The sequence below is a fragment of the Streptomyces roseolus genome (assembly GCF_014649855.1).
Taxonomy (GTDB): domain Bacteria; phylum Actinomycetota; class Actinomycetes; order Streptomycetales; family Streptomycetaceae; genus Streptomyces; species Streptomyces roseolus.
Map to the genome: position 1 here is coordinate 1 of NZ_BMTV01000023.1, position 55,729 is coordinate 55,729.

Here is a 55,729-nt window from a genome sequence, read left to right on the forward strand (position 1 = left end):
CCTTCCTCGACACCAAGTTCCCCTACTTCGGCGGCCAGCAGGCCAACCGCATCTTCGCCGAATCCGCCCGCAACGTCGGCGAGGACTGGTCCTACCTGCCCTTCCAGGTCTACGCCAACTCCATCTTCAACGACACCGTCGGCAAGGCCTACGTCTCCCCCACCACCCTCACCGACGGCCTCAAGGCCTGGCAGGACGCCAGCGTCAAGTACGGCAACGACCAGGGCTTCACCGTCAACAAGTAGCCGCATCGCGGCGGGGGCGGAGCCGGACGGCGCTCCGCCCCCGCGAGCCCTCGGAAAGGGCTTGCCACACCCCATATGTTTGCGTAAACACCTCAAGGCGACGTCTCGACTCGCACGACTTCACGTACAGGAGCAAGCAGCGCATGCCCGTTCTCCAGACAGACAAGGCCGGATTCCTGCTCGACGGCCGACCCTTCCGGTTCCTGTCCGGTGGGCTGCACTACTTCCGGGTCCATCCCGAGCAGTGGCAGGACCGGCTCCGCAAGGCACGGCTCATGGGCCTCAACACCGTGGAGACCTACGTCCCCTGGAACCTCCACCAGCCGCGCCCCGACCGCTTCGCCCTCGACGGCGGCCTCGACCTCCCCCGCTTCCTCGACCTCGCCGCCGCCGAGGGACTGCACGTCCTGCTGCGCCCGGGGCCGTACATCTGCGCGGAATGGGAGGGCGGCGGCCTGCCCTCGTGGCTGCTCGCCGAGCCGGACATACGACTCCGCTCCCGCGACCCGCGGTTCCTGGCGGCCGTGGACGACTTCTTCCGCCGTCTGCTCACCCCGCTCCACCCCTACCTCGCCTCGCGGGGCGGCCCGATCCTGGCCGTACAGGTGGAGAACGAGTACGGCGCCTACGGCGACGACACCGCCTACCTGGAGCACATCGCCGACTCTCTGCGCGCCTGCGGCGTCGACGTCCCCCTGTTCACCTGCGACCAGCCGGCCGACCTGGAGCGGGGCGCCCTGCCCGGCGTCCTCGCCACCGCCAACTTCGGCAGCCGCTCGGCCCACCACCTCGCGGCGCTGCGCGCGCGGCGCCCCGAAGGGCCGCTGATGACCACGGAGTTCTGGATCGGCTGGTTCGACCGCTGGGGTGCCCGGCACGTGGTCCGCGACCCGGACGACGCCGCCCGCGAGCTCGACGAGGTCCTCGCCGCCGGGGCGTCGGTGAACTTCTACATGTTCCACGGCGGCACCAACTTCGGCTTCACCAACGGCGCCAACGACAAGCACACCTACCGCCCGACCGTCACCTCCTACGACTACGACTCGCCGCTCGACGAGGCCGGCGACCCGACGGAGAAGTACACCGCCTTCCGCGACGTCATCGCCAAGTACGCGCCCGTGCCGGACGCCCCCGTGCCCGCGCCCGGCCCCAAACTGGCCCTTCCCGCCGTCGTGTTGACGGAGAGCGCCGCGCTGCTGCCGAACGCCGGCGCCCTGGCGCCGCGGGTGGACTCCCGGCGGCCGCTGACCATGGAGGAGCTGGAGCAGGACTTCGGCTTCGTCCTGTACGAGACCACCCTGCCCGTGCGCGGCCCCGTCCTGCTGGAGGTCGAGCACGTCCGCGACCGCGCCCAGGTGTTCGTCGACGGGCAGCCGGTGGGCGTCCTGGAGCGCGAGAACCACGAGCACTCCCTGGCCTTCACGGCCCCGCGGGCCGGCAGCGTGCTCTCGGTCCTGGTGGAGAACCAGGGCCGGGTGAACTACGGCCAGGGCATCCACGACCGCAAGGGCCTCCTCGGCGCGGTCCTCCTCGACGGCGTCGAGCCGTCGGCGTGGACGAACCGGCCGCTGCCGCTCACCGCCCTGGAGGACGTCCCCTTCACGCACACCACGACGATCCCCGTCGGTCCGGCCTTCCACCGGGGCACCTTCGCACTCGACGAGACGGCCGACACCTACCTGCACCTCGACGGCTGGACCAAGGGCAACGCCTGGGTGAACGGCTTCCCGCTCGGCCGGTACTGGTCCCGCGGCCCGCAGAAGTCGCTGTACGTCCCCGCGCCCGTGCTGCGCGCCGGGACGAACGAGGTCGTCGTCCTGGAACTCCACGCCGGGCCCCGGGCCCGCACCGTCGACTTCCGCGCGGCGCCCGACCTCGGCCCGACCGAGGAGTAGGACCACTCGGCGACGCCGGACCCGGGCGGGTCCTCCCCCGCACGCCCGGGTCCGGCCCCTCTCCGCCCCTGCCCTCCCGGCTCCCGGGAGGGCTTTCGCCGTTCCCGGGCTCCGGACACACGCCTGCGCCGGGCGGCCGCGCCCGGCGGCCCGAGGGGGACGCTCTCCCCGCAGGGGGAACGCCGCCCCGGAACGTGGCACCGAGGACGAGGCCCCACGGTCCCTTCTCCCGCGCACCGTCCGTGAAGGGTGCCGGCCGGGGTGGTGGGAACCGGTCCACCACCGCGGCCGCCCCGCACCTCGCGCGTCCTCCCCCGGCGGCCGTACGCGGCCAGGGCCACGGCTCCCGGCCTCACCCCGTCACCGCCCGAGCCGCCGAGCCGCCGAGCCGCCGACTATCCCAGTGCGCCACGAGGCCCGCTCCCCTGAGGGAGCGGGCCTCGTCCGTGCGCCGGAGAGCCGTGGGGCGGGTCAGTGGGGGAGTCCGACCGCCCGTTCGCCGTTGCGGCGCTGCTGGATGACGACGGCCGCCACGAGCAGGGCGCCCTGGGCGACGTTCTGCCAGAAGGTGTTGATGCCCTGCACGGTGAGGCCGTTCTCCAGGGCGCCGAGGAGGGCGACGGCGAGCAGGGTGCCGCCGACGCCTCCCTTGCCGCCCTTGAGGGCGCAGCCGCCGAGGGCGGCGGCGGTGATGGCCTTGAGTTCGAGGCCCTCGCTGCCGGAGACGGGCTGGCCTGAGCCGGTGCGGGCGGTGAGCAGGATGCCGGCGACGGCGGCGACGACGCCGATGAGGGCGTAGACGGCGACGAGGTACTTGTTGATGTCGATGCCGGCGAGGCGGGCGGCGGTGTCGTTGCCGCCGATGGCGTAGAGGTTGCGGCCGATGTCGGTGTACTTGAGCATCACGTGCACGGCGAGGGCGACGGCGACGAGGATCCAGACCATGACGGGCAGGCCGGCGATCTTGCCGCGGCCGAGGAAGACGAAGACCGGGTCGTTGAGGACGTAGCCCTGGGCACGGCCGTCGGACAGGAGCTGGGCGAGGCCCTTGTAGGCGGCGAGTCCGGCGAGGGTGGCGATGGTCGGGTTGACGCGGCCGTAGACGATGGCCAGGCCGTTGGCGACGCCCACGAGGACGCCGACGCCGACGGCGGCGAGCATGCCGAGGTAGGCGTGGGAGCCGGTACTGGTGAAGACCATGGCGCTGACCACGGAGGCCACGCCGACCTGGGAGCCGACGGAGATGTCGAGGCCGCCGCAGATGATGACGACGGTCTGGACGACGGCGAGGAGACCGGTGATGGTGGCCGCTTCGGCAATCACCTGGAGGTTGGAGAGGCTGAGGTAGTTCTCGTTGAGGACGCCGAACAGTCCGAGGACGACGACGAGCGCACCGATGAGGCTGAGGTTCTGTCCGCCGAGGGCGGCCAGGGGCGAGCGCTTGCGCGCCGCCGGCGGGGCCTTCTCGGTCCCGGCCGGGGAGGTGGTGGCGGTGGTCATCGGGGGCCTCCATGGGCGGAGTCGGTGCGGGGCCGTGCGGCGGCCGGGGTGGGGACGGGGTCGAGCGGGGCCAGGTCGTCGGCCATGGCGAGGTGGAGGATCGCTTCCTCGGTGGCCTCGGCGCGGGCGAGTTCGCCGGTGACGCGGCCGCCCTGCATCACCACGACCCGGTCGGCGAGTCCGAGCACCTCGGGGAGCTCGGAGGAGATCACGAGCAGGGCGACGCCGTCCCGCGCGAGGTCGGCGATGATCCGGTAGATCTCGGCCTTGGCCCCGATGTCGATGCCGCGCGTCGGCTCGTCGAGGATCAGGACCTTCGGCCGGCGCAGCAGCCAGCGGGCGAGGACGACCTTCTGCTGGTTGCCGCCGGACAGTTTGCGCACCTCGTGCTCGATGGACGGGGTGCGGACCCTGAGCCGGTCGGAGAAGTCCTGGGCGACGGCCTTCTCCTGGCCGCGGCGGACGAAACGCATCCGGCGCAGCCGGTCCAGGCTGACCAGGGAGGTGTTGTCGCGGATGGACCGCTGGAGGAAGAGGGCCTGGGCCTTGCGTTCCTCGGGGGCCAGGCCGATGCCGGCCCGGATGGCGTCCTTGGGGCCGCGCAGCCGCAGGGGCCTGCCGTTCAGGGTGATCCGGCCGGAGCGCAGGGGACGGTCTCCCGCGAGGGCGAGCCCCAGCTCCGAGCGGCCCGCGCCCATGAGGCCGGCGAGGGCGACGACTTCTCCGGCCCTGACCCGGAGGCTGATGTCGTGGACGTCGTCGGTGGTGACGCCGTCCAGTTCCAGCACGACCTCGTCCCGGGCGACGTCCTGCCGCACGAAGAGCGAGGAGAGGTCGCGGCCGACCATCATCCGCACGACCTCGCTCTCGGTGGTCGCCGCGGCGTCGAGGACACCGGCGGAGGCGCCGTCGCGGAGCACGGCGATCCGGTCCGCGAGCCGGAAGATCTCCTTCATGCGGTGGGAGACGTAGATGATCGCGATGCCCTGGGCGCGCAGCCGTCCGATCAGGGCGAACAGGGCCTCGGCCTCGTTCTCCGCGAGCGAGGAGGTCGGCTCGTCGAAGGCGATGACTTTCGCGTCGCCGGTGAGGGCGCGCAGGATCTCCACCAACTGCCTTTGCGCGGGAGTGAGTTCGGAGCCGAGCAGGTCGGGGGCGATGACCTTCTCGAAGCCGAGCCGGGCGAGGTCCGCGGTGATCCTGCGGCTCAGCTCGCCGCGATCGAGGCGGCGGCCCGCCGTGCGGGGAAGGGCTCCGGCGTAGACGTTCTCCGCGACGGAGACGTGCGGGATGATCTCCGGTTCCTGCGGGATGATGCGGATCCCGGCCCGGCGCGCGTCCTGCGGCGAGGCGAACGAGACCGGCGTGCCGTCGAGGAGGACCCGCCCTTCGGTGGGCCGGTGGTCGCCGGTGAGGATCTTCAGCAGCGTGGACTTGCCCGCACCGTTCTCGCCCATGAGGGCGGTGACCTGCCCGGGAGGAAAGGTGAGGGTGACGCCGCTCAGGGCCTGGACGGCGCCGAAGCGCTTGGTGATGTCCTCGACGGCGACACCGACACCTGGGGTCGCCTGCGTGGGGGGTGGGGTGCCGGGTGTGGTCATGCTGGCCTCATGTGCTGGAGGGACGGGAAGGGGCCGGGGCGAGCGCCGGTCGGCGGGAGAGGGCCGGTGCGGCGGACGGGGCGGTACGCCGCACCGGCGGTCGGGGGCGGCGGCTCAGCCGCAGGTGACTCCGGCGGTCTTCCAGGTGGCGGCGTCGACCATGGTGGTCGGGGCGAAGGCTTCCTTGGGGAACGCCTTGCCGTTCTTGAGCTTGTCGTACATCGTCTGCACGGCCAGCGCGCCGACGTCCTTGCCGTTGATGAACAGCGCGGCCTTCATGCCGGACGGCTTGCCCGAGCTCCAGTTCTTGCAGGCGAGGTAGGCGCCGAGGCCCACGCCGATGACGTCGTCGGCCTTGAAGCCGGCGTTCTCCAGCGCGGTCACGCCGCCCTGGACGTTCTCGTCGTTGCAGCCCCAGAGCACCCAGTGCTTGACGTCCGGGTTGGCGGTGACGGTGGCCGCGATCTTGTCCTGCGCGCCGGTGGGGCTGTTGTCCGTGGGGACGTCGATGTTCCGCACCTCGGCACCGGCCGCGGCCGCGAAGGCGTCCTTGGCCGCCTGGACGCGGTCGGTGCAGACGGTCACGTCCTGCTTCCACGCGGAGATCGTGCGCGTCTCCTCGGGCTTCCACCCCGCCTTCTTGAACTCCGCGGCGGCGCGCTTGCCGACCTCGCCGCCCATCTGCTGTCCACTGAAGCCGATCCGGGGCACCAGGTTCTCCGGCGGACAGGCGGACGGGTCCGGGCCCGTGGTGCAGATCTGGTCGTCGGACGTGAGCAGGGCGACGTTCGCGTCCTTGGCGATCTGGGCGACCTGAGGGCCGACTGCCGGGTCGGGCACGACGACGATCAGACCGTTGCTCTTCTGCGAGATCGCCGACTGGGCCTCGCTGATGGTCTTGTTGGCGTCGGTGCCGAGATTGACGACCTTCAGGTCGATGCCGAGTTCGTCCGCCTTGGCCCGGGCGCCGGCCGCCTCGCCGACGAAGTACTCCTGGTCGCCCTGCTTCTGGAGGTACGTCAGGGAGATCTCGCCGTCGACCTTGCCGGCTCCTCCGTCGCCTCCCGCACCTGCCGCCTGCTGCCCACTGGAGCAGGAGGCCAGGGCGAGGACGGTGGCCAGTCCCAGGGCGACCGCCGCCATCGGCCGCCGGTGATATTCAGTGAACATGTCATTCCCCTTGCTCGGACGGGCCGCACGCGGTCGACCGGTGAGGCGCGGTTTCGGGTGGCTCGCGGAAGATCGCGGCGAGGGAGAGGGAACGACGGTTCCGATCCCGTCCGACGACGGTGCGCGAGCGAACGGCCGGGCGCTCCCTGGAGTGTTGAAGTCACCACAGCCCGCCATTAATCAACTTGATGCCCCACAGAAAAGCGCCGTTTCCATCAAAAGTCAACAAGCGGTTCCACGCCGTGCGGATCGATACGCCCCCGTTACCGGCGCCACCATCGGCGCACCCGGAGCAGCGAACAGCGAGTCAGTGGGCCCGGACGACGGCAGCACCGGCGGCCGACCGCCTCGAACAGCTCGAACAGTGAGATGTTGAAACATGTTGGATTGCCTTCTGGGCAGTCCTGTCGGAGCGCAGGGCGATGCGCTCCGCTTCCTCAAGCGCTCGCGACGGCCTTCCGCGTTGCGGCCGTGAGCCGCATGACGGGTTCGGATGTCGGCCGGATCGACGCCCGCGGCGGAACCGGCCCGATCCGGGGCCGACAGGGAAGCCCCGCACGCACCACGATGTCCTGCCGATTCCTGCCTGTGGTTCTGCCTGGAGACGGAAACGGCCCGCTGCTTGGCTGTGCGGTGCGGGCGGGAACCCGGACCTCGCCGAGACGGTCCGGTCGCGCGGCCGCGAGGTCGTTGCCCGTACGACGAGCCGTCCGGTCCTGTCGGGCATCCGGCCGCCGTCTTCCGGGGAGGTGCAGCGGTCCTGTTCCCGCCCGTGGCAGCCCCGGAGCCCCTTCCCCTGAGCGGAGAGAAATTGAGCGTGGTGTTGACGACCGCCTCCGTGCCGGACCGGGACAAGGTCGCGTACTGGAACGACGCGGTGAGCAGGACGCTGGTACCGATGGAGGTCGCCCCTCAGGGTGACGGGCCGTTCGACGGCCGGATCGCCACCAGCCGTCTCGCGTATCTCCAGGTCTCCACCGTGGAGGCCGACGCGGGGCGGGTCAGCCGCACGCCGGCGCTCATCGCCGGGTCGTCCGAGGCGCTGGTAGCGGTCGGTCTCCAGACGTCCGGCACGGCCACCTTCGTCCAGGACGGCCGACGGGCCGAGGTACACGAGGGCGACCTCGTGGTGTACGACACGGCCCGGCCGTACTCCTTCGACTATCCGCGGCGGTTCGCCGCGCACGTCTTCCAGCTTCCGCGCCGCACACTGGGCGTGCCGGAGAGTGACATCCGGCGGGTCACGGGCAGTGCCGTCGGCACCGGGGACGGCTTCGGCGCGATGCTGCTCCCGTTCCTGGCCGCCCTGGCCTCCTCCCCCGCCGACGGCTACCCGCCGGCCGTCGCGGACCGGCTGGCCGGCAACGTGGTCGAACTGCTCGCCACCCTGATCACCGAGCGGGCCCATCCGGGCGGCACGGACACGGACGCACCGAGCCATCTGGTGCTGCGGATACGTGACCACATCAACCGGAACCTGGGCGACCCGGATCTGTCACCGGAGGGCGTCGCCCGGGCCCACCGGATCTCCGTCCGGTACCTGCACCGGCTGTTCGAGGGCGAGGGGACCACGGTCGGCCAGTTCATCCGGCAACGGCGCCTGGAGGAGTGCGGCCGCGAACTGGCCCGCCGCGGCGGGACGACCCCCACCGTGTCCGCCGTGGCCCAGAGGTGGGGCTTCGTCAGCCCGGCCCACTTCAGCCGGTCCTTCCGCGCCGCCTACGGCGTCTCCCCCCGCGAATGGCGCAACCTGCGCACCGCCCAGGACGGTCCCGGGAGTGCCCCGGCGGTCGCTCCGGTGCCCGGGACCCCGACCGTGGACGCCGCCGGCGTCCACGGTGCCGGACGGTGCGGGGCCGGCCCCGCACCGTCCGGCAGGTGAGGTTCCGCTCCGGTCGCCCCGTGCCCGCGGTGGCCGCGCCCGGCCCTCGACAGCGCCCCACGGCGTTCCGGCGCACGGGCCGGCACCCGTGCGCCGGTTCGCCCTTTCGTTCAGCCCCTCCCGGCAGGAGACCGTGTGTGACCGAGTTCGTCCCCTCGTCCCCCCGTCCCGCCCTGGACCGCCTCACCCTGGCCTTCGTGTCCCGACACACCTGTCCACCGCCGGCGGGCGACCAGGACGTGGAGCGGGCCCGTCTGGACCTCGCGCGTCTCCAGGGCGCGGAAGGCCGCGCCCCCCGCGACGACGGGGCCGTCTCCACGGAGTGGTTCGCCCTGCCGGGCGGGCCCACCGGTCACGTGCGGGTGCAGGTGGTCAGGCCCGCCGACAGCGTCGGCGACATCCCCGTCGTGCTGTTCCTGCACGGTCTCGGCTGGGTTCTGGGCGACGCCGGCACCCATGAACGCCTGGTGCGCGCGTTCGCCCTCGGCGCGGACGCGGCCGTGGTCTTCGTCGAGTACGAGCGCGCCCCCGAGGCCCGGTACCCCGTCGCCGTCGAGCAGTGCTACGCCGTCGCGAAGTGGGTCTGCGAGCGAGGCGGCGAGATCGGCCTGGACGGCAGCCGTGTCGCCGCCGTGGGCGACTCGACGGGCGGCAACCTGGTGGCGGCACTGACCCTGCTCGCCAAGGAGCGCGGAGGGGTGCGGCTGCTCCAGCAGGTGCTGCTCTGCCCGGTCACCGACGCGGGCCTCGACACTCCCTCGTACGAGGAGTTCGCCGACGGCTACTTCCTCGGCCGCGGGACCATGCGCTGGTTCTGGGACCAGTACCTGCCCGACGTACGGCAGCGGGACCAGGTCACCGCGTCACCGCTGAGGGCCTCCCTGGAACAGCTCGCCGGGCTCCCGCCCGCCCTGGTCGTCACCGGCGAGGCCGACGTGGTCCGCGACGAGGGCGAGGCGTACGCGACGAAGCTCCGCGCGGCCGGGGTACGCGTGGTCTCCCTGCGCTACCACGGGACGATCCACGGCTTCATGGTGCTCGACCAGCTACGCGACACGGACTCCGCCCGCGCCGCACTCGTCCAGGCCCTCGACACCGTGCACGTCGCCCTGCACCGGCGCGGCGGCTGAGCCTCGGGACGCCATGACCACGGGGAGCGTGTCCAGGAGCTTCCGCGCGGCCCTCAGCTCGTTGTCGTCGGCCGCGTCCCCGAGGGCGAGGGCCTGACCGAGGACGTGGCGGGCCTCCTCGATCTCCCCCAGCTCGACCAGGGCCTCTCCCAGGAGCAGCAGCTGTTCCGCCTCCCTGTGGGCGACGCCGATGCGACGCGACCGGGCCTGGGCGCCGCGCAGGTGGGCGACGGCCTCCCGCCACCGTCCCAGCGCGACGCAGTCGGCGCCGAGCGCCTGCGACGTGTGGGCACGGAAGATGTCGGCGACGTGTCCGCTCACCGGACAGTCGGGCGCGTCGAGGAAGGCCAGGACGCGCCGGTGCTGGACGAGGGCTTCCTCCGCGTGGCCGAGCAGGCGCAGCGCGCTCCCGTAGAGGCGCACGGCCTGGGGCCACGCCTCGTAGTGGCCGGTGGACTCGGCCAGTTCGGCCGCGGAGAGGGCCCTGTCCGCGGTCTTCCGGGCATCGCCGAGCTGCCGGTACCCGCTCGCCGCGTGCACCAGGGCCGAGACCTGCTGGTGGACGTCGTGTGCGCGGCGGGCGTGTTCCAGTGCCTCTTCGGCCCGTTCGACGGCCTCGCGGTGGCGCTGTTCGCAGGAGTTCAGGGCCCAGGAGAGGCAGTTGAGGTGGAAGGCCCGCATGGAGGGGTCGTCGATCGCGGCGGCGGCGTCGGCGGCCAGGCGGAAGACCTCGGGCCAGTGCCCCCCGTGCACCCACAGGTCGCAGAACCATTCCATGGCGTGGGCGGTCTCCACGACCCGGACGTGCTCGCCCCGGTGGGCGGCGGCGCGCAGCGCGGCGAGCCAGGAGGGGGCTTCGCTCTGGAGCCAGGCGCGGGCCTCCGCCGCGCTCCCCAGCGGGACCGGGCCCCGCCAGGACGGCGGCGGTGCCCCGTGACCGGGCTTGTACCAGCGGCCGGCGACCACGGCCGTGTCCAGGAGCCAGTCACGCAGCCGGGCGTCGGCCGCTTCCCGCTCGGCGGGCTCCTCCTCGCGGGACAGCCGGGCGCGGCCGAACAGCCGGATCAGGTCGTGCAGCTGGTAGCGGCCGGTGAAGGTGGCCTGCAGCAGCCCGGCCTCGACCAGCTCCTCCATCACGTCCTCGGCCGCGAAGACGTCGGTGGCGGCCAGCGCGGCACCGTAGGCGGCGGTCATGTCGGGGCCCGGGACCAGGCTCAGCAGCCGCAGCATGCGTGCCGCCTGGCCGGTCAGCTGACGGTAGGACAGTTCGAAGGCGGCCTCGACCCGTACGTCGCCGGCGGCGAGCGCGCCCAGGCGGCGTTCCTCGTCCGCGAGGCGCCGGAGCAGGTGGTCGACGGTCCATCCGGATCGGACCGTCAGCCAGTTCGCCGCCACCCGCAGGGCCAGCGGCAGTCGTCCGCACAGCTCCGCCACCCGTGCCACGGCCGCGGCTTCCGCGTCCGCGCGCTCCTCGCCCAGGATCCGGCGCAGCAGGTCGACCGCCTCCTCCTGCGTCATCTCCGACAGCGGAAGCCGGTCGACGTCCTCGAGGCCGGTCAGGGGCCGCCGGCTGGTGACCAGCACCAGGCTCCGCCCGCCCGCCGGCAGCAGCGCACGCACCTGCCCCTCGTCGCGGGCGTTGTCCAGCACCACCAGGCACCGGCGGTCGCCCAGCAGTGCCCGCAGCAGCCCCGCGCGGCCCCGCTGGTCCTCCTGCGCCAGCCGGCGGTCCGACACGCCGAGGGCCTTCAGCAGCTTCAGCAGCGCCTCGCCCGTGTCCACGGGGCCGTCCACGCCGTGCAGGTCCACCACGAGGCAGCCGTCGGGGAACCTCTCGGCGAGATCCGCCGCCGCCTTCAGCGCCAGTGTCGTCTTCCCGCACCCCGGAGGTCCCGAGACGACCCACACCGACGCTCCTCCACCGGCCGGGGCGCGTTCGGCGGCCGCCCGCAGGAGAGCCAGCTCCGGCTCGCGCCCCGTGAAGTCCCCCACCGTTCGCGGCGGCACGACCGTTCCCGTCACCGCGACCGCGCGCGTCGGACGCGCCGCCCGCGCCGTGGTCAGCAGCGCCTCCCGCTCGTCGTCCGCGAGGCCGAGCCCCTCCGCCAGCGCCACCACCGTGCGCCGCTGCGGAACCAGGCTGCGCCCCCGCTCCATGTCGCCGATGGCCCTGACACTCACCCCCGACGCCTCGGACAGCTCCTCCATCGTCAGACGGCCTCGCTGCCGCAGGCCGCGCAGGACGGCGCCGAAGGACTTCTTCCCGTACACGCCCACCCCTTCCGGTCAGCTCGTCGCCCGCGCCGCGGCCCTGATCAGGTCGGCGACCCGCCTGGGCTCGGAGAGGGCGACGGCGTGGGAGGCGTCCGGGAGTTCGAGGACGACGGCTCCGGCGCGTGCGGCGCCGAAGCGCTGGACCTCGGGGCTGATCGTGCGGTCGGCCCCGGCCACCAGGGCCCAGGACGGTTTCGTCCGCCATGCCGCCACGGCGGCGGTCTCGGTGAACGCGGTCACGGCGAGCGGGCGTTGGGCCGTCGCCAGGACGCCGGCGACGTCCTCGGGCACGTCCGCCGCGAAGACGGAGGGAAAGGCCGTCTCCTCGATGGTGACCTCGATCGCGTGGGCGCCGTCGTGGAGCGGGTACGTCCACTCCTTCAGGCTGCTCGCCAGCGGAGGGTCGGGGAAGCCTTTCCGGAGCCGGTCGAGGCTCTCGCCCTCGTCGGGCACGTAGGCGGCCACGTAGACGAGCCCCACGACGTTCTCCGCGGCGCCGGCCACGGTGATCAGCGCGCCACCGTACGCGTGGCCGACGAGTACGACCGGACCTTCGACCTGCGTCAGGACGGAGGCGAGGTAGGCGGCGTCCGACGCCAGGCCCCGGAGCGGGTTCGGCGGGGCGATCACCGGGGTGCCGCTGCCGCGCAGTTCCGCGATGACGCCTATCCAGCCGGTCGCGTCGGCGAAGGCACCGTGCACGAGGACGGCGGTGGGGTGGGGCATGCGAGTTCTCTTCTCGGTGTCGGGCACGACGGCGCGCACGCGTCTCAGCGCCTTCGCTCGTCCTGGGTGTCGTCGGTCATCGGCGCGAAGGCCGAGGTCGCCAGCGCCTGCCATGCGCTGGGGCTCATGCCGTAGGCCCCGCGGAACGTGCGGCTGAAGTGCGAGGGGCTGCTGAAGCCCCAGCGGTGCGCCATCGCGGCCATCGTGGCCCCGCGGGTGGAGCGGCCCAGCTCGAACCGGCAGGACTCGAGCCTGCGCTGCCGCACCCACTGGCTGACCGTGCTGCCGTCGCTCTGGAACAGCTTCTGCAGGTACCGGACGGAGATGTGGTGGGCACGGGCGATCGACTCCGGTGAGAGGTCCGGGTCCCTCAGGTGTTCTTCGATGTGGGCGTGGATGCGGGACAGCATCTCGTTGCCGGGTCCGGACGCGTCGTCGGCGGCGTCCGTCGTGTCCGCTTCGAGGAGCTCCATGACCAGGACGGAGAGGAGGTGTACGGCCGTGCGGGCGCGCCGGTCCCCGATCGTGGACCGGCGGAACTCCGCCTCTGCGGCGAGCGCGGTCAGGAATGCGGACGCCAGCGCCCCGATGCCCTCCCCGCCGCGTACGGGGACGCCGAGCACCCGGTCCAGTTCCGGCTCCGGGACGCCCGGATAGCAGCGGGGCACCCGGAAGAAGATCATCTGGCAGTCCTCGCCGAACCGCAGCAGGTGCCGTCGGGCCGGGTCGCAGAAGACCAGGTCGCCCGGCTCCAGCAGGACCTTGGCACGCTCGCGGACGACGGTGACGGCCCCACGGACATGGACGCCGAGGTAGACGTGGTTGAGGTCGTCCGTGTCCGGCATCCCGGAGAGCATCTGGACCAGCCACCCCGAGCGGGAGGAGGACGGGGCCGGATCGGGCGCCTGCCGGGGCACCCGTTCGGGCGCGCGTGACATCAGTGTGAGGGTCATGGTGGTTCCTAGCCGTGGGTTCGTGCAGGCGGAGAGCGGGTCACGCCCCTCTCGGCAGCGCCTCGGCCAGGAACTTCTCCACCACGGCGTTGAAGGCCGGCGGGTTCTCCAGGAAGGGGAAGTGCGAACTCGCCACGTCGGACGGGAAGACGTGCAGGCGTGCGCCGGGAATCCGCTCGGCGACGAAACGCTGGGAATCGGGGTGCACATGGCTTCCCTCACAGCCGATCACCAGGGTCGGCACGTCGATCCGGGGAAGCACGTCGCGCCAGTCCTGCGCGCAGTGGTCGAAGAGCAGCGGGACGCCCGCGTGGGCGGGCGTCGACCTGATCTCCTCGGCGACGAAGGCCAGCACCTCGGGATCGGGCTCGCCGGAGAACATGCCGCGCACGAAGTCGGCGCGGACCGTGTCGCCCTCCGGCCCCGCGAGGGCCGCACCCAGGTACAGCAGTCCGGACACGTCGAAGAGGGCACCGGAGTCCCGCTGTTCCCGCTCGGTCGTCCAGGGCACGGCGGCGACCGCCGCGGGCTGGTCGACTGCGACGAAGCGCCGGATCCGTCCGGTCCCGTACTGGTCGACGAAGCTCCACCACACCGAGACGCCCATGGACCAGCCCAGCGCGTCGAAACGGTCGAGACCGAGATGGTCGACGAGTTCGAGCACGTCGCGGGAGAGCCGGGCGATGCGGTAGCCGTGACGCGGCTTGCCGGACTTCCCGTGGCCGCGGAGGTCGACGGTGACGACGCGGCGGCCGGGCGCGAGTCCCTCGGTCTGGTGGCGGAACATCGCCTGCGTCTGGCCCCAGCCGTGGAGCATCACCAGCGGGACTCCCTCGCCGCCGGTGTCCTGGTACGCGAGCCGCGCACCGTCCGTCGTGATCAGCTGCTCCATGTCCTCTTCCCTGGTCAGAGGCGGTACGCCCTCCCCGCCCGTCCCGAACATCATCAAATGGGGCCCGTCGCCCGCACCACCGCGAGCTGTAGGAATCGGACCGTGGGTCCTCATCGCTTTGTCGAAGGCGGGTCCGGGGTCACCGGACTCCGCCGGCGCCCGGAGCGAGGAGTTCCCCGATCCTGAGGCCGAGGTGCAGGGTGAGCCGGTGGGCGCCGTCGTCGAGGTCGAGTCCGGTCACCTCCTGGATCTGGCGCAGGCGGTAGTAGAGCGACGTGCGGTGGATTCCCAGCGCGTCCGCGGTCCTGGGAATCGATCCCGCGTGCGCGAGGAAGCAGCGCAGGGTGTCCCGCAGGCGGTCGCCGCCATGAGCCTCGCTCAGGGTGCGGAGCGGCTTCGGGATCAGCGACGCGTTCAGGGCGTGCTCGGGGAGCTGGAGCAGCACGGCGAGCTCCCCGAGCAGCTCCCAGTCACCGATGCCCCTCAGGGAGGGCAGTCGGCGTGCCGCGCGGGCCGCCACGAGCGCCTGCTCGTACGACGTCCGGGCGCCGTCCAGGCCGGGGTGCCGGCCGCCGACGCCGATCACGGGGTCCGCCGACGGGTCCAGGAAGGTGCGGAGTTCGTCGAGGATGCGGGCGGACTGGGCGGCGATCTCATCCGCGCCGGGCGACCGGCCGCGGAGCTGGAGCAGCATCGCCCGCTCCCTGCCGATCGCGATGAGGCCCTGGGCGGAGCGCGTCTGCCGGAACCCCTCCAACGCCGCCCACAAGGCCGCCTCGGACTGCCGCACGGGCTCCGTCCCGCAGCCGAGCCGGACGACGGTGACCAGGACGTGTTCCGCCGCCCCGAGCAGACCGAGCTCCTCGCCGTGGCGACGCGCGGTGGTGCGTGCGGCGACGTCGGCGCCGACGAGCGCGAGGGCCAGGTCCCGCTCGTCGGTCTTCCGGGTGTCGGCGGCGATGCGCTCTCCGTGGATCTGGGCCGCCATGGCCTCCGCGGCCCGGGCGACGGCGGCGGTCTCCTCCTCCGCCAGCTTCTTCTCGGGCACGACCACCACGAGCAGCCCGAGGAGGTGCCCCCGCTCGCGCAGCGGCACGACGTAACGGGGCAGCAGTCCGAGATCGTCACGGCCGTCGATGAACCCGGGCCTGGACCACCGGGTCACGCCCTGGGCGAGTACGTAGCGGATGGCCGCGTTGTCGGCACGGCCCTGCAGCAGGGTGCCGATGCGCACCGGGTCCTCGTCGCCGAAGTGGCGGCTCGTGCAGACCATGCGGACCAGCGGGTCGTCGACGGCGACGGACCGGCCGAGCCGCTCCGCGAGCTCGTCGACGAGTGCCTGGAGCTCGGGGCTGCCGGGGCGGGCTCGCTGGAGCCTTCCGGTCATGCGTGGTTCCTCTCTCGCTCACCTGTCCCCGCGGGTTTCTCCCTCCCGCGGTTCTTGATCAGTCTGAGGAAACGACGACGCCGGCACATCGCATGAATCGTCCATTGCCGTGACGCGCGCGGGGGATACGAAGCGACTACTCTCCGCTGTCACGGAGCCTGACCAGCCGGGTCAGCTCCGCACGCGAGGTGACGTCCAGCTTGGTGAAGGCCCGGCGCAGGTGCGAGCCCACCGTGTGCGGCGAGAGGGAGAGCTGCTCGGCCGCCTGCCGGTTGGTCAGCCCTCGGGCCACGAGCCGGACTGTCCGCAGCTCCGCCGCCGTCAACTCGGGCCAGGCACCGGAGAGTCCGGTCGTCGAGGGCCGGCGGCGGACACCGGCGGCCCGCAGGCGTCGGCGCACCCGCGCGACGTCCCTTTCGGCTCCCGCCCGCGCATAGAGCGCGAGGGCCGTCTCGAAGTACGGGACCGCTTCCGGCGTGCGGGTGGCCGCCACCTTGCGGCCGGCGTCCTCCAGGGCCGATGCCCGGGCCAGTACGCGAGGGCAGTCCTCGTACAGCCGGACGGCGCGTACGAGAGGGGCGAGGTCGTTGTCGAGGAGTCCCCGGGCGTGCGCGGCGGTGGCGGCGAGGAACGGGAGGCCGGGATTGAGCGCGGCTCGCTTCTCCGCCATGGCGACCGTCTGCACGGCCCGTTCGTGCCTGCCCGCGCGCAACGCCATGCGGACGAGCACCGGGGCGTCGGCAGGGTCGATCAGGCCGGCGTAGGCGGGCCGGTCCGCGGCGGGTGACGTCATCACCCCGTCGAGTTCGGTCATGGCGCGGCCGGGCCGGCCTTCGAAGTCGGCCATCAGTGCCAGCATCCAGGAGCCGAAGTGCCGGACGACGGGGGCGCCGTCGCTCCGCATGCGCCTCGCCTGCGCCGCGTACGCTTCCGCGGTCCGCCGGTCGCCGGTGTGGAGGGCGACGCGCAGCATCACGTACCGGAGCGTGACGTCGGCGAGGTTGCCCGGGCCGGGATCGTCGGCCGTGGGGGACGCGGCCTCGGCGTCGGCCCGGGCGTCCGACAGCCGTCCGGTCTCCAGGAGGATGCGGGTGCGGGTCATGAGCCACATGCGGGTGGCGGCCGTCCGGCCCTGCTCGCGGGTGATCCGGATGCCCTCCTCCGCGACGGCCAGCGCCTCCGCGGTGCGTCCGGTGGTGTTCGACAGGAGGGCGTGCCACAAGGCCTCCGGGACCCACAGCGAGGTGCTGACGCCCAGGGCGTCGGCCAGCGCGGCGGACCGCTCGGCCTGCCGGAACGCCTCGGTCAGGTCCATGCGGTGGAAACTCACGGCCGAGCGGACCGTCGTCAGGGTGGCCTCGGCGGTGCGGTCCCCCGCCGCCGCCGCGGTCTCCCACGCCTCCGCGGCGACCTGTTCGGCCGCCGCGTGCTCGCCCGACATCGACAGGCCGACGGCGAGCACGGCGAGCAAGCGCCCCCTCGCGGCCACGGAGATCCCGGGCAGTGCCGCCCCGGCGCGGGCCTGCCGGACCGCTTCGGAGAAGTCGAACGGTACGGCGAGGCGTGCCAGGGCGAGGCGTACGAGCGCCTCGTCCTCGGGGCCGAGACCGCCGGCCGCCAGGGCGGAGGTGCCCAGCTCACGCGCCTGGGCGGCCCGGCCCGTCTGCCAGAGCAGCGGGATCGTCTCGGCGATGATCCGCGGCCGCTCCGGAGCGTCCGCCCTGGTGAGTTCCAGGGCCTCGAGGCTGCGCTCCGCGGCGGGTCCGGGGGCGGTGGCCGCGAGTTCCGCCGCTTCGGTACGCAGCCGGTCGGCGACTGCGGCGTCCCCCGGCGCCGCCCTCTCGGCCTCCGCGGCGTCAGCCGGTGCTCTCCCCGGCGGCAGCCCGGCGGCCTGTCGGCGCAGGGCCCGGCGCAGGGGCAGGGGGAGGCCGGCTTCCACCGCCTCGCGGATCAGGTCGTGGCGGAAGGCGAGGCGATCGCCGCTCTCGGCGAGCAGATCGGCGTCGAGGGATTCCCGTACGGCTGTGATGAGCGCCGCCGAGGATCTGCCGAGCAGTTCGGCGAGGAGCGCGACGGTGACCGTGCCGCCCACGGCGGCCGCCGTCCGCACCAGCTCCCGTGCCTCGTCGGACAGCTGGTCGAGTCGGCGCACGACGGAGGGGAGTTCCCGCGGGGCCGGGGGGCCGGCCGGCAGCCTCGCCGTGCCGTTCTCGATCGTCACCCCCTCCTCCCGCAGCGAGCCGAGCAGCTCGACCAGCAGCTGCGGCACCCCCTCGGCGCGGTGGGCGAGGCGGAGGACGTCCGGGTCGGGAGGAGCGCCGAGGGCGTCCTCGGTGATCCGGGCGATCGCACGGTCCTCCAGCGCTTCGAGGACCAGCTCGTGTGCGCCCGCCTGACGGATCCTGCCCAGGGTGGTGCGCACTCCGGACGGCACGCTGCCGGCGCGCACGGCGACCAGCCACAGGATCGGGTGCGACGAGAGCCCCGCCGCGAGCGTGTGGAACGTGAGAAGGGTCAGGTCGTCGCACCACTGGAGGTCGTCGAGGACGACGAGCAGGGGTCCGTTCCGGGCCGCCTCCCGCAGGCGGTCCCCCAGCTCCTGAAGCAGCCAGAACCGCTGGCCGGGTGTCGTGGCGAGGTCCCGGAGACGTGGGGCGCCCGACAGGGGTTCCTCGCCGGAGAGTACGCCTTCGAGGAGCGGGCCGAGCGGCACGAACCGTTCGTCGGGGTCCGCCGCTCCCTCGAACACCCGCGTCCCGCGCCGCCTCGCGGCCGCCGCGGCCTCCGCGAGGATCCTGGACCTTCCGATTCCGGCGGGGCCCTCGACGCGGACGATCCCGCCCTCGCCGCGGCCGAGCGCGTCGAGCCGCTCCTCGATGAACGCCAGTTCGGCTTCCCTGCCCCGGAGGGGTGTCCGTACGCCGTCCAGCTCCTCGGGCCCGGTCCTCGTCGTCACTCGGTTCACGCTCATACGGCGGATCAGTATGAACCATGTGCGCCGCCCCGGCGACGCCCGGCCCGGGGGCCCGTCTCAGTCGAAGCGCGGGTCGGCGAGTTGCCGTTCGAGGACGGTGACGTCGTCCTCGGGCTCCTCCCCGACCGGGCGGGCCGCCCTGAAGACCGGGCCGGGTGACGCCGGGGCTCCGGCGTCACCCGGCCCGGTCAACGGTGCGGTGTCACTTCGCCAGGAAGGCGAGGAGGGCGGTGTTGACCTCCTCGGCGTGGGTCCACAGCAGACCGTGCGGGGCGCCCTCGATCTCGACGTAGTCGGCCGACGGGAGCGCCTTGTGGAAGGGGCGCGCGGTGCCCTCGGCCGGCAGGATGCGGTCGGCGGTACCGTGCAGGATCAGCGCCGGCACGTCGACGGCGGGGATGTCGGCGCGGAAATCGGTGTACCAGGTCGCCGGCGCGGCGGAGGCGGCGAAGGAGCCGCCGCGGGCCGCGGTGTTCCAGCTGTTGCGGACGGCCTCCTCGCTGATGCGGCTGCCCAGGTTCTCGTCGAGGTTGTAGAAGTCGTTGAAGAAGGCCGTGTAGTAGGCGTACCGGTCGGCCTTGACGGCGGCCACGACGCCGTCGAAGAACTCCTTCGGGGCGACGCCGTCCGGGTTGTCGTCGCTCTTGAGCAGGCAGGGCTCCAGGGAGGCCAGGAAGGCGACCTTGGCGACGCGGCCGGAGCCGTACGTGGCGACGTAACGGGCGACTTCGCCGGTGCCCATGGAGAAGCCGACGAGGACGGCGTCCTTCAGGTCGAGGGTCTCCATCACGGTGTTCAGGTCGGCGGCGAAGGTGTCGTAGTCGTAGCCGGTGGTCGGCTGGGAGGACTGTCCGAAGCCGCGGCGGTCGTACGTGATCACCCGGTAGCCGGCGTCGAGCAGAGCGGCGCTCTGGCGCTCCCAGGAGTGGCCGTCGAGCGGGAAGCCGTGGATGAGGACGACGGGCTGCCCGTCTCCCTGGTCCTCGAAGTAGAGCTCGACGGGGTCGGTGTTCTCCTGGCCCACGGTGATGTACGGCATGGGATGTCTCCTCGTTTCGGGTCGGCCGGTCCGCGCGTCGGAGCGGCGCGGTGTGCCCGTCACGCTAGGACCGGTCGCGCGTCTCCTGTTGCCGTACCGCGCACCACACCTTGCACAGGGGCGCAGAGGTCGCGCTCAGTCGTCGACGGCCGGTCCGGCGTCGTCCTCCGTGAGGACGATCCGGGCCAGGTGGACCCTGGATCGCACCGAGAGCTTTCGGAAGATCGACGCCAGATGGGTGTTGACCGTGTGCGGGGAGACGACGAGGGCCTCCGCGGCCGACCGGTTGGTGTGACCCGCGGCGATCAGCCGGGCCACCTTGCGTTCCGAGGCCGTGAGCGCGGCCCAGCCCTGGTCGGTACGCGGCCGGAGGCGTCCGGTGCGCCGGCCGGGGCGGCTCGTGGCCCGTTCCAGGTCGGCCCGGACCCGGTCGGCCTCGGCGTCGGCCCCCGCCCGGGCGTAGATGTCGCGTGCCCTGGTCAGGGCGGCTGCCGCGGCGGCGTCGCCCGAGGTCAGGAGCGCGCGCCCGAGGTCGGCGGACGCGGCGGCGAGGGGCAGTGGCCGGGGGCCGTCGAGGAGGATGTCCACCGCCCGCTCCAGGAGTCCGTGGTCGGCGTTCACCAGGCCGTACGCGTGGGCGGCCGTCCCCTGGGCGGTCGGCACGGCGGGGTTGCGGGCGGCGTGTGCGGCGGCCTGGGCCGCGAGGTCCTCGGCGAGTTTCCGGTCGCCGCCGTGCAGGGCGATCCGCACGGCCTGGACGACGTGCGGTCGCAGGAGCCGCCACCGGAGGAAGGGGTGGTCGCGCTGCACCGCCCGGACGAGTTCGGCCGCTGCCGCGTGGTCGCCGTCGGCGTCGGCGACGACGGCCTCGAAGTACCGGTGCGTGGCGTGGTTGCCCGTGTTCGGCCGGTCGGCCACGGTCGCCCGCACGACGTCCAGGTGTTCCCGCGCGGCCTCGCGGTCGCCGCGCAGCATCGCGAGGAGGCCGCGGTTGACGCGGATGTTGACCAGGTTGCCGGGCACGTGGAGGTCCGCTTCGAGGCGCTCGGCGGTGACGAAGTCGGCGTCCGCGTCGTCGAGCCGCCCGAGCCCCATGTCGAGGGTTCCCTGGGCCCAGATGAGCATGGCGGGGCGCAGGGGGAGGTCGCCCGCCGTCCGGAGCAGTCGCCGTACGGCGTCGAAGTCGTCCATGTGGATCAGGGCGATGGCCTCCTCGGGGAGGAAGGCCGGGTCGAACACGCTCAGCGCGGTGTGGTGCGCGACGGCCGCGGCGCAGTCGCCCGCGTTGAGGGCGATCTCGCCGAGACCCCACAGCGCGAGGACGCGGGCCTCCCGGTCCCCTGCTCGCTCCGCCTCGGCGAGCGCCCGTTCGCCGGTCTCCCGAGCGGCCCCGAGGTCGCTCCCGCGGGACCGGGCCAGGGCGTGCCGGGCGGTCAGCCGGGCGCGGACCGCCGGGTCGGTGACGGCTGCCAGCGCCGTCGTCGTGCGGCGGGTCAGCTCGTGGACGTCGTCGAGGTGCCAGAGCGTGTCGCCGAGGACGCACTGCAGACGGGCGAAGACGTCCAGGGGCGGCCGCCGGGCGAGCAGCGCGTCGCCGGTGTCCCGTGCCTGCGTGTACCGGCCCGCGCGGGTCAGCGCGACGATGGCGCGCTCCCCCACGTCGTACGCCAGGGGCGCACGGGGCGGTACGAGTTCCAGGGCGCGTACGGCCAGGTCGGCGGCGAGATCGGGCATCACGGCGATCACGTCATCGGCGGCTGTGCCGAGCAGTGCGATCGCCTCCGTGTCGCCGGGTTCGGCGCTCTTCAGCAGGTGCGGGACCGCGTCGCCGGAGCCGCGGCCCGCCGCGACGAGCCGGCTCGCCGCCTCCCGGTGCAGTGCCCGGCGTACGGAGGGGGCGAGGTCGGCGTAGACCGCCTGGCGGAGCAGGTCGTGGCGGAACAGGAGGCGTTCGCCGTCGTCGTGGAGGAGGGCGGCGGCGATCGCCTCGTCCACTTCGGCGCTCAGTCCGGAGGCGGGCCGGCCGCACAGAGCGGCCGCGTCGGCGAGCGAGAACGCGCGGCCGAGGACCGAGCCGATCCGCAGGAGGTGCAGGGTGTCCGGGCTGAGGTCGGCCAGTCGGCCGCGTACGCCGAGGACCAGCCGCTCGGGCGGTTCCGGCCCGTCCGCGCCCGTCGCCGCGATGCCCGAGAGCATCTCGGCCGCGAGGAAGGGGTTGCCGCCCGCCCCGTCGAGGAGCTCCTCGACCTGCGGCGGCACGTCCCCGCCGAGGACGTCGCGGGCCAGCTCGGCCAGGGCCGTCTCGGACAGCGGCCGCAGGGGGAGGGTCGTCGTCAGCGGCCCCTGCCCGTACGGCTCCGGGTTCTCCCTGCTCGTGAGCAGCCAGAGGACCGGGGAGCCGATCAGCCGTGCCGGCAGGACGCTCAGGGCGAAACGGCTCAGCGGATCGGCCCATTGGACGTCGTCGACCGCGATCAGCACGGGCCTGCCCGCCGAGCGTTCCTCGATCAGCTGGGCCAGTCGCTCGACGAGCCAGATGCGCTGGTCGTGGTGGCCGGCGAGGTCCGCGAAGTCCGCGCCGGAGAGCAGCGGCGGGTCACCGTGCAGGAGGCCCGAGGCCAGGGAGGCGAGCGGTGCCAGTTCGTGCAGTTCCTCGGCGCGTCCATGGCTGACGACGAATCCGCGGGCCCGTGCGAGCGAGACGGCCTCCCGCAGCAGCGCGGTCTTCCCGATCCCGGGCTCGCCGAGGAGCAGCGCGATCGCTCCTCCCTCGCCGTCGCGCACCGCCGCGACCAAGGCGCGCAGCTGTTCCAGCTCGGCTTCGCGGCCCCGCAGTCCGGGCCGGCTGAGCCTGGTCGCCACGCCTCGTTCCTCGGGCCGGCCGGGGCTCATCCCTTGACCGATCCGGCGAGCAGTCCCCGTGCGAAGTGCCGCTGGAGGGAGAGGAAGACGAGCAGCGGGACGAGCGCGGCCACGAAGGCTCCCGCGGTGAGCCGCTGCCACTCGTTGCCGTAGGTTCCGGCAAGGCTCGCCAGTCTGACCGTCATCGGCGCGGTCTCGGCCGTTCCGCCGGACAGTGTCAGTGCCACGAGGAGGTCGTTCCACACCCAGACGAACTGGATGACGGCGAAGCCGGCCAGGGCCGGACGGGCCAGCGGCAGCACGATCCGGAGCAGCAGCGTCCCGTGCGACGCGCCGTCGACGCGGGCGGCCTCGATCAGGTCCCGGGGCAGCGCCGCCAGGAAGTTGTGCAGGAGGAACACCGCGAACGGCAGCGCGAAGACCGTGTGGGCGAACCAGACCTGGCCGAACCGCGCGGGACCGGTGAGGTGCCACGCGGGCAGGAACAGCCAGCCCTGGGAGAAGAGCTTCAGGAGGGGGACGAGCGCCATCTGGAGCGGCACGACCTGGAGCGCGAAGACGCCGACGACGAGCGCGTCGCGCCCCCTGAAGTCGATCCAGGCGAGGGCGTACGCCGCGAAGAAGGCCAGGACGAGCGGGAACAGCACCGAGGGAACGGTGATGACGACGGAGTTGACGAAGTGCTCCGTGAGCCGCCCCGACCCGTGACCGCCGCCGGAGAGCACCTCTCCGTAGTTGTCGAGCGTGAAGCGCGGCGTACCGAACACGGTCCACCAGCCCGTCGTCTTGATCTCCTCCTCGGGGCGGAACGAGGAGAGCAGGAGGCCGAGGGTCGGGGTCGTCCAGAGGAGCGCGATCACCACGGCGATCGACGTGAAGGCGCGGGAGGCCAGACGCTCCCGGACGCCGTTCACCCCGTCCTCCGCTGCGCCCGGAGCCGGTGGGCGACGAAGGGGGTGACGAGGAGGAAGAGGAGCACGGCGAGCGCCGCCCCGCGGCCCGTCTCGCCGTAGCGGAAGGCCTGGTCGTACATCTCGTGGGCGAGGACGCCCGTGCCGAACTGTCCGCCGGTCATGGTCTTGACGATGTCGAAGGCCTTGAAGGTGCCGACCGCCTGGGCGAGGAGCACGACGAGCAGCGTGGGCCTGATCGACGGCACGGTGATCCGCCGGAAGATCTGCCCGGGGGACGCGCCGTCGAGCCGGGCCGCCTCGGTCAGCTCCGCGGGAACGGCCCTGATCGCGCCGGTCAGCAGGACGGCCGCGAAGCCCGCCTGGGTCCACACCATCGCCACGATGAGGAACAGGACGTTCCAGGGGGAGTCCACGAGCCACTGCCTCGGTTCGCCTCCGAACGCGACGACGAGCCGGTTCAGCAGTCCGATCTGTCCGGCTTCCGGGGGACGGTAGGCGTAGACGAACTTCCAGACGACACCCGCGCCGACGAAGGAGATCGCCATCGGCGTCAGGACCAGGGACAGCGCGAACGCTCGGAACCGCGACCGTGCGACGGCCGCCGCGTAGAGCAGGCCGACCGCGGTGGACGCCAGCGGCACGAGGACCACCCACGCCAGGGTGTTGCGCAGTGCCACCAGCGCCCGGTGGTCGGTGAGCATCCACACGTGGTTGTCGAAGCCGGCCCACGTGTCTCCTCCGCGGTCGGTGAACGACAGCGCCAGGGTGCGCAGACCGGGCACGAGAAGACCGATCGTGAGCAGCAGCAGCGCGGGGGCCAGCAGGACCAGGGCGGCGGCCCTCCGCCGTACCGGCCCCCGGTGCAGTGCGAGGAGGATCAGGGAGACGACCGCCGCGAAGGCGGCGACGCCCTGGAGCAGGTACAGCAGCTTGGGCTGCTGGGCGACGACGTCGAACGGCATCAGGGGCCCGGCCAGGACCGTTCGATGGAGTCGGCCACCTGCCGGGTGCTCGCGCCGCCGATCCAGTCGACGGCTCCCTTCCAGAACGTCCCGGCGCCGACCGACGCCGGCATCAGGTCCGAACCGTCGAACCTGAACTGCGTCCTGGGGTCCTGGAGCAGCTGGATCGAGAGCCTGTCGACCGGGGTCGCGGCGTCCGCCGGGTCCACCCCCCTGTTCGCCGAGACGAACGGGCCCTTCCTCATCCGCGCCCTCGCGAAGTCCGCGGAGGCCAGGTACTCCTGGAACGCCCGCACCTCGGGGCGGTCGGCGAACGCCGCGGTGAACACTCCGCCGCCCAGTACGGGGCGGTTCGCCGGGTCGGCACCCGGCAGGAGGAAGGCGTAGACGTCCTTGTCCGGTCCGATCCCGGTGCCCTTCGGCCACATGTCGGCGTAGAACGAGGCCTGACGGTGCATCGCGCAGTCGCCGGAGAGGATCGGTGTGCCGGCCTCCTGGAAGGAGATCGACGCCATCGACCGGGCCGGACCGAAACCGCCGTTGGCGTACCGGTCGTTCTTGAGGACGGACCCCACGGTGTCCATGGCCTTGATCACCCGCGGGTCGTCGAACGCGATCTCGTGGGCGACCCACTGGTCGTAGACGTCCGTGCCCTGCTGGCGCAGCAGGACGTCCTCGATCCAGTCCGTCACGGGCCAGCCGGTCGCCTCGGCGGACTCGATGCCCGCGCACCACGGCTTGACGCCCGACGCCGCGACCTTCTCGGTCACGGCCATCAGCTCGGTCCAGGTGCGGGGAACGCTCAGTCCCTTGTCGCGGAAGAACGTCGGGGAGTACCAGACGAACGACTTCACGTTCGAGACGAGCGGCGTTCCGTAGAGGGTGCCGTCCACGGTCGCGTAGCTGTTCCAGTCCGCCGACCAGCCCTGCTTCGCGAGGGCCGCGACCCCGGCGCTCACGGGCTTCAGCTTCCCCGTCCGCGCGAAGCGTTCCATGAGCCCGGGCTGGGGGAAGAACGCCACGTCGGGCGCGTTCCCGCCGTCGACCCGGACCTGGATCTGCGCCTCGAACTCCCCGTCCCCCTCGTACCGGACGTCGATTCCGGTGCAGTGCGCGAAGTCCGCCCAGGTCTCTTCGAACAGGTCGGCCTCCCGGTCCCGGTTCTCCGCGTAGACGGTGACCTCGGTGCCGGGGTGCTCGCCGTACCGGGCGTACGGTGCGCAGTCCGCGGTGGTGCGCGACCGCGAACCGCTGCCCTGCGGGGTGCCGCAGGCGGTGGCGGTGACGGCGAGGGTGATGACGGCGAGCGCGAGCCTCGCGCCGGACCACATGGGTGTGCTTCCTCCGATCGCCCGCCGCGCGTTCTCGACGGGCGTTCCGGAAAGCTACCGCGTTCGAACGACAGAGACCAATCGTTCGATGTTCACGCGTCGGATCAGTGCCCCGTGGACCGGGCCGCGTCCAGGATCAGCTCCGCCACGGCCTCGGGCCGGGCGAGCATGACCAGGTGGGAGGAGTCGACCTCGACGGTGGTCATGCCGGCCCGCTCGTACCCGTACCGCTCCACATCGGGGTTGATCGTGCGGTCGGAGGAGGCGACCAGGCCCCATGAGGGCTTGGTCCTCCACGCGGCGACCGGTGCCGGCTCCGAGAAGGCCCGTGCGGCCAGGGGGCGCTGGGAGACGGCGAGCACCGCGGCGAGGCGGGGGTCGACGTCCGCCGCGAACAGCGCGGGGAACCGGTCGACGGCCACCGAGACGTCGGTGCCGGTCTCGTCGGAGCCGGGCACCGGGAACGGCGTGTGGACGAGCGCGTCGGCGAGACCGGAATCGGGGAAGCGGCCCTGGAGCTCGCCCAGGCTCTCGCCCTCCTCCAGCGCGTATCCCGCGAGGTACACCAGGGCGCGGACGTTGTCCTCCGCACCGGCGAGGGTGATCACGGCGCCGCCGTAGGAGTGCCCCACCAGGATCACGGGGCCTTCGACGGCACGGACCACCGAGGCGACGTACGCGGCGTCGTCGACGAGGCCGCGGTTGGGCACCGCCGGAGCCACCACGTCCAGGCCGGCGGCGGTCAGTTCGGGGATGACGCGGGCGAAGCCGGAGGCGTCGGCGAAGGCGCCGTGGACCAGGACGACGGTGGGGCGGGCGTGTCGGGGCACGGGGGAGCTCCTCGGTGCGTGCGGGGGAAGGCGGTGGTGGGTCGGTTCACAGGCCGAAGCGGGCGCGGCGCCCCTCGGGCACCAGGTCGGCGTACCCGGGGTGCTTGCCGATCCAGCCGCGGATGAAGGGGCAGTACGGCAGGACGCGCAGCCCACGGGCCCGGGCGTCGTCGAGGGCGCCGCGGGCGAGCAGTCCGCCCAGGCCCCGGCCGCCGAAGCGGGGATCGATCTCGGTGTGGATGAAGGCGATCTCGCCGTCCGAGAGGTGGTACTCGGCGAAGCCGGCGGTCTCGGTGCCGGCGTCGCCGGCGAGGATCTCGTACCGGGACCTCTCGGGCCGGTCGGTCACGCGGGGTTCCATGCGCGCTCCTGTGGGGTCGTGGTGGGACGGGGTCGGTGGCCGCGATCAGAGGGTGCGGCGCACGCCCGCCTGGCGTTCCAGGTTGCGGAGCTGGACGGCGAGGTCGCCCTCCACGGCGAGGTGGGCGGGGCCGCTGCGGCCGATGGGCAGGACCTGCTCGCTGCGCATGTCCTCGAGCATCAGGGCGAACGCCGTGTACATCGCGACCAGCGCCACCACGAGGCCGAGCACCCCGGACGTGCGCGTCAGCCATTCGGCGCCGGTGACGCCGGCGAGGCCGGTGGCCGCCCAGCGGGGCAGGGAGGCCACGAGGACCAGCCACAGCGCCCGTTTGGGCCCGGTCACGGCGGTCATCAGCGCGCCGAAGCAGAGGAGCGCCAGGTTGAGGACGCCGAGGACCTTCGGGCCGTCGGCCGCGCCGCTGAGCATGATGAGCGAGTAGGGCAGCCAGCTGCCGGCGAACACCGCCATCAGCGTGGCCGCGATCACGTCGCGGGCACCGAAGGCCAGGAAGCTGACGAGGAGCTGGAGGACGAAGGCCGGCAGCACGGTGAGGGCGACGGCGGCACGGGCCTCCTCGCCGAGGATCCCGAGCTGGAGGCAGCCCGTCATCACGGAGGCGATGGCGATCGTGAAGAAACCGAGCGGCATGGGTGAGGCGATGGGGCGCAGGTTGATCCGTGTCATCGACCGGAGGTCCGGCTCGAAACGGCGTCCCGGGGGCACGGCCGGATCCTGTGCGTCGCCGTCGGCGGCCGGGGAGGCGGCAGGCATCGGATGCCTCTCTTTCAGTGGTCGAAGCAGGGGTCGACGAAGGACGGCGTCGTCCCGGGGACGGAGCCGCGCGCGACGCGCCACCGGCGGTGCTGCTCGGACTCGGCGACGGCCTCGGCCACCAGCGACGCCTGATGGGCGCCCCCCGGACCCGACCGGTAGCCGCCGAAGTGGGCCACGGGGCTCCACTCCGGACTCACCGGTGGGACGGCCTCGTCGAGACCCTCGTACTCCGCGGTCGCGTAGACGATCCGGCCGCCGACGACGGTGAGGACCGACTCGATGCCGGGGATGGCCTCCTCGGGCACGGTGAGGTAGTCGTCGGACAGGATCGCGAGGTCGCCGTACGAGCCTTCCCGCAGGGTTCCCTTGACGTCCTGCTCGCCGGTGAGCCGCGCTCCGCCCCGGGTGTAGAGGCCGAGGGCGGTCTCGCGGTCGATCGGGGTCCCGGCCGGGTGGAGCCGGGTGCCGCCGACGGTGCGCCCGGTGACCAGCCAGTGGAGGGCGACCCACGGGTTGTACGAGGAGACGCGGGTGGCGTCGGTGCCGGCGGCGACGGTCAGGCCCCGGTCGAGCATGGCCCGGACCGGCGGGGCGTGGGCGGCGGCCTCGGCACCGTACCGGTCGAGGAAGACGGCGCCCTGGAAGGACATCCGGTTCTGGACCGAGACGGCGCCGCCGAGGGCGGCGATCCGGTCGAGGCTGTCGGCCGAGACGGTCTCGGCGTGGTCGAAGAGCCAGCGGTTGCCGCCGGGGAAGAGTCCCTCCGCGGCGAGCTTCTCGAAGACGGCCAGGTCGCGGCGGATCGTCTCGTCGTAGGTCGCGTGGAGCCGGAAGCCCCAGCCGTTCTCCAGGAGGAGCCGGACCGCCTGCTCGAACTCCGGCTCGTAGCCGCCGAGTTCGGGGCGGGGTTCGGAGAAGTTCTCGAAGTCGGCGGCGGCCCAGGTCAGGTTCTCGCCCGCGCCGTTGAGCCGGAGCCACTCGTCCCCGTCCCCGGGCTTGACCGTCTCGGTCCAGCGCTTCAGGTCGGCGAGTTCCTGCCCCGCCGTCTGCGGGAAGAGGTGGTAGGCGATCCGGAGGGTCAACTCGCCCGACCCGGCGAGGTCGACGACGGTCGCGTAGTCGTCGGGGAAGTTCTGGAACCCGCCGGCGGCGTCGACCGCGGACGTCAGCCCGAAGCGGTTCAGTTCGCGCAGGAAGTGGCGCGTCGACGTCCGCTTGTCGGCCTCGTCGAGGGCGGGTGCCTTGGCCAGCGTCGAGTACAGGACGAGGGCGCTCGGCGCCGCGAGGAGGACGCCGTTGGGTTCGCCGTCCCGGCCCCGTACGATCTGCCCTCCCCTGGGATCGGGGGTCTCCCGGGTGAACCCGGCGGCCTTCACCGCGGCCCGGTTCATCAGGGCCGACTGGTACAGGTGCAGGACGAAGACCGGGGTGTCGGGGGCGGCGGCGTTCAGCTCGGCGACGGTCGGCATCCTGCGCTCGGCGAACTGCTCGGCGGTCCAGCCGCCCACCACCCGGATCCACTGCCCCTTCGGGGTGCGGCCGGCCTGCTCGCGCAGCATCGCCAGGGCGTGCCGGAGGCTGCGCACGCCGTCCCAGCGCAGCTCCAGGACGTAGTTCAGGCCGCCCCGGATGACGTGCAGGTGCGAGTCGTTGAGCCCGGGGACCACCCGGCGGCCCAGCGCGTCGACGACCTTCGTTCCCGGCCCGACGAGGCGGGCGAGGTCGTGGTCGTCGCCGAGGGCCGCGACCCGGCCGTCGCGGATCGCGACGGCGCGGGCCTCGGGGCGGGCGGGGTCGCCGGTGAACACCTTCGCGTTGCGGACGAGGAGGTCGGCCTGCGCGGGTTCCCGGCGCGGGGCGGGGACGAGGCCCGCGACGGGCATGCCGGCCGTCATGCCAGCGCCTTGCGCAGGGTGTCGACGGCGAGGTCGACGGCGAGGTCCGCGCCCCACGTGTCGCGCAGCGCGTTCAGCATCACGAAGTCGTGGATGACCCCCAGGACCCGCAGGGCGGTGACGGGGACTCCGGCGGCGCGGAGCTTCGCCGCGTACGCCTCGCCCTCGTCGCGCAGGACGTCGGCCTCGGCCGTGATGACCAGGGCGGGCGGCAGGCCGGTGAGCTGCTCGGTGGTGGCGCGCAGCGGCGAGGCGGTGATCTGGGCGCGCTCGGCCTCTTCGGTCGTGTACTGGTCCCAGAACCACTTCATGGCGTCGCGGCGCAGGAAGTAGCCCTCGGCGAACTCGTGGTACGAGTCGGTGTCGAAGGACGCGTCGGTGACCGGGTAGAAGAGGACCTGCTGGACGAGCGTCACGTCGCCGCGCTGCTTGGCCATGAGGGTGAGGGCGGCGCTCATGTTCCCGCCGACCGAGTCGCCCGCGACGGCGATCCGCGTCCCGTCGAGGTCCTTGTGGTGGCCCTCCCGGGCGATCCACTGGGCGACGCCGTAGTTCTGCTCGATCGCGACGGGATAGCGCGCCTCGGGCGACAGGTCGTACTCGGGGAACACCACGGCCGCCCGGGTGCCGACGGCGAGTTCGCGGACGAGCCGGTCGTGGGTGTGCGCGTTGCCGAAGACCCAGCCGGCGCCGTGGAGGTAGAGGATGACGGGGAGCGGGCCGGTGGCGCCGTGCGGGCGGACGATCCGGGCGCGGACGTCGCCGGTGGGGCCGCCGTGGACGGTGACCCACTCCTCGTCGACGGCGGGCAGCTGGACGCCTTCTCCGCTCTGGACGTCGTCCACGGCCTTGCGGCCGTCCGCGACGGGGATCTGGTAGAGGTACGGCGGCCGGGCGGTGGCGTCGGCGAAGGCCTGGGCGGCGGGTTCGAGGGTCGGTCGGTTCTTCATGAGGGGTTCTCCTTCTGGGGGTGTACGGGACGGGGCGGGTCGGAGCGTCAGCGGGTCGCCCGCGCGGCGGCGAGGATCACGTGGGTGACCACGGCGGGGCGGGAGACGGCCACGGCGTGCGACGCGTCCACTTCGGTGATGTGCGAGCCGGCACGCCGGGCCATCCACCGTCCGGCGGCCGGCGGGATGTTCTTGTCGGCGGTGGCGATCAGCGCCCAGGACGGGGTCGTCTTCCAAGCCGCCTCCCCGGCCTTCTCCTCCAGCGCGGCGGTGGCGACCGGGCGCTGGGTCGCGGCCATGACGGCCGCGTCGGAGGCGGGGACGTCGGCGGCGAACTGCCGGTGGAACTTGCCCTGTTCGATGACGAGTTCGGTGCCGGTGCCACCGCCGGGCAGCGGGTACGACTGCGGGTTCACCGTGTCGCCGAGGGTGGAGCCGGGGAACCTGGCGGCGAGCTCGGCCGCGCTCTCGCCCTTGTCCGGGGTGAACGCGGCGATGTAGACGAGGGCCTTCACCTGGGTGTTGCCCACGGCGGCGCCACTGATGACGGCGCCACCGTAGGAGTGGCCGACCAGGACGACGGGCCCGTCGACGGCGGCCAGCACGCCGCGCAGGTAGGCGGTGTCCGCGGCAAGACCGCGCAGCGGGTTGGCGGGGGCCAGGACGGGGTAGCCGGCGTGCTGCAGCCGCCGGATCGCGCCGCTCCAGCCGGAGGCGTCCGCGAACGCTCCGTGGACCAGGACGATCGTGGGCTTGGGGTCGTACCGGTGGAGGTCGGCCGCCGCCGGACGGCTCGCCGGTGCGGCGGGTGCGGCGCCGATCAGGGCGGCCAGCGTGGCGGGCACGGCGAGGGCGAGGGTGCGCCTCGTGAGCTGCATGGGTGGGTGATTCCTTGTCGGGTGGTGAAGCGTGCGGGTGTGCTCGGTCGAGCGGGAGGGGATGCGCCGGCCGGGCGGAGGGGGTGCGCCGGGCGGTCGGGACCCGGCGCGGGAGGAGGGACCGGGCCTCAGAGGCCGTACGCCTCCAGGAGCCGGAGCCAGATCTCGCTCACCGTCGGGAAGGCGGGCACGGCGTGCCACAGGCGCTCCAGGGGGACCTCGCCCACGATGGCCACGGTGGCCGTGTGGATGAGCTCGGTCGCCATCGGACCGGTGAGCGTGCAGCCGACGACGATCCCTCGGGCCTCGTCGACGACGAGCTTCGCGAGGCCGCGGTAGTCGTCCGCGTGGAGCGCGGCACCGGCGACGTCGTCGATGCGGTACTCCACCACGCGCACCGCGAGACCCGCTTCGCGTGCCGCGCGTTCCGTGAGCCCGACGCTCGCGACCTCGGGGCGGGTGAAGACGGCCTGCGGGACGGCGACGCGGTCGGCCTCCGCGCTCCACGGCTGCCGTCCGCCGGTGTCGGCGGGGCGCCCCGCGGCTCGCTCGGCGATCGCCGCCGCGCAGGCGCGGGCCTGGTACTTGGCCATGTGGGTCAGCGGCGCACGGTGGTTCACGTCGCCGACGGCGTAGAGCCAGTCCCCCTCGACCGCGAGGACCCGACAGGTGTCGTCGACCGGAAGCCAGTCGCCCGCCGGCAGTCCGACGGAATCCAGGCCGAGGTCCGCGGTGCGCGGGCGCCTGCCGACGGCGGCGAGGACCTCGTCGCAGACGAGAGTCGTGCCGTCGTCGGTGTCCACGGTCACCGTGCGGGTGCCGGCGTCACGCGTGACCCGGACGGCCGACACCCCGAAGCGGACCGTGACGCCCAGATCGCCCAGCCCCCGGGTGACCTCTTCGCCGGCGCAGGGCTCCCAGCCCGTCAGCAGGGCCTGGTCGCGGACCAGCAGGGTGACGGAGGAGCCGAGCGAGCGCCACGCGGTGGCCATCTCGCAGGCCACCACTCCCCCGCCGATGACGACGAGCCGCGCGGGCACCGCGTCGGCGGTGGTGGCCTGCCGGTTGGTCCAGACGCCGATCCGGTCGAGCCCCTCGACCGACGGAAGGGCGGGTTCCGTGCCGGTGCAGACCACGACCGCGCGCCGGGCCTCCAGGGTGCGGACGGTGCCGTCGGCCCCGGTCGCCTCCACCCGGCGCTCACCGGCGAGCCGTCCGTGCCCCCGTACGAGCGCGACGCCCGCACCGCCGAGCCAGTCGGCCTGACCGGTGTCGTCACCACGCCCGGTGAAGCGGTCACGGCGGGCCAGCACACGCGCCGGGTCGAGCGCCGCCGTGACCGCCTGCCGGGCCCCGTCCACCGACCGGGCGTCCGCTCGGGCGGCGCCGGGACGCAGCAGGGCCTTGCTCGGCACGCAGGCACGGTAGGAGCACTCGCCGCCGACGGCCTCCGCCTCGACGACGACGGCGGTCAGCCCCGCCCCGGCGGCGCGGGCGGCGACCACCTCCCCGGCCGGCCCGCCGCCGACCACGACGACGTCGTACGTGTCCATCAGCCGTGCACCAGGGGGGTGTCCACGAGGTGCTCGGCCAGGAACCACACCTGCGCCTCGCCGGTGCGGACGACGTCGGAGACGAGCAGGTCGGCGCTGCCCTCGTCGCCCTCCCCGGAGAGCCGGGCGGCGGCGTCGCGGGCGTCGATCAGGATCCGCTCGTGCGCGTCGAGGAGCCGCGACAGCATGACGGGCACCGGCTCGACGCCGTCCGGCGGCCGGGGGATCGCCGTCAGCTCGGCGACGTGGCGCGGGTCTCCGACGGCGACGCCGCCGAGGCTCTGGACCCGCTCGGCCAGCGCGTCCACGAGGGCCAGCTGGGCCTCCGCGTGCTTGTCCAGCATCAGGTGGAGCGAGTAGAAGGTCGCCCCGCGCATGAGCCAGTGGTGCTTCTTGTAGAGGGAGTGGAGGATCTGCGTGTCGGCGAGGACGCGGTTCAGCCGCTGGCAGGCGTACATGCGGGTGTCGTGACCGAGGCCGATCGGCAGCTGCTTGAGCGTGCCGAACGCCTGGGTCTCGGCGCCCTTCTGGTGCAGCAGCGGCTGGCCGCCGCCGTGCGGGTTCGGGAGGGTGTCCATCGAGTGCTCCTGTGCGGGGTGGAGTGGGTACGGGGGCCCGGCCGCCCGGTCGGGGGTGCGCAGCCGGCCGGACCCGGTCGGGGGTGCTCGCGCTCAGCGCTCGGCGATCGCCGGGGCGGCGGGAGTCCGGTGCAGGACGAGCCGGGTGAGGAGCCCGCTGCCGAGACCGGCCACGAGCGCGAGGGCCGCCCACCACGACGGGTACGGCGAGAGCCCGAGAACCGCGTCGAGGGACCAGGCGCCGGGGCCGGTGGCGGCGAGGGCGGCGGCGATGCCGATGAGGACGAGCGGGTACTCGTATCCGTCGTTCTGCACCCACAGCCCGTGGCGCCACTTCACGGTGAGGGCGACGGTCATGACGCCGATGGCGCCGGTCGCGGCGAGCGGGGTCAGGAGGCCGGAGGCGAGCAGCAGGCCCGATCCGATCTGACCGCCGCCCGCCGCCAGGGCGGTGAGGGCACCGCCGCGGAAGCCGTCGGCGCGGAACTCCTCGGTGCCGCCCTCCAGCCCCTTGCCGCCCAGGTGCGAGCTGACCTTCTGCACCCCGTGGCCGGCGACGAGCAGTCCCACCAGCAGACGCAGGATCAGAATGCCGGTGTCCAAGGTGATCAGCCGGCCGCGTGCGCGCCGATGACGCTCTGCGCGTACACGACGCCCAGGCCGTACGCGCCCGCGTGGGCCTTGACGATCTCCATGACCGCGCCGTACGTCTCCTGGCGCGCCCAGTCCCGCTGCAGCTCCAGGAGGACCTGCACCCAGGTCACCGGCACGGCACCGGCGGCGATCATCCGCTGCAGCGCGTGCTCGTGGGCGGCGGGGCTGACGCCGCCGGACGCGTCGGTCACGACGTAGACCTCGTAGCCCTGCTCGAGCGCGGAGAGCGCGGGCAGCACCAGGCAGACCTCGGTCCACAGACCCGACAGGACGATCTTCTTGCGCCCGGTCGCCTTGACCGCCGCGACGAGGGCCTCGTCCTCCCAGGCGTTCATCGTGGTGCGGTCGATGACCTCGTTCTCGGGGAACACCTCGGCGAGCTGGGGCAGCAGGGGGCCGGAGAAGGACTCGGCGGCGACCGTGGTCAGGACGGCCGGAACGTCGAACGCCCGAGCCGCCTTGGCGAGACCCACGGTGCTGTTGATGATGGCGGCACGGTCGCCGCTGCCGGTGCCGAAGAACATCTGCGGCTGGTGGTCCACGAAGAGCATGACCGAGTTGTCGGGGGTGAGCAGGTCCTTGCCCGGAGCGGCCTGCACCTTGTCGATGTCGAACATGGGGGTCCTTTCGAAGCCATCGGTGGCGCGCCCGCCGCGTCCGCGGCGGGGCACTTCTTCACGCTACGAGCGACCCGGCCGACCGAGTTGACCTCCTGCGCCCAGGGGTTGGCACGACAGCGCACAACCGGTCGAGGACGAGAGCCGTCGGCGTCACCGGCGCGAACCGGGGCCTCGCCGGACGCGGCGCACCGCGCTGCCGCGCTTCGCTTCCCGCACGTACGACCCCGGCGGCCTCGCCCCGTCCTGAGCGGCCGTTTCCCCGGCATGACGGTCGTCGGCCGCTCCACCGCCGACGAGTTCACCGGTCCGCGCGACGGAACCGGCGGCGTCTCCGCCGTGGCGCTGCCCCACGACGTGATCACCGGAGCCGCGCCGGTGCCCGGTTCGTCTCGGGCTTGGGTGCCGACCGGCTGGACGGGCGCCCACCGGGCCGGCGCGCAACCGGGCGGCGCCGTGGCCTTCCCAAGGTGACCACGCACGGCCGCCCGTCATGGCCGGGGAGGAAACGCCCGCTTCCCTCGGATGCCGGCGCACCGGCCGCCGGGGCGGCTGCGGAACCAGGCGCTCAGCCACAGCGCCTGGAACGCGGCATCGAGGAGATAGATCCGCCGGATGCGTCCGGGGGTGGCGTACCGGACGTCCACCACGAACAGGGCGGTGGCCGTTCCGGTGCCCAGCAGGCGCGCGTGGGCCGTCCCCGCTCCTGTCCCGGCACCGCGGATCTGAGCCCATCCGATGGCGACGAGCAGCCCGGAGACCGTCTGCAGCAACCACACGTCGGCCTTCGGACCGGTGATCCCCTCGAAGCTGCGCCTGTGGACCAGGGGCCACATCCCGCTCACGAGGTTGAACCAGCCCTGCGCTCGGGCGACGGACCCGGGAGTCTCCATCTTGCCCACCGGCCCTTCACGCGTGATCGATGTGCGGCCGCGGGAGGACCCTCGCGCCCCGACCGGACGGGCGATCGGCACACGGGCGACTGCCCGCGCCGCCGCTCCTCAAGCGCACCCGTGCGATCTCCTCCGCCCGCAAGCACCCCGATCGGGTGGGAATCGGCCGTGCGGATGCGGTTTCCGTTCCCGGAGCACCTCACAGGAGGTATCCCGTTCACAGGGACCGGCTGCCCGGCGGCGGGCACCGGCGCACCGCGCTGCGGGAACCGCCGCGGGGCGGCTGTGCGATCCGGGCCGGAAAGCAGGAGGTGGAGCGTGGCGGGGTACGCACCGGGAAGCCGTCGTGGGGGCCGGCCACGGCCCCCGTCCCACCGCGTGCGGGCAGTGGGGCGGCGCGGGGCGTGGTGAGGCGTGAGGCCGAGGAGGCAGCCGGTCCCGGCCGTGAGAACCGCCGGTCGATCGCGGTGGGGGCACTGGTCGGGGCGGCCGTCATGGCGGCGTCGGACGAGATCGTCTTCCATCAGGTGCTCGGCTGGCACCACTTCTACGACCGGTCCACCCCGGCGGTGGGCCTCCTGTCCGACGGCCTGCTCCACTCGGCGGAACTCCTCGGGCTGGTCACGGGGTTCTTCCTGTTCGCCGACCTGCTTCGGCGCGACGCGCTGTCCGCCGGCCACGCCTGGGCCGGGTTCCTTCTGGGCGCGGGCGGCTTCCAGCTGTTCGACGGCGTCGTGGACCACAAGCTGCTGCGCGTGCATCAGATCCGCTACGGCGTGGACGTCACCCCCTACGACTGGGGGTGGAACGCGTTCGGGGCGGTCGTGCTGCTGACCGGCTGCGCTCTCGCCGTACGTGCCCGTCGGCGGTCGGTACGGGACGACGAGGCGTGACCCCCGCCCATGGTCTCCCCGGTCCGGTCGCCGCTGTCCTGTGGACGATCGTCCCGGCGGCCGCGCTCCTGTTCGTCGCCGGGTACCGGATGGCAGCCGCCCGGCTCAGGCGCCGCGGCGACGCCTGGCCCCGGTGGCGGGACGCCTCCTTCTGCGCCGGCGGGATCGCACTCGCCTGGGCCGCTCTGGGGACCCTGCCGGGCGGGCCGTTCACGAGGCATATGGCCCTTCACCTGCTCACCGGCATGGCGGCGCCGCTCCTGCTGGTGCTCGCCCGCCCCCTCACGCTGGTGCTGCGCAGCCTGCCGCCGGGCCGCGGGCGTCGGGGAGTACTGGCGCTGGGGCACTCCCGTCCCGTCGCCGTGCTGGTCTTCCCTCCTGTCGCCGCCCTGCTCGACGCCGGCGGCCTGTGGCTCCTGTACCGCACGCCGCTGTTCGCGGCGGCTCAGCACCGGCCGCTCCTCCACGCGGTGGTACAGATCCACCTCATGGCCGGCGGTCTGCTCTTCGCCTTCGCCGTCTGCCGGCTCGACCCCGTACGGCACCGGGGCGGCGGCATCGCCGTTCGTGGTGGCGCGCTGCTCGCGGCCGGGACCGCACACGCCGTGCTCGCGAAGAGCCTGTACGCCGCGGCTCCGCCCGGTACCGCTTTCGCCCCCGCCGACCTGCGTGCGGGCGCGCGGCTCATGTACTACAGCGGGGATCTGGCCGAGCTCGCGCTCGCCCTCGTCCTGGCCGTCGAGTGGTACGCCGTCACGGGGCGGGCGTGGGCCCGCGCCCGGCGGCGCCTGACGCGGCCGGACCCGGACCCGGTGTGACAGGCCGGGTCCGGTCTCCCGTCATGGATCAGTGGTCTCCGGCCGCGGGGTGCCGCCGGCCACGGGAACCGCCCCGGGTGTCGGTCCGGTCACGCGCCGCGGATGCGGCGGCGAGAGCCAGGAGCGTGGCGATGACTCCCGTGATGAGGTTGGTGGTGATGGAGCGGGTGCGTGCCACGTCACCCGCGACGACCCACGGGGCGACGCAGGTCCAGATGCCGATGGCGGCCGCGGCCCAGGCCATGGAGTGGGTGCGTTCGTACGAGGTGCCGAGGCCGCCGAGGAGCAGCATGTAGGCGAGTCCGGCGATGAGGTTGGTGACGGCCAGCGTGGTGAAGCCGTTGAAGCCCACGATCCAGGGGGACGCGGCCAGGAAGAGGCCGGTGACCAGAGCGAGGGCTTCGATCATCTGCGCTCGTGGGGTGACGGCGGCCCTGTCGTGCCGGGCGCGCAGTTCCATCAGGTCGGGGTGTTCTTCGATCGGTGCACGATGAGTTGACGCCATGATGACCTCCGAAAGACGTTCACCCAGCACTTACCCATAAATGCCACATAAATGAACAAGAGGGACAAATATCTCAGCGCGGGGTGGGGGCGTCTCGGGGCGTGACGGTCGAATCTCCCCGCCGGACGGTCCCCGGCGCGGCGCACCCATGCCGCCCGCGGGACCTCCTCGCCGTCCAGCACGCAGGTGCCGACGCGGCCCTGCCGGCCCCGGCAGGACCGCGCGAAGGATCACGAACTCGACGAACACGACCGGCGGGACCTCGGGAGCGGGGCTGCGGCCGACGGCCGGCCGGACGCCTGCCCGTCCCTCGCGGGAGACAGGCGACGTCATGGCGTGGCGGGGAGAGTGACGGCTCCGTGCAAGGTCCCCGGCCACCGCGCCGATCACCGTGGCCGACACGGGACGCACGCCCTGCGCTGCGCGCGGAAGGCGGGAGCCGTCATCGTCACCGACGACGGTCACGACGTCCGTCCCGAGTGGTGACCGCGAACAGCGCACGACTCCGACGAAGACCTCCGGGCCGGACTGTCCGGCGTACTCCTCGGACGCGGCGAAGGCTCAGGACGGGGTCGGCTTCCGGGTCCGCCTCGCCGCTCTCACTCCCCTCCGTCCATACTGCGGCGGATGGCGTCGCGCGCCCGGTCGGCGACGGCGGCCATGGGGCCGAGGATCAGGTTGGCGGTGGCGCTCTCGACCCCGGGGTGGGGATGGGTGGGCGCCGTCGCCTCCGCCGCCCGGACGGCCTTGGCCATCAGGGCGAGCCGGGCGGGCGAGGTGGTGCGGCGCAGCAGTGCGAACTCGTGGCGTTCCTCCGACCTGGCGTGGGCGAGGACCGCGTCGCGGAGGGACAGCAGCGCGGGCATGAACCGGGGGTCGGAGGTGTCCGTGTCCTCGAGCGCGGACAGCTTCTCCTTCGCCGCCTTCTCCTCGGCGAGGCGTTCCTCCACCACGTCCGCCCCGCCGTCGAAGGCGGTCCGGGCGCTGGGGTGGACGACTTCCTCCTCCGCGGTCTCGTGCACGGCCGGCAGGTGCACCAGGCGCCGGAACGCGTCGGCCCGGGCTTCCCCCTCGGTGGTGCGGACCTCGTCGAAGAGGGTGTGGATCTGGCCGTGCTGCCGCGTCAGGAGTGCCACCACGTCCTCTGCGGCCGCCGGGTCGCCCACCTGGGCCTGCTCGTCCACGGCGTCCCGTCCTGCCCCGGCCATCACGCGCGCTCCGATGCGACGGGGTGCGGTCCTTCGGTCTCCAGCCGGTAGTCCCGCTCGAACATCTCGCGGTGCTGGTCGATGACGCGGTCGCTGGGCGGCTTCTCACCGCCGTGGAGGCGTTGCTGCATCTGCTCGAACCGCTCGTGCGCCTCCCGGACGTAGCCGGCGCCGAGAGTGGTGAGGTCGATCTGGGTGGCGAGCAGCTCGCGCAGGTAGTCCTTGTTCGGCTCGAACGTCAGGACGTTCGGCAACTGCGGGGCGCAGGATCTCCTCGGGGTCGCGGCCGTCGTGGCGGCGCATGAGGTCGCAGGCGATCCGCAGGTGCTCCAGCTCCATGTTCAGGTGCAGCTCCCACAGCGCCTTCACCTTGGGGTGGCTCTCCTGCTCCATGAAGGAGTAGTAGAGGTAGCACTCGTTGTACTCGTGGTTGACCAGCTGCTCCCACCACGTCTCCCCCGGGTCCACCAGGGACTCGTAGTGGGTGACGTGCTCCTCCTCGATCAGCCCGATCTCCTGGTAGAGCCGGCGGGCGATCGGCTCCGTGTAGGTGGGGCCGGTGTTCATGTAGAAGTTCATCGTCTGCTGCTCCGCCGACATCACCGTCAGCGCGTGCAGTTTGGAGAGCGGATCGGTGGCGGCCTTGCCGTAGGGGTCGCGCACGTTGTCGAAGGGGTGGCGGTGGTGCATCCGGGTCGGCCGGCCCGGCATGACCTCCGTCAGGCCGTCGACGATCGACTCGGCCTTGCGGTGCTCGATCATCTCGTACGGGTTCGCGTACCGGTACAGGTGGTCGAAGTCCTCCAGGACGCCGAACTGATACGCCTGCTTGAGGTAGGGGTCCGGCTCCATCCGCGCGATCCAGGCGGTGAGGTCGACGGCGACCTGCTCGTACGCGATCGTCGTCTCCAGTACCGACGACACCCCGGGCAGGAGCCAGTTGACCGCCTTCTGCTGCTGGGCCTCGACGTACCGGACCTCGGCCAGGCCCCGCTTCACGTCGGGATCGACCGTGTTCCGGGCGAGCTGGTGGCTGAAGAGGACCGCCTCGACCTCGATGCCGTTCATGGTGATGATCCGGCAGCGGGTGTACGGGTCGGTGGCGTCCGGGTCGATCGGCGCGACGTTCAGCTCCCGCCAGCTGCGGACCTGCTTGTCCAGCGGGATTCCCCGTTGTTCCAGAGGGTTGAAGGTCATGCGGCACCTGACTTTCCGGCAGCGGGAGGGGAACTTGCCCCCTGCCCCTTCCGGCCCCCACACGCCCGGTCCGGCGACTCTCACCTCATTGGCCGTGACCGGCCCGCGCATGCCGCCGGGTCCCGGGGGTAGCCGCCGGGCGCCGCATGATCGGGAGGAGATGACGAGCCATGGTGGTGCACATCGACCGGGGGCTGACGCCGCGCGTCTCGGATCCGCCGCACGTACTGCGCCAGGGGGCGCACGATCAGCTCTTGGGCCTGCTCATGCTGGCGGTCGCGGTGCTGCTCCTGCTGATGCCGATGGCCACCCAGGTCGGTCCGAAGGACGCGCAGATCAACGAGATGCTCGTCGGTCTCGTCGTGGCGTTCACCGCGGGGTGGCGCGTCTACCGCGGCGGGAGCCTGCGGTCCGATGCCGTGGTCGGCCTCGCGGGCGTCTGGCTCCTCGTCTCGCCGTTCGTCCTCGACGCGCAGAACACCGCCGTGCACACGGCGGACCGCATGCTCGCCCTCGTGGCCGGCGGCGTCCTGATCGTCCTCAGCGTGGCGTCCGCTCTGTTGTGGTGGCTGGACCGGAAACGCACCCGTCAGCCGATGGCGCGCGCCGCGACGGCCAGCACGACCGACGCGGCGGCGGACAGGCCGAGAACGGCGGCGACAAGGCGGCGGCGCAGGAAGGCGTAGCGCCGGCTGTACTCCTCGCGGAGTTCGTCCGCGCGGGCGACGGTGGCCTGGAGCATCCGGCGCCGCACGGACAGGTGCTCCTCGGCGAACGCGCGGGCGATCTCCGCCTGCTCCTGGGGCCCCAGCCAAGCGAACCGCCGGGCAAACGCGGTGCCGGCCTCGGCGGCGTCGTTCCTGGCCCGCTGCACCAAGAGGTACCCCTCCAGCCGGGCGATGCCGACGCTCGCCTCCGCAGCGGGTGAGTGCGGACCGCGGGCACCGCGTCCGGCCGGCCCGGGAGCGTCGCCGTCCCGCCGGACCGGATGCCCCACGAAGTCTCCGGTCTCCCGGTGCCTCCGCGTGGTCATGCTCCGCCGCCCTGCGGGTTCTGCCGGGCACCGGGGTCGTCGATGACGTCCCGCTTGTGCGCCTCGTCGTAGTCCAGCGCCGCGAGGCTGGGGAAGTTCAGGTCGAAGGCGGGCGACTCGGACCGGATGCGCGGGAGGGTGAGGAAGTTGTGCCGGGGCGGCGGGCAGGAGGTGGCCCATTCCAGGGAGCGGCCGAAGCCCCACGGGTCGTCCACGGTGACCCGCGGGGCGGTCTTGGCGGTCTTCCACACGTTGTAGAAGAACGGCAGGGTGGAGGCGCCCAGGAGGAACGCTCCGATGGAGGAGACGGTGTTCAGCGCCGTGAATCCGTCGGCCTGCAGGTAGTCGGCGTACCGCCTGGGCATTCCCTCGGCCCCGAGCCAGTGCTGGACGAGGAACGTGCCGTGGAAACCGACGAACAGCGTCCAGAAATGGATCTTCCCGAGCCTTTCGTCCAGCATCGTGCCGGTCATCTTCGGCCACCAGAAGTAGAACCCGGCGAACATCGCGAAGACGACCGTGCCGAAGACGACGTAGTGGAAGTGGGCCACGACGAAGTACGAGTCGGTGACGTGGAAGTCCATGGGCGGGGAGGCGAGGATGATGCCGGTCAGACCGCCGAACAAAAAGGTGACGAGGAAGCCGATCGACCACAGCATCGGCGTCTCGAAGGAGAGCGACCCCTTCCACATCGTGCCGATCCAGTTGAAGAACTTCACTCCCGTCGGCACGGCGATGAGGAAGGTCATGAAGGAGAAGAACGGCAGCAGCACCGCCCCGGTGGCGAACATGTGGTGCGCCCAGACGGTCACCGACAGGCCCGCGATCGCGATCGTCGCCGCGACCAGACCGATGTAACCGAAGATCGGTTTGCGGGAGAAGACCGGCAGGATCTCGGTGACGATGCCGAAGAACGGCAGGGCGATGATGTAGACCTCGGGGTGCCCGAAGAACCAGAACAGGTGTTGCCAGAGCAGGGCGCCGCCGTTCTCCGGATCGTAGACATGGGCCCCGAACTGCCGGTCCGCCTCCAGCGCGAACAGCGCCGCCGCCAGCACGGGGAACGCGAACAGCACGAGCACCGACGTCAGCAGCACGTTCCAGGTGAAGATCGGCATCCGGAACATCGTCATGCCCGGAGCCCGCATGCAGATGATCGTGGTGATGAAGTTGACCGCACCCAGGATCGTCCCGAAGCCGCCCAGGGCGAGCCCCATGATCCACATGTCGCCGCCGACATAGGGCGTGCGCTCCCCTCCACTGAGCGGGGTGTAGGCGGTCCAGCCGAAGTCAGCGGTGCCCTGCGTGGTGAAGATCCCCGCGAACGCGATCACACCGCCGAAGAGGAACAGCCAGTACGACAGCATGTTCAGCCGGGGGAAGGCGACATCGGGGGACCCGATCTGCAACGGCATGATCGCGTTGGCGAAACCGGCGAAGGTGGGGGTGGCGAACAGCAGCAGCATCACCGTGCCGTGGAGGGTGAACGCCTGGTTGTACTGCTCGGGGGAGATGATCTGCAGCCCCGGCCGGGCCAGTTCCGCACGGATCACCAGGGCGAGAATTCCACCGAGCAGGAAGAAGACGAACGACGTGATCAGGTAGAGATGCCCGATCTTCTTGTGGTCCGTCGTCGTCAGCCAGTCCACGACGACCTTCCCCCAGCTCCTCTTCTTCACCGGCACGAGGGTGGGTGGTTCCGTGGAAACGACCATGTGGACTCCGTGAGGGACTCAAAGGGATGCCGACGGGCGTGGCGACCATAGGACCCGGGGTTCCCCGTGACCGCCCGAACACCGCCAGTCGGAATCAGTCACTTCATCACACCTGCGCTGACCTGCGGATCCACTCTTCCCCCGCGGCAAGAGCCCTCGTTCGGCGGGCGTGGGACGTGAACCGGCGTCCGCCCCTCGCCACTGCGCCCCGCCGCAGGCCTCTGCCTCGTACCGAGCCCCTCGCCACGGGCGGAGGTTCCGGGCGGGCGTGCCGCGATGACGTGATCTCGCAGGACGCCGCCGGCGCACGAGGCCGGAGTCCCGACCGCATCGCCGCCCCGATGCACCGCGCCCAGGGCGATCTCGCCGGAACCGAGCACCGCCTCCCCCTTGCGTGAGCGGATCCGGGCCGACGTGGGAGCGGGCTCCCTCAGCGCCACTGCCGTAGGTCTTGCCACAGAAGCGGCATTTCAGGTCCACCGTCCGACCGTCCACGACCATGGCGATCTGCCCGCGAGCACAGCAGGCGGTCGTGCCGCGCTCCCGGCCGGCGAGGCAGGTGGCTCCCTGCGCTTTCCGTGCCGCCCGGGTGTACGGCGTCGGAGCCGAGGACGTACGGCCGGACGCCCTCGCGGACGACAGCGGCAGACTCCCTCCCGCAGTCGCGACGACAGCCACGGGAGGGAGCCGGACATCCCCCGACGCCCTATCGGCTCGACGGAGAAGACACCGGGTCAGCGCACCCGGCCCCGCGCCTTCAGCTGGGTCACAGGCACCTCGGGGGCCGGGAGGCGGTCGCCGTCGTAGCCCTTCACCTCGCCGAAGCGGTCGCCCGACATCCAGTCCTCCCGGGCCTGGCGGATCTCCTCATCCGTGCGGCCCACGAAGTTCCACCACATGACGATCTCCTCCTCGAAGGGTTCGCCGCCGAGGAGCATCAGGCCCGCGTCGGAGGAGGCCCGCAGGGGGAGGTTGGTGCGGCCGCAGCCGAGGTAGAGCATCGAGCCGGGGAGGACCGGGACGCCGTCGACGTGCGCCTCGCCGGACATGGAGAGGACGGCGTACTCGAAGTCCGGGTCGAGCGGCAGTTCGGTCTCGGTGCCGGCGGCGAGGGCGAGGTCGGCGCCGACGAGGGGCGTGTACGTCATCCCCGGCGAGGTCGAACCGTCGAGGGAGCCGAGGACGACCGTGGCGGTGAGGCCGGGGGCGGTGACCCGGGGCAGGTGGGCGTGGTGCTGGAAGTGCGGCTCGACGTGCCGGTGCGCGTCCGGCAGGGCGACCCAGAGCTGGGCGCCGTGCAGGAAGCGGGCGTGCGGGCGGGGGCTCTCCTCGGAGTGCGAGATCGCGCGGCCGGAGGTCATCAGGCCCAGCTCGCGGGGGCGGATCGTCTGGAGGCTGCCGGTCGAGTCGCGGTGCAGGACCTCGCCCTCGTGCAGCCAGCTGACGGTCTGGAGACCCATGTGCGGGTGGGGTGGCACCTGCATGCCGGGCTCGTCGGCGATGTCGTCGGGGCCGTAGTGGTCGACGAAGACCCAGGCCCCGACCATCCGGCGGCCGAGGTTCGGCAGCAGGCGCCGCACCTCCGTCGACTCACCGAGGCGGACGTGCCGGGGGCTGAGGAGTTCGCGTACGGGCTCGGCGACGACGAAGCCGCGGCCACCGCACACGGCGAGCTCTGCCTGGCGGTCGAGATTGCTCATCGGGGATCGACACCTCTCCAGTGGGGGGACATCGGGGAACACCCGGGTAGTGGAATGTTCAACTAGCCTTCGGTGTTGACGAGGGCGGACCACCCCACAGGGTGGCAGATCCGGCACCCCGGAACAGGGAGAGCAAGTGAGCGACACGTACTACGAGTTCGGAACGGCCGCCGACCGCTGGAGCCGCGCGCGGCTGTTCTTCGACGCTAAGGAGTACCAGACCGCCGTCCGCATCCTGCGCGGCCTCGTCGCCGAGCACCCGGACCAGACGGCCCAGCGGCTGCTGCTCGCCCGCGCCTACTACCACTCCGCCCAGCTGAAGCCCGCCGAGGCCGAGCTCCGCGCCATCCTGGAGCGCGACCCGGTGGAGCACTACGCCCGGCTGATGCTCGGCCGCACGCTGGAGCGCCAGGGCCGCCAGGACGAGGCCGCCCCGCACCTGCGGATGGCCGCGGCGATGAGCGGCGAGCTGCCGTCCTGACGCCAGGCACGGCCTGGCCGCGAAAGGCGACCTGACGCGGAACTGATACCCCGGCACGGTATGGTCGGGCCCCAGGAGGACCTGATCGTGCCCACACCCCGGCCGCACCACGGCGAGCGAGCGGAAGGTGCCCTCGCGCACCTCCTGCTCGTCGTCGTGCTCGCGCTCGGGGTGTTCATGATGCATTCCGTGGGCCATCCCGAAGGCCCCGCGACCGGCACGTCCACCACGGCAGCGGTCCACGCCGGCGCCCCCGGCGGCGCCCCGGCCGCCGCCGACCACGGTGCGCCGGACCACGGCGCGCCGCAGCCGGACGACGGACACGCGCCCGGTTCCGGGATGGACATGACCACGCTCTGCGTGGCCGTCCTCGCCGGCTGGCTGCTCACCGGCCTCGTCCGGGCCGCGCTCGGCCGCCGCCCCGACTGGCTCGCTCTCCTTCTCGCGCGGCTCGCGCCGGCGCTCGCGCCGCACGCCCCTCCCCGCCGCCCTCCCGACCTCGCCCGGCTGTCCGTCCTGCGGATCTAGGCCGTACCACCCCGCGGCGGGCCGCTTCGCGCTGCCCGCGCACCACCGGTACACCCCATGATCCGTACGTACAGCACACGAGGAATCACCATGCGTACTTCCCGCACGCGCACCACCCGCGCCCTCGGCCTGACCGGCGCCGTCGCCGCGGCCGCCCTGCTCCTCGCCGCCTGCGGCGACGACGACACCATGAGCGGCATGGACCACGGCGGCACGCCCTCCGCCACCACGACCGCCACCGCCACTCCGTCCGCCTTCGGGAACTCCGGGACCTTCAACGACGCCGACGTGATGTTCGCGCAGATGATGATCCCCCACCACGAGCAGGCCCTGGAGATGGCCGGGCTCGCCGACGGACGCGCCGAGGACGCCGGCGTGAAGAAGATCGTCGCCGCCATCGAGAAGGCACAGGACCCCGAGATCCAGAAGATGAAGGCCTGGCTCAGGGGCTGGGGCGAGCCCGAGTCCGCCGGGACGCACCACGGCATGGCCGGGATGATGTCCGAGCAGGACATGAAGGACCTCGCCGCCCTGAAGGACGAGGACTTCGACCGCAAGTTCGCGGAGCTGATGATCGCCCACCACGAAGGCGCGGTGGAGATGGCGAAGACCGAGCAGAAGGACGGCGGCAACGCGGAGGCGAAGGCGCTGGCCGGCGAGGTCGTCACGGCCCAGACCGCGGAGATCACCGAGCTGAGGAAGATCCTCGACCGTCTCTGACGCGCGGACCGGATCCTCCCGGAGGGCCGGGCCGAGCTCCGTGCCCTCGACACCGCCGCCTCACCGGGCGTCCCGCGGGCCGTGCTCGCCACGACCCGCGGGGCCCTCGCGGCGCCGAGGGCGGCGGGACCTTCTCGGTCGGGGGCGAAATGGGCGGGCACTGAGCGGGGGCGTACGGGGGATCACCGCGCGGCCGTCTCCGCCACCACCTCGCCGCCCACGACCACCCACTCCGCGACCGTGCCGGGGATCTCCTCCGGGGCGACGCGCAGGATGTCGCGGGAGAGGACGACGAAGTCGGCGAGCTTGCCGACGGTGAGCGAGCCGCGCTCGTGTTCCAGGAAGTTCGCGTACGCCGAGCCCATCGTGTAGCCCTCGACGGCCTCGGCGACGGTGAGGGTCTGGCCCGCCGTCCAGGGCTCGCCGCCGGCGAGCGGGCGGCGGGTGACGGCGGCGTGGATGCCGACCATGGGGTCCATCTCGGCGACGTTCCAGTCGCTGGAGAGGGCGAGGACGGCGCCCGCGTCGCGCAGGTCGCGGAGCGGCCAGGCCTTGTGCCAGCGGTCGGGGCCGATGTTCTCGGCCCAGTCCTGGCCCGGCCCGGCGATGTCGGGGGCGGCGTGCCGGGGCTGCATGCAGGCGACGACGCCGAGTTCGGCGAAGCGCGGGGTGTCGGCCGGGTCGAGGCACTCGACGTGGACGACCTGGTGGCGGGCGTCGCGCGGGCCGTTGGCCACGCGCGCGTGGGCCACGGCGTCGAGGACGGTGCGGATGCCGCGGTCGCCGGTGGCGTGCACGAAGCACTGGAAGCCTCGGGCGTCGAGGCGGGCGAGCAGTTCCGCGAACTCCTCCGGCGGGTAGAAGGTCTCGCCCCGGTGGTGGGCACAGCCCGCGTACGGCTCCAGGAGGGCGGCGGTGCGGGGTTCGACGACGTCGTCGATGTAGAGCTTCAGCGGGCCGACGCGGAAGCGGTCGTCGGCGTGTTCCGCGGCCGCCCTCTCGAAGGCGTCGAGGTCGGCGTCGGTGGTGCCGCGGGGGTGGAAGAGGGCCGCGACGATCCGGGAGCGGAGTCGGCCCTCGGCACGCGCGCGTGCGAAGAGGGCGAGGTCGTCGAGGGAGTTCTGGGGTTCGACGACGGTGGTGATGCCGAAGCGGACGGCGTCGTCGAGGCTGCGGGCGAGCCGGCCGTACTGGCGGTCGGGCGAGGCCCAGGGGACGCCGAGGGCGCACAGGGCGCGGTGGCCGTCGCGGGACAGGCCCTTGACCGCGAAGTCCTTGACGAAGCCGGTGGGTTCGCCGGTGGCGGGGTCGGTGACGGCACGGCCGAAGGGCAGGTCGGTGTGGTCGCGGTCGACGCCGAGGGCGCGTAGGGCGGCGGTGTTGAGCCAGGCGGTGTGGACGTCGTAGCTGAGGACGAGGGCGGGGGTGGTGCCGGTGGCGGGGTCGAGGTCGGCGGCGGTGGGCATGCGGCCGCCGGGGATCGCGGAGTAGTCGAAGGCCTCGGCCTCGATCCAGGGGGCGTCGGGGTGGGCGGCATGCCAGGCCCGCACGCGCGCGTGGATCTCGTCGAGGGTGCGGGCGCCGGCGAGCTGCACGCAGGCGTCGTCGGAGCCGAGCCGCACGTGGTTGTGGGCGTCGACGAAGCCGGGCAGGACGAGCCGTCCGCCGGCGTCGAGGACGCGGGTGCCGGGGCCGGTCCAGGCGGCGGCGTCCGCGGTGGCGCCGAGCCAGACGATCCGCCCGTCCCGTACGGCCATCGCCTCCGCCTCCGGCAGGGCGGGGTCGACGGTGTGGACGCGGGCGCCGGTGAGGAGGAGGTCGGCGGGGGCGTGCGCGGGAGTGAGGGTGGGGGTGGTGCGGTTGTTCATGCGGGGTGCGTTCCTTGTCGTACGGGTGAGGTGGTGGCGGGCGCGGCGGGTCCGGACGGGTGGTCAGAGCCGGTCAGGCGGCCGGGTGCGGGACGGCAGTCGAGTGCGATCAGGCGGCTGGGTGCGGGACTGCGGTGCGGCGGGCCAGGAGGACGTACACGAGTGCCGCGACGGGTGCGCCGAGGAGCGTGAGGTCGGCGCCGCCGAGCGGCGCGACGAGGGGGCCGGTCCAGAGGGCGGAGTCGCAGGTGAGGGCGGAGAAGAGGCCGCCGGCGAGGAGGGCGGCGGCGCCGGCGGGGTGCCAGCCGGACCGGTACCAGTAGGCGCCGCCGGGATCGGTGCGGTGCAGGGCCTCGGAGTCGTACCGGCAGCGGCGCAGGACCATGTCGGCGAGGAAGACGCCGCCCCAGGGGGCGAAGACGATGATCAGGAGGGAGAGGAAGGAGAGGAGGGAGGTGGTGAAGTCGGCGAGGAAGAGGGCGCCGAGGGAGCCGGCGGCGGTCACGGCGGCGCTGACGGCGAGGGCGCGGGCGCGGTTCCAGGGGATGCCGAGGACCTGGAGGTTGAGGCCGGAGGAGTACAGGGTGATGACGGAGTTGGTGACGGAGCCGCCGAGGACGAGGGCGAGGAAGACCGGCCGGAACCAGCCGGGCAGCAGGCTCTCGGCGCCGGCGACGGCGTCGGTCATGTCCGTGCGCGTGGCGGCGGCGACGCCCGCGACGCCGAGGGCGACGGAGGAGAGGAAGCCGCCGAGGGCGCCGCTGACGGTGACGGCCCGCAGGCTGGTGGCGCGGGGGAGGTAGCGCGTGTAGTCGGCGGGCATCGGGAGGTACGAGAACGGGCCGGCCAGCATCACCACGAACGCGAGGCTCCAGCCCGCGGCGCCGGGCCCGCTCGCGGGGGCGGAGGTGTCGGCGCCCGGCACGAGGAGGACGACGAGGACGCCGAAGCCGACGGCGAGGACGTAGGCCATCCAGCGCTCGGCGAACTGGACGGTGGCGTGCCCCCAGAAGGAGATCGCGAAGGTCAGGGCGAGGGTGACGGCGAGCGCCAGGGCGCGGGGTGCGGCTCCGCCGGACCAGCCGAGGGCGGCGAGGAAGGCCTCCAGGGCGAGGGTGCCGACGACGGTGTTGACGACCGTGTAGCCGATGCTGACGACCCAGTTGAGCGCGCCGGCGGGGCGGTTGCCGCGGGGGCCGAAGGCGGCGCGGGAGAGGACGAGGGTGGCGGTGCCGGTGCGGACGCCGCCGAGGCCCGCGGCGCCGATGGCGAGGAAGGAGAGGCCGCCGATCACGACGACGGCGGTGGCCTGCCAGAAGGAGAGGCCGAAGGCGACGGCGAGGGCGCCGTTGATGACGTAGGTGAAGGTGAGGTTCGAGCCGAACCAGACCCAGAAGACGTCCTTGGCGCTGCCGTGGCGCTCGGCGTCGGGGATGGGGTCGATGCCGTGCTCCTCGACCTGGAAGACCTCGTCCCGGCTGGCGGTCACTGGTGCCGCCGTCTCGTGGTCGAGCACATCGCGCTCCTCTGCCTCGATCTTGAATGACGTTCTAAGTTCTTGAATGGCATTCAAGATGAGTGAAGGGTTCCGGCCACGTCAAGACCCGGGCCGGGATCCGGTTAAGGTCGATGCGGTACGAGGAGGCCCGGCCGCCGGCCGCGGGGCGGCGGTCGACCAGGGAACGGAACGGGGTGCGGCGACGGTGGCAGGGGCGGCACGGCGGCGCGACGGACACGTCACCCAGGAGCGGATGCTGGAGGAGGCCATGGCGGCGATCGCCGAGGACGGCCTCGCCTCCCTCACCATGTCCGCGCTGGCCGAACGGCTCGGCACCAGCGGCGGCCACATCCTCTACTACTTCGGATCCAAGGACCGGCTGCTGCTCGCCGCACTGCGCTGGAGCGAGGCCGCGCTCGCGGAGGAACGCCGGACGCTGCTCGACCGCCGGACCACCGCCGAGCGGAAACTCGACGACTTCCTCCGCCTCTATCTACCGCGCGGACCGCGCGATCCGCGCTGGACGCTCTGGATCGAACTCTGGGCCAGGACCGCGGGCAACCCCGAACTCCGCGAGGCCCAGCGGGAACTGGACGACGACTGGCAGCGCGACCTGGAGTCCCTGCTCGCCGCGGGCGCGGCCCGCGGCCGCTTCGCCCCGCTCGACGCGGCGGCCCGCGCCTCCGAACTCCTCGCCCTGCTCGACGGCCTGAGCACGAGGGTCGTCCTCGGACAGGACACCACCCCCGGCGCCCGCCCGGCCCTGGAGTCCGCCCGCGCCGCGGCGGCCCTGCTCGTACCGCGCGCGTAAGCCGCTCCCCCGGTGCGCCCCTCGGGGTTCACGCCGGGTCGGCACCGTCCCGGTAGGCCTCCAGGAGGCGGAGCCAGACCTCGCTGAGCGTGGGGTACGAGGGGACGGCGTGCCACAGGCGGGAGACGGGGACCTCGGCGGTGACGGCGACGGTGGCGGCGTGGAGGAGCTCGCCGACGGCGGGGCCGACGAAGGTGGCGCCGAGGAGCACTTCGCGGTCGAGGTCGACGACGAGCCGGGCGCGGCCCCGGTAGCCCTGCGCGTAGAGGTTCGCGCCGGCGACGGAGGTCATCTCGACGTCGACGGCGCGGACGCGGTGTCCGGCGCGTTCGGCCTCGGCGAGGCTCAGGCCGACGGCGGCGGCCTCCGGGTCGCAGAAGACCACCTGGGGGACGGCGGCGTGGTCGGCGGTGGCGGCGTGCGGTCCCCAGGGCGCGGCGTCCGGGAGCGGGGCGCCGGCCGCGCGGGCGGCGATCGCGGCACCGGCGATCCGGGCCTGGTACTTGCCCTGGTGGGTGAGGAGGGCCCGGTGGTTGACGTCGCCGACGGCGTAGAGCCAGTCGGTGCCGGTGACGAGGAGGCTGTCGTCGACGTCCAGCCAGGAACCGGGTTCCAGGCCGACGGTCTCCAGGCCGAGGGACTCGGTGCGCGGGGCGCGGCCGGTGGCGAAGAGGACCTCGTCGCCCTCGACGGTGTCGCCGCCCTCCAGGACCACGGTGACGGGGCCGCTGCCCCCGTCCCGTACGACCGCCTCGACCCCGGCGCCGGTGAGCACGTCGGCGCCGCGCGCCCGCAGGGCCTCGGCTACGTGTTCGCCGACGAACGGCTCCATCCGCGGGAGCAGCCGGTCGCCGCGCACCAGCATGGTCACGTGGGAGCCGAGGGCGTGCCAGGCCGTGGCCATCTCGACGCCGACGACACCTCCGCCGACCACGATCAGCCGGCCCGGCACCCGGTCGGCGCTGGTCGCCTCGCGGCTGGTCCAGGGGCGGGCGCCCGAGAGGCCGGGCAGCGGGGGCAGGACGGCGCGGCTGCCGGTGCAGACGGCCACCGCGTGCCGCGCGGTCAGGACGTGGTGCTCGCCCTCGGGGCCGTCGACGAGGACCCGCCGCGGCCCGGCCACGCGCCCGTGCCCGCGGTAGACGCGTACCCCGATCGAGTCCAGCCAGTCGACCTGCCCGTCGTCCTTCCAGTGCCCGACGGTCTCGTCGCGGTGCGCGAAGACCTCCAGGGCGTCCAGGGGGCCGTGGACCGCCCCGCGCAGACCGGGGACCTTGCGCGCGTCGGAGCGGGCGAGGACGGGGCGGAGCAGGGCCTTGCTGGGCATGCACGCCCAGTAGGAGCACTCGCCGCCGAGGAGTTCCGCCTCCACGATCGCGGCGGTCAGACCGGCCGCCCGCACCCGGTCGACGACGTTCTCGCCGACCGGCCCCGCGCCGATGACCACCACGTCGTACGCGTGCTCGGTACCGTGCGCCTGTCCCCGGCCCTGCCCCTGGACCTCTGCCATCCCCTGGCCCTTCCCCTGCTCGTTTCCGTGCTCGTTCGCGTGTTCGTTCGCCGCCGTTCGCGTCATGGGGACCAGTCTGGTGGGTGGGGGCCGGAATAGCGCGGCTCGATAGGCCGTTGTGCGGGGCGAGTCCCCAGGGGACCGTGAGGACACCACCGGAGACCGAAAGGCGGAAGCATGAGCACCATCGAGCTCACCAAGGACAACTTCGACGAGGTCGTGAGCGGAAACGACTTCGTCCTGATCGACTTCTGGGCTTCCTGGTGCGGACCGTGCCGTCAGTTCGGCCCGGTGTACGAGGCCGCTTCCGAGCGCCACCAGGACCTGGTCTTCGCCAAGGTCGACACCGAGGCCCAGCAGGAGCTCGCGGCCGCCTTCGAGATCCGGTCGATCCCGACCCTGATGATCGTCCGGGACAACGTGGCGATCTTCGCGCAGCCCGGCGCGCTGCCCGAGGCGGCCCTCGAGGACGTCATCGGCCAGGCGCGCAACCTGGACATGGACGAGGTCCGCAAGTCGGTCGCGGCGCAGCAGCAGGCCCCGTCGTCCGAGTGACCCGGACGCCCCGCGCACGGTGAGAGCCCCCGCTCCGGCGGGGGCTCTCACCGTGTCCGTACGGTTCCGTGCCGTTACGGCTCCGTGGCCGTCGCGGCTCCCTGTCCGTACGGCTTCCCTCGTGGAGGCCGCGGTCAGCGCTCCAGGACCAGGGCCAGGCCCTGGCCGACGCCGATGCAGAGGGCCGCGAGACCGGTGCCGGAGCCCGCGGCGGCGAGCTGGTGGGCGACCGAGCCGGCGAGGCGGGCGCCGGAGGCGCCGAGCGGGTGGCCGAGGGCGATGGCGCCGCCGCGCGGGTTGACGATCGCGGGGTCGAGTTCCGGCCACTCGGCGAGGCAGCCGAGGGCCTGGGCGGCGAAGGCCTCGTTGAGTTCGAAGGTCGTCAGGTCGGCGAAGGAGCGGTCGGCCTTGCCCAGGGCGCGCTGGACGGCGGCGACCGGGCCGAGGCCGAAGAGCTGGGGCTCGATGCCGGTGACGGCGGAGGCGCGGATGCGGGCGAGCGGCTCGCGGCCGGTCTCGCGCAGGCCGTCCTCGTCGACGAGGAGGAGGGCGGCGGCGCCGTCGTTGAGCGGGGAGGCGTTGCCGGCGGTGACCGTGCCGCCGTCGGCCCTGAAGGCGGGCTTGAGGCGGCCGAGCGCCTCCAGGGAGGTGTTCTCGCGGACGCACTCGTCGCGAGTGGGCTCCGCGCCCGGGTACGGGACGACCTCGCCGTCGTACAGGCCCCTGGCCCACGCCTCGGCGGCCTTGCGGTGGCTGTCGAGGGCGAAGGCGTCCTGGACGTCGCGGCCGAGGGCGTGCTTGTCGGCGACGAGTTCGGCGCCCTCGCCCAGGGAGACGGTCCATTCGGCGGGCATCGCCGGGTTGGTCATGCGCCAGCCGAGGGTGGTCGAGTGCAGCTGCTGGTGGCCGGCCGGGAAGGCGCGCTCGGGCTTCTGGAGCACCCAGGGGGCGCGGGACATCGACTCGACGCCGCCGGCGATCGCGACGGAGGCGTCGCCGAGGGCGATCGCGCGCGCCGCCTGGATCACGGCCTCCAGGCCGGAGCCGCAGAGGCGGTTGACGGTGACGCCGGGGACGGTGACGGGCAGGCCGGCCAGGAGGACGGCCATCCTGGCGACGTCGCGGTTGTCCTCGCCGGCGCCGTTGGCGTCGCCGAAGTAGACGTCGTCGACGAGGGCCGGATCGAGGCCGGGGGTGCGGTCGACGAGGGCCTTGACGACATGGGCGGCGAGGTCGTCCGGCCGTACGGAGGCGAGGGCGCCGCCGAACTTCCCGATGGGGGTGCGGACGGCGTCGACGATGTACACGTCGCGGATGCTCATCGGATCTCTCCCGGGTCCCGGCGCAACGACTCTGTTCGCCTGGTGAAACAAGTTTCGCGCGTCTGCGCGCGCAGAGTCTGGGCCCCGGCGCCACGCCTGTCAACGGCTCCTGGGGAGCGGGGCGGTACGCGTGCGGCCCTGGAGATCGCCTTCGCCGCCCCCGGGCGCTCAGGGGCGGGGGAAGGAACCGTACGGGGCCGGACCCCGGACCCTGGGCAGCGGAAGGCCGGGCGGGCGGGCGGCGAACCCCGCGCCCCGTCGCTCAGTCGCGCGCCGCGTCCCGTACCAGTGCCACCAGGCCGTAGTCGAGTTCGCGGCCGTCCACCAGGAGGGCCTCCACCGTGCGGGTCTCGGGGTCGATGTCGGCGGTCATGCCGTGGCCCTCGTAGATCGGGTAGCCGGTCTCGCCGTACCGGCCGGTGCGCTCCACCATCGCGGAGCGCACGGCGGTGTCGGCGACGCTCGCGCCGCCCCGGTCCTCGACGTGGGCCGGGACCAGGAGGATCTCGTAACGGTTCGGATGAGTGCTCATGCACCGACGCTAAGCGTTCAGCTGGACTCGCGCCGGACGACCCGCGAGTCCAGGAGGGGCCGGGTGATCGTCTCGACGGCGGTGCCGTTCACCGCGCCGTCGACGAGCTCGGCCAGCTCGCCGCCCTGGAGCAGGTCGATGCGCACGGTGCTCAGCCGGGGGCGCAGGAGCCGGCCGAGGAGGAGGTCGTCGGCGCCGACGACGGCGGTCCGCTCGGGGACGGCGACGCCCGCGTCCTGGAGGGCGCGCATCAGGAGCATGGCGTACTCGTCGCTGTAGGCGAAGACGCCGTCGAGGGCGAGTTCCGGCCAGCGCGCGACCAGTGCGGCGGCGGACTCCTCGGTGTACGCGAGGGGAAGGGGTACGACTCCGGCGCCGGCGGCAGGATGTTCGATCGACTGACTCATCGCCTCGGCATCTTTCCAGAACGATCCGGCGCCGGGTCTGGCGGATGGCCGGAATCGAGTGCCGCATCATGCCGACACGCGCGACCGGCACGTGTCAGCGTCTGGCCGTCATCCGCCGTCCGCCGTCCGCCCCTTTGTCGGGTGTTCTCCCGTGAAGTCGTGGTGCCGTTCGTCGCCTCCGCCGTGGTGTCGATCGGCGGCGGCTCCACGCCGCTGTTCCTCGTCGCGGCGGCGCTCTCGGTCCTGGGCGCCCTCGCGGTGCGTCCGGTCCGCTCGGTCCGCTCGGTCCGCTCGGTCCGCTGATCGTCGCGAGCGCCCGACCTCCTCGTGCGCAGGGTTTCTGACGTACCGTTCAGTCATGGACGAGTCGAGGGAGAGCTCGATGGTGGGACTGCTCGGCCGGGTGACCGGGACCATCGGGCCCGGACTCGTCGGCGAGGTGATGCTGCGGATCCGCGGCGGGGCCGAGCACTTCCTCGCGTACGCGGCGGCACCGAAGGAGCGGATCGAGGTCGGCACTCTGGTGACCGTCGTGGAACACCTCCCTCCGCGCACCGTCTATGTCACAGCCGTGTACGGCGTCTGACACGACGTCCGGCACGACCGTTGAGGCCGTGTGCGCCGCGGGCGCACACTCCCTCCACCGGATCCGCACGGCTCCGGTGAAGGGGGACCTTTCCCATGGGCATCGGCATTCTGGCGGGC

The 55,729-nt window shown here is 73.1% G+C and carries 51 protein-coding genes and 3 pseudogenes (1 of these 54 cut by a window edge); 16 read left to right on the top strand and 38 right to left on the bottom strand.

What is annotated here, in order from left to right; all coding sequences use genetic code 11:
* Nucleotides 1-245: pseudogene (locus tag IE245_RS25425) on the top strand (sugar ABC transporter substrate-binding protein); the annotation flags it as partial.
* Between the two features lie 143 nt (nt 246-388).
* Complete coding sequence (locus IE245_RS25430) at nt 389-2,140, top strand: glycoside hydrolase family 35 protein (protein ID WP_189951536.1); 1,752 nt, start codon at nt 389-391, stop codon at nt 2,138-2,140.
* A 471-nt stretch (nt 2,141-2,611) separates the two neighbouring features.
* Here IE245_RS25430 and IE245_RS25435 read toward each other — a convergent pair whose 3' ends face one another.
* The 3 genes from IE245_RS25435 to IE245_RS25445 form a co-directional block, all read right to left on the bottom strand.
* The gene (locus IE245_RS25435; RefSeq protein WP_189951538.1) at nt 2,612-3,640 is read right to left on the bottom strand and encodes an ABC transporter permease; all 1,029 of its coding nucleotides are present in this window, start codon (nt 3,638-3,640) and stop codon (nt 2,612-2,614) included.
* Nucleotides 3,637-5,241, bottom strand: coding sequence for a sugar ABC transporter ATP-binding protein (locus tag IE245_RS25440; RefSeq protein ID WP_189951540.1), 1,605 nt, complete (start codon nt 5,239-5,241; stop codon nt 3,637-3,639). Before IE245_RS25440 ends, IE245_RS25435 begins: the two co-directional genes overlap by 4 nt.
* A 114-nt stretch (nt 5,242-5,355) precedes the next feature.
* On the bottom strand, nt 5,356-6,411 hold the full coding sequence (locus IE245_RS25445) for a substrate-binding domain-containing protein (protein WP_189951543.1): 1,056 nt from the start codon (nt 6,409-6,411) through the stop codon (nt 5,356-5,358).
* Between the two features lie 811 nt (nt 6,412-7,222).
* Between IE245_RS25445 and IE245_RS25450 the strand changes: the two genes are divergently transcribed.
* Both IE245_RS25450 and IE245_RS25455 read left to right on the top strand, forming a co-directional pair.
* Nucleotides 7,223-8,293, top strand: coding sequence for an AraC-like ligand-binding domain-containing protein (locus IE245_RS25450; protein WP_189951545.1), 1,071 nt, complete (start codon nt 7,223-7,225; stop codon nt 8,291-8,293).
* 137 nt (nt 8,294-8,430) lie between these two features.
* Nucleotides 8,431-9,423 (top strand): alpha/beta hydrolase, encoded by a 993-nt coding sequence (locus tag IE245_RS25455; RefSeq protein ID WP_189951772.1) that lies wholly within the window; start codon nt 8,431-8,433, stop codon nt 9,421-9,423.
* Here IE245_RS25455 and IE245_RS25460 read toward each other — a convergent pair.
* The 22 genes from IE245_RS25460 to IE245_RS25565 form a co-directional block, all read right to left on the bottom strand.
* Complete coding sequence (locus IE245_RS25460; protein ID WP_189951547.1) at nt 9,340-11,694, bottom strand: helix-turn-helix domain-containing protein; 2,355 nt, start codon at nt 11,692-11,694, stop codon at nt 9,340-9,342. The two genes, IE245_RS25455 and IE245_RS25460, sit on opposite strands and share 84 nt — an antisense overlap.
* A gap of 15 nt (nt 11,695-11,709) precedes the next feature.
* Nucleotides 11,710-12,423 carry an alpha/beta fold hydrolase gene (locus IE245_RS25465; protein ID WP_189951549.1) on the bottom strand — a complete coding sequence of 238 codons (714 nt, stop codon included), beginning with the start codon at nt 12,421-12,423 and terminating at the stop codon, nt 11,710-11,712.
* Nucleotides 12,424-12,467: 44 nt separating this feature from the next.
* Nucleotides 12,468-13,376 carry a helix-turn-helix domain-containing protein gene (locus IE245_RS25470; protein ID WP_189951551.1) on the bottom strand — a complete coding sequence of 303 codons (909 nt, stop codon included), beginning with the start codon at nt 13,374-13,376 and terminating at the stop codon, nt 12,468-12,470.
* 40 nt (nt 13,377-13,416) lie between these two features.
* Nucleotides 13,417-14,268: an alpha/beta fold hydrolase gene (locus IE245_RS25475; protein ID WP_189951553.1), complete on the bottom strand. Its 852-nt coding sequence runs from the start codon at nt 14,266-14,268 to the stop codon at nt 13,417-13,419.
* Nucleotides 14,269-14,407: 139 nt separating this feature from the next.
* Nucleotides 14,408-15,655: a PucR family transcriptional regulator gene (locus IE245_RS25480; RefSeq protein ID WP_189951555.1), complete on the bottom strand. Its 1,248-nt coding sequence runs from the start codon at nt 15,653-15,655 to the stop codon at nt 14,408-14,410.
* A 136-nt stretch (nt 15,656-15,791) separates the two neighbouring features.
* On the bottom strand, nt 15,792-18,626 hold the full coding sequence (locus tag IE245_RS25485; RefSeq protein WP_189951557.1) for a helix-turn-helix transcriptional regulator: 2,835 nt from the start codon (nt 18,624-18,626) through the stop codon (nt 15,792-15,794).
* A 60-nt stretch (nt 18,627-18,686) separates the two neighbouring features.
* Nucleotides 18,687-18,821: a hypothetical protein gene (locus IE245_RS37790; protein ID WP_268256588.1), complete on the bottom strand. Its 135-nt coding sequence runs from the start codon at nt 18,819-18,821 to the stop codon at nt 18,687-18,689.
* A gap of 10 nt (nt 18,822-18,831) precedes the next feature.
* Nucleotides 18,832-19,668: an alpha/beta fold hydrolase gene (locus tag IE245_RS25495; protein WP_189951559.1), complete on the bottom strand. Its 837-nt coding sequence runs from the start codon at nt 19,666-19,668 to the stop codon at nt 18,832-18,834.
* Between the two features lie 135 nt (nt 19,669-19,803).
* Nucleotides 19,804-22,560 (bottom strand): helix-turn-helix transcriptional regulator, encoded by a 2,757-nt coding sequence (locus tag IE245_RS25500; RefSeq protein ID WP_189951561.1) that lies wholly within the window; start codon nt 22,558-22,560, stop codon nt 19,804-19,806.
* Nucleotides 22,557-23,444: a carbohydrate ABC transporter permease gene (locus IE245_RS25505; protein ID WP_189951564.1), complete on the bottom strand. Its 888-nt coding sequence runs from the start codon at nt 23,442-23,444 to the stop codon at nt 22,557-22,559. The genes IE245_RS25500 and IE245_RS25505 overlap by 4 nt, the downstream gene beginning before the upstream one ends.
* Nucleotides 23,441-24,406, bottom strand: a complete 966-nt coding sequence (locus IE245_RS25510; RefSeq protein ID WP_189951565.1) for a carbohydrate ABC transporter permease — start codon at nt 24,404-24,406, stop codon at nt 23,441-23,443. The genes IE245_RS25505 and IE245_RS25510 overlap by 4 nt, the downstream gene beginning before the upstream one ends.
* A complete protein-coding gene (locus IE245_RS25515) occupies nt 24,406-25,737 on the bottom strand; it encodes an ABC transporter substrate-binding protein (RefSeq protein ID WP_189951567.1) in 1,332 nt (443 codons plus the stop codon). The genes IE245_RS25510 and IE245_RS25515 overlap by 1 nt, the downstream gene beginning before the upstream one ends.
* Nucleotides 25,738-25,841: 104 nt before the next feature.
* On the bottom strand, nt 25,842-26,567 hold the full coding sequence (locus tag IE245_RS25520; protein WP_189951569.1) for an alpha/beta fold hydrolase: 726 nt from the start codon (nt 26,565-26,567) through the stop codon (nt 25,842-25,844).
* A 46-nt stretch (nt 26,568-26,613) separates the two neighbouring features.
* The gene (locus IE245_RS25525) at nt 26,614-26,928 is read right to left on the bottom strand and encodes a GNAT family N-acetyltransferase (protein WP_189951571.1); all 315 of its coding nucleotides are present in this window, start codon (nt 26,926-26,928) and stop codon (nt 26,614-26,616) included.
* A gap of 45 nt (nt 26,929-26,973) precedes the next feature.
* Complete coding sequence (locus IE245_RS25530) at nt 26,974-27,615, bottom strand: GPR1/FUN34/YaaH family transporter (protein WP_229851496.1); 642 nt, start codon at nt 27,613-27,615, stop codon at nt 26,974-26,976.
* Nucleotides 27,616-27,716: 101 nt separating this feature from the next.
* Nucleotides 27,717-29,600 carry an amidohydrolase gene (locus tag IE245_RS25535; protein WP_189951575.1) on the bottom strand — a complete coding sequence of 628 codons (1,884 nt, stop codon included), beginning with the start codon at nt 29,598-29,600 and terminating at the stop codon, nt 27,717-27,719.
* Nucleotides 29,597-30,550 (bottom strand): alpha/beta hydrolase, encoded by a 954-nt coding sequence (locus IE245_RS25540; RefSeq protein WP_189951577.1) that lies wholly within the window; start codon nt 30,548-30,550, stop codon nt 29,597-29,599. The genes IE245_RS25535 and IE245_RS25540 overlap by 4 nt, the downstream gene beginning before the upstream one ends.
* A gap of 47 nt (nt 30,551-30,597) precedes the next feature.
* Complete coding sequence (locus IE245_RS25545) at nt 30,598-31,428, bottom strand: alpha/beta fold hydrolase (protein WP_189951579.1); 831 nt, start codon at nt 31,426-31,428, stop codon at nt 30,598-30,600.
* Nucleotides 31,429-31,556: 128 nt separating this feature from the next.
* The gene (locus IE245_RS25550; protein ID WP_189951580.1) at nt 31,557-32,981 is read right to left on the bottom strand and encodes a dihydrolipoyl dehydrogenase family protein; all 1,425 of its coding nucleotides are present in this window, start codon (nt 32,979-32,981) and stop codon (nt 31,557-31,559) included.
* Entirely contained in the window at nt 32,981-33,559 is a 579-nt protein-coding gene (locus IE245_RS25555) for a Dps family protein (RefSeq protein ID WP_189951582.1), read from the bottom strand. The genes IE245_RS25550 and IE245_RS25555 overlap by 1 nt, the downstream gene beginning before the upstream one ends.
* A 93-nt stretch (nt 33,560-33,652) precedes the next feature.
* The gene (locus IE245_RS25560; protein ID WP_189951584.1) at nt 33,653-34,162 is read right to left on the bottom strand and encodes a DoxX family protein; all 510 of its coding nucleotides are present in this window, start codon (nt 34,160-34,162) and stop codon (nt 33,653-33,655) included.
* Between the two features lie 5 nt (nt 34,163-34,167).
* Nucleotides 34,168-34,830: a hydrolase gene (locus IE245_RS25565; RefSeq protein ID WP_189951586.1), complete on the bottom strand. Its 663-nt coding sequence runs from the start codon at nt 34,828-34,830 to the stop codon at nt 34,168-34,170.
* A gap of 267 nt (nt 34,831-35,097) precedes the next feature.
* On the opposite strand from IE245_RS25565, the gene IE245_RS25570 reads away from it, so the two are divergent.
* Nucleotides 35,098-35,304, top strand: coding sequence for a hypothetical protein (locus IE245_RS25570; RefSeq protein ID WP_189951588.1), 207 nt, complete (start codon nt 35,098-35,100; stop codon nt 35,302-35,304).
* Nucleotides 35,305-35,321: 17 nt separating this feature from the next.
* Here the strand turns inward: IE245_RS25570 and IE245_RS25575 are convergent, their stop codons facing one another.
* Nucleotides 35,322-35,723 (bottom strand): hypothetical protein, encoded by a 402-nt coding sequence (locus IE245_RS25575; protein ID WP_189951590.1) that lies wholly within the window; start codon nt 35,721-35,723, stop codon nt 35,322-35,324.
* Between the two features lie 404 nt (nt 35,724-36,127).
* Here IE245_RS25575 and IE245_RS37205 point away from each other — a divergent pair, with 404 nt between their 5' ends.
* On the top strand, nt 36,128-36,616 hold the full coding sequence (locus tag IE245_RS37205; RefSeq protein ID WP_268256589.1) for a DUF2243 domain-containing protein: 489 nt from the start codon (nt 36,128-36,130) through the stop codon (nt 36,614-36,616).
* On the top strand, nt 36,613-37,434 hold the full coding sequence (locus IE245_RS25585; RefSeq protein ID WP_229851497.1) for a cytochrome c oxidase assembly protein: 822 nt from the start codon (nt 36,613-36,615) through the stop codon (nt 37,432-37,434). The genes IE245_RS37205 and IE245_RS25585 overlap by 4 nt, the downstream gene beginning before the upstream one ends.
* Nucleotides 37,435-37,462: 28 nt before the next feature.
* Here IE245_RS25585 and IE245_RS25590 read toward each other — a convergent pair whose 3' ends face one another.
* The 3 genes and pseudogenes from IE245_RS25590 to IE245_RS25600 form a co-directional block, all read right to left on the bottom strand.
* Nucleotides 37,463-37,939 (bottom strand): SPW repeat protein, encoded by a 477-nt coding sequence (locus IE245_RS25590; RefSeq protein ID WP_189951594.1) that lies wholly within the window; start codon nt 37,937-37,939, stop codon nt 37,463-37,465.
* Between the two features lie 599 nt (nt 37,940-38,538).
* On the bottom strand, nt 38,539-39,147 hold the full coding sequence (locus IE245_RS25595) for a hemerythrin domain-containing protein (protein WP_189951596.1): 609 nt from the start codon (nt 39,145-39,147) through the stop codon (nt 38,539-38,541).
* Nucleotides 39,147-40,344 (bottom strand): annotated as a pseudogene (locus tag IE245_RS25600) (hypothetical protein). Before IE245_RS25600 ends, IE245_RS25595 begins: the two are co-directional and overlap by 1 nt.
* Before the next feature lie 170 nt (nt 40,345-40,514).
* Between IE245_RS25600 and IE245_RS25605 the strand changes: the two are divergent.
* Entirely contained in the window at nt 40,515-41,030 is a 516-nt protein-coding gene (locus IE245_RS25605; RefSeq protein ID WP_189951599.1) for an SPW repeat domain-containing protein, read from the top strand.
* Here IE245_RS25605 and IE245_RS25610 read toward each other — a convergent pair.
* The 3 genes from IE245_RS25610 to IE245_RS25620 all read right to left on the bottom strand — a co-directional run bounded on the left by IE245_RS25610 (nt 40,934) and on the right by IE245_RS25620 (nt 44,792).
* Nucleotides 40,934-41,377, bottom strand: coding sequence for a hypothetical protein (locus IE245_RS25610; RefSeq protein WP_229851499.1), 444 nt, complete (start codon nt 41,375-41,377; stop codon nt 40,934-40,936). The two genes, IE245_RS25605 and IE245_RS25610, sit on opposite strands and share 97 nt — an antisense overlap.
* Entirely contained in the window at nt 41,374-43,092 is a 1,719-nt protein-coding gene (gene ctaD, locus IE245_RS25615) for an aa3-type cytochrome oxidase subunit I (protein ID WP_189951601.1), read from the bottom strand. The genes IE245_RS25610 and ctaD overlap by 4 nt, the downstream gene beginning before the upstream one ends.
* Before the next feature lie 734 nt (nt 43,093-43,826).
* Complete coding sequence (locus IE245_RS25620; protein ID WP_189951603.1) at nt 43,827-44,792, bottom strand: pirin family protein; 966 nt, start codon at nt 44,790-44,792, stop codon at nt 43,827-43,829.
* Between the two features lie 136 nt (nt 44,793-44,928).
* On the opposite strand from IE245_RS25620, the gene IE245_RS25625 reads away from it, so the two are divergent.
* From IE245_RS25625 to IE245_RS25635, 3 genes are all read left to right on the top strand, one after another.
* Nucleotides 44,929-45,273: a tetratricopeptide repeat protein gene (locus tag IE245_RS25625; protein ID WP_189951604.1), complete on the top strand. Its 345-nt coding sequence runs from the start codon at nt 44,929-44,931 to the stop codon at nt 45,271-45,273.
* A gap of 60 nt (nt 45,274-45,333) precedes the next feature.
* Complete coding sequence (locus IE245_RS25630) at nt 45,334-45,801, top strand: DUF6153 family protein (RefSeq protein ID WP_189951606.1); 468 nt, start codon at nt 45,334-45,336, stop codon at nt 45,799-45,801.
* A 90-nt stretch (nt 45,802-45,891) separates the two neighbouring features.
* Complete coding sequence (locus IE245_RS25635; RefSeq protein ID WP_189951608.1) at nt 45,892-46,521, top strand: DUF305 domain-containing protein; 630 nt, start codon at nt 45,892-45,894, stop codon at nt 46,519-46,521.
* A 182-nt stretch (nt 46,522-46,703) separates the two neighbouring features.
* Here the strand turns inward: IE245_RS25635 and IE245_RS25640 are convergent, their stop codons facing one another.
* Entirely contained in the window at nt 46,704-48,389 is a 1,686-nt protein-coding gene (locus IE245_RS25640; RefSeq protein ID WP_189951610.1) for an amidohydrolase, read from the bottom strand.
* A gap of 109 nt (nt 48,390-48,498) precedes the next feature.
* Nucleotides 48,499-49,905 (bottom strand): purine-cytosine permease family protein, encoded by a 1,407-nt coding sequence (locus IE245_RS25645; RefSeq protein WP_189951612.1) that lies wholly within the window; start codon nt 49,903-49,905, stop codon nt 48,499-48,501.
* A 187-nt stretch (nt 49,906-50,092) separates the two neighbouring features.
* Here IE245_RS25645 and IE245_RS25650 point away from each other — a divergent pair, with 187 nt between their 5' ends.
* Nucleotides 50,093-50,698 (top strand): TetR/AcrR family transcriptional regulator, encoded by a 606-nt coding sequence (locus tag IE245_RS25650; RefSeq protein WP_189951614.1) that lies wholly within the window; start codon nt 50,093-50,095, stop codon nt 50,696-50,698.
* Nucleotides 50,699-50,726: 28 nt separating this feature from the next.
* On the opposite strand, the gene IE245_RS25655 is transcribed toward IE245_RS25650, so the two are convergent.
* The gene (locus IE245_RS25655; protein ID WP_189951752.1) at nt 50,727-52,208 is read right to left on the bottom strand and encodes a dihydrolipoyl dehydrogenase family protein; all 1,482 of its coding nucleotides are present in this window, start codon (nt 52,206-52,208) and stop codon (nt 50,727-50,729) included.
* A 177-nt stretch (nt 52,209-52,385) separates the two neighbouring features.
* Here IE245_RS25655 and trxA point away from each other — a divergent pair, with 177 nt between their 5' ends.
* Entirely contained in the window at nt 52,386-52,763 is a 378-nt protein-coding gene (trxA, locus tag IE245_RS25660; RefSeq protein ID WP_189951616.1) for a thioredoxin, read from the top strand.
* Nucleotides 52,764-52,897: 134 nt separating this feature from the next.
* Here the strand turns inward: trxA and IE245_RS25665 are convergent, their stop codons facing one another.
* From IE245_RS25665 to IE245_RS25675, 3 genes and pseudogenes are all read right to left on the bottom strand, one after another.
* A complete protein-coding gene (locus IE245_RS25665) occupies nt 52,898-54,085 on the bottom strand; it encodes a thiolase family protein (protein ID WP_189951619.1) in 1,188 nt (395 codons plus the stop codon).
* A 262-nt stretch (nt 54,086-54,347) separates the two neighbouring features.
* Nucleotides 54,348-54,617, bottom strand: a complete 270-nt coding sequence (locus IE245_RS25670) for a hypothetical protein (protein ID WP_189951621.1) — start codon at nt 54,615-54,617, stop codon at nt 54,348-54,350.
* Nucleotides 54,618-54,634: 17 nt separating this feature from the next.
* Nucleotides 54,635-54,994, bottom strand: a pseudogene (locus IE245_RS25675) (substrate-binding domain-containing protein); the annotation flags it as partial.
* A gap of 171 nt (nt 54,995-55,165) precedes the next feature.
* Here IE245_RS25675 and IE245_RS25680 point away from each other — a divergent pair.
* From IE245_RS25680 to IE245_RS25690, 3 genes are all read left to right on the top strand, one after another.
* Nucleotides 55,166-55,327, top strand: coding sequence for a hypothetical protein (locus IE245_RS25680; RefSeq protein WP_189951624.1), 162 nt, complete (start codon nt 55,166-55,168; stop codon nt 55,325-55,327).
* Nucleotides 55,328-55,406: 79 nt separating this feature from the next.
* The gene (locus IE245_RS25685; RefSeq protein ID WP_189951754.1) at nt 55,407-55,610 is read left to right on the top strand and encodes an NfeD C-terminal domain-containing protein; all 204 of its coding nucleotides are present in this window, start codon (nt 55,407-55,409) and stop codon (nt 55,608-55,610) included.
* A 95-nt stretch (nt 55,611-55,705) separates the two neighbouring features.
* Nucleotides 55,706-55,729, top strand: the start of a protein-coding gene (locus IE245_RS25690; RefSeq protein WP_189951625.1) for an SPFH domain-containing protein. 1,437 nt of this gene lie beyond the right edge of the window; 24 of the gene's 1,461 nt are visible here — the first part of the coding sequence; it begins with the start codon at nt 55,706-55,708; the stop codon falls past the right edge of the window.

What these genes read in the sequence shown, in the direction of transcription:
- IE245_RS25575 (WP_189951590.1), bottom strand. Translation starts at nt 35,723, where the DNA reads ATGGAGACTCCCGGGTCCGTCGCCCGAGCGCAGGGCTGGTTCAACCTC.
- IE245_RS25620 (WP_189951603.1), bottom strand. Translation starts at nt 44,792, where the DNA reads ATGAGCAATCTCGACCGCCAGGCAGAGCTCGCCGTGTGCGGTGGCCGC.
- IE245_RS25640 (WP_189951610.1), bottom strand. Translation starts at nt 48,389, where the DNA reads ATGAACAACCGCACCACCCCCACCCTCACTCCCGCGCACGCCCCCGCC.
- IE245_RS25515 (WP_189951567.1), bottom strand. Translation starts at nt 25,737, where the DNA reads ATGTGGTCCGGCGCGAGGCTCGCGCTCGCCGTCATCACCCTCGCCGTC.
- IE245_RS25500 (WP_189951561.1), bottom strand. Translation starts at nt 22,560, where the DNA reads ATGAGCCCCGGCCGGCCCGAGGAACGAGGCGTGGCGACCAGGCTCAGC.
- IE245_RS25535 (WP_189951575.1), bottom strand. Translation starts at nt 29,600, where the DNA reads ATGACGGCCGGCATGCCCGTCGCGGGCCTCGTCCCCGCCCCGCGCCGG.
- IE245_RS25530 (WP_229851496.1), bottom strand. Translation starts at nt 27,615, where the DNA reads ATGACACGGATCAACCTGCGCCCCATCGCCTCACCCATGCCGCTCGGT.
- IE245_RS25630 (WP_189951606.1), top strand. Translation starts at nt 45,334, where the DNA reads ATGGTCGGGCCCCAGGAGGACCTGATCGTGCCCACACCCCGGCCGCAC.
- IE245_RS25465 (WP_189951549.1), bottom strand. Translation starts at nt 12,423, where the DNA reads ATGCCCCACCCCACCGCCGTCCTCGTGCACGGTGCCTTCGCCGACGCG.
- IE245_RS25590 (WP_189951594.1), bottom strand. Translation starts at nt 37,939, where the DNA reads ATGGCGTCAACTCATCGTGCACCGATCGAAGAACACCCCGACCTGATG.
- IE245_RS25610 (WP_229851499.1), bottom strand. Translation starts at nt 41,377, where the DNA reads ATGACCACGCGGAGGCACCGGGAGACCGGAGACTTCGTGGGGCATCCG.
- IE245_RS25470 (WP_189951551.1), bottom strand. Translation starts at nt 13,376, where the DNA reads ATGACCCTCACACTGATGTCACGCGCGCCCGAACGGGTGCCCCGGCAG.
- IE245_RS25635 (WP_189951608.1), top strand. Translation starts at nt 45,892, where the DNA reads ATGCGTACTTCCCGCACGCGCACCACCCGCGCCCTCGGCCTGACCGGC.
- IE245_RS25430 (WP_189951536.1), top strand. Translation starts at nt 389, where the DNA reads ATGCCCGTTCTCCAGACAGACAAGGCCGGATTCCTGCTCGACGGCCGA.
- IE245_RS25485 (WP_189951557.1), bottom strand. Translation starts at nt 18,626, where the DNA reads ATGAGCGTGAACCGAGTGACGACGAGGACCGGGCCCGAGGAGCTGGAC.
- IE245_RS25540 (WP_189951577.1), bottom strand. Translation starts at nt 30,550, where the DNA reads ATGAAGAACCGACCGACCCTCGAACCCGCCGCCCAGGCCTTCGCCGAC.
- IE245_RS25445 (WP_189951543.1), bottom strand. Translation starts at nt 6,411, where the DNA reads ATGTTCACTGAATATCACCGGCGGCCGATGGCGGCGGTCGCCCTGGGA.
- IE245_RS25440 (WP_189951540.1), bottom strand. Translation starts at nt 5,241, where the DNA reads ATGACCACACCCGGCACCCCACCCCCCACGCAGGCGACCCCAGGTGTC.
- IE245_RS25545 (WP_189951579.1), bottom strand. Translation starts at nt 31,428, where the DNA reads ATGCAGCTCACGAGGCGCACCCTCGCCCTCGCCGTGCCCGCCACGCTG.
- IE245_RS25670 (WP_189951621.1), bottom strand. Translation starts at nt 54,617, where the DNA reads ATGAGCACTCATCCGAACCGTTACGAGATCCTCCTGGTCCCGGCCCAC.
- IE245_RS25655 (WP_189951752.1), bottom strand. Translation starts at nt 52,208, where the DNA reads ATGGCAGAGGTCCAGGGGCAGGGCCGGGGACAGGCGCACGGTACCGAG.
- IE245_RS25555 (WP_189951582.1), bottom strand. Translation starts at nt 33,559, where the DNA reads ATGGACACCCTCCCGAACCCGCACGGCGGCGGCCAGCCGCTGCTGCAC.
- IE245_RS25475 (WP_189951553.1), bottom strand. Translation starts at nt 14,268, where the DNA reads ATGGAGCAGCTGATCACGACGGACGGTGCGCGGCTCGCGTACCAGGAC.
- IE245_RS25495 (WP_189951559.1), bottom strand. Translation starts at nt 19,668, where the DNA reads ATGCCGTACATCACCGTGGGCCAGGAGAACACCGACCCCGTCGAGCTC.
- IE245_RS25565 (WP_189951586.1), bottom strand. Translation starts at nt 34,830, where the DNA reads ATGTTCGACATCGACAAGGTGCAGGCCGCTCCGGGCAAGGACCTGCTC.
- IE245_RS25570 (WP_189951588.1), top strand. Translation starts at nt 35,098, where the DNA reads ATGACGGTCGTCGGCCGCTCCACCGCCGACGAGTTCACCGGTCCGCGC.
- IE245_RS25480 (WP_189951555.1), bottom strand. Translation starts at nt 15,655, where the DNA reads ATGACCGGAAGGCTCCAGCGAGCCCGCCCCGGCAGCCCCGAGCTCCAG.
- IE245_RS25595 (WP_189951596.1), bottom strand. Translation starts at nt 39,147, where the DNA reads ATGGCCGGGGCAGGACGGGACGCCGTGGACGAGCAGGCCCAGGTGGGC.
- IE245_RS25665 (WP_189951619.1), bottom strand. Translation starts at nt 54,085, where the DNA reads ATGAGCATCCGCGACGTGTACATCGTCGACGCCGTCCGCACCCCCATC.
- IE245_RS25435 (WP_189951538.1), bottom strand. Translation starts at nt 3,640, where the DNA reads ATGACCACCGCCACCACCTCCCCGGCCGGGACCGAGAAGGCCCCGCCG.
- IE245_RS25605 (WP_189951599.1), top strand. Translation starts at nt 40,515, where the DNA reads ATGGTGGTGCACATCGACCGGGGGCTGACGCCGCGCGTCTCGGATCCG.
- IE245_RS25510 (WP_189951565.1), bottom strand. Translation starts at nt 24,406, where the DNA reads ATGCCGTTCGACGTCGTCGCCCAGCAGCCCAAGCTGCTGTACCTGCTC.
- IE245_RS25525 (WP_189951571.1), bottom strand. Translation starts at nt 26,928, where the DNA reads ATGGAACCCCGCGTGACCGACCGGCCCGAGAGGTCCCGGTACGAGATC.
- IE245_RS25685 (WP_189951754.1), top strand. Translation starts at nt 55,407, where the DNA reads ATGGTGGGACTGCTCGGCCGGGTGACCGGGACCATCGGGCCCGGACTC.
- trxA (WP_189951616.1), top strand. Translation starts at nt 52,386, where the DNA reads ATGAGCACCATCGAGCTCACCAAGGACAACTTCGACGAGGTCGTGAGC.
- ctaD (WP_189951601.1), bottom strand. Translation starts at nt 43,092, where the DNA reads ATGGTCGTTTCCACGGAACCACCCACCCTCGTGCCGGTGAAGAAGAGG.
- IE245_RS25550 (WP_189951580.1), bottom strand. Translation starts at nt 32,981, where the DNA reads ATGGACACGTACGACGTCGTCGTGGTCGGCGGCGGGCCGGCCGGGGAG.